A 57,671-nucleotide genomic window follows, 5' to 3' on the forward strand; every position below is an offset into this window, starting at 1 on the left:
ACGCCAGCGGCAATCTCCCGGCCGATACCGACATAGAGATCGACATCACCGATGCCCGCAACTGCAGCGCCTCCGTCACCTTGAGGCATTTTTGCGTGCAGCCGTTGGCCTTCACCGCCAAGCCGGGCTGCACCGGGGCCGACGGCCAGGCTTTCGTCGAGATCACGGCGACCGGCGGCAGCGCCCCGTACCAGGTGCAGGTGGACACCGCGGCGCCGTCACCGCTCAGCGGCCCGGTCAAGCTCGGCGTGGGGGGACACAACGTCAGCGTGCACGATGCCGCCGGTGCCGCCACGGCCTCGCAGACGGTGGTGATCGCGCCGCAACTGGTGCTCAGGGAGACCGATTTCACCTGCGAGGGGAACGCGAACTTCCGCTCCTTCATACGCATCGAGGGTGGCACACCGCCGTTTATGGCCAACAACCAGCCGGTCACCGGCAACTTCTTCAGCACCGATCCCATCCCGAGCGGCAACAGCTTCTCGGTCACGGTCACCGACCACAACAACTGCAGCGCCAGCATCCAGGTGCAGCACAGCTGCGAGCAGGCCTGCGACCTCCCCTGCGGCGGTGAGTCGCGCCGGTGCGCGTACCGGCTCTGGGTGCAGCCCCCGTTCGGCGACGCGCGTTACGAGAGCTACCGCCAGGAGCCCGCGGTCCGGCTGCGTTTCAACGGCAGGGACATAAACCTGCGCACCGACGGGCTGCCGGTAGCGGACGCCGGCCAGTTGAACGGCAACTTCAACGATGCCATCGGCCGCTACGTGAAGGGGCTCAACGAGGTGGTCAACCAGGCGCTGGTGGAACAGGCCGGTGCACTGCAGGGACGCCTCATCCTGGGTTATCAGCCTAGCGACGCCTACCCCTTTGCCGTTCTCTTCATCGAGTATTTCGTCTGCGACAGCTTCAACCTGGAGTTCCGTTACAGCTATGCCCGGCCCAACCCCGCCTTCTCCATGCTGATCCGCTACAGCAACGAACCGGGCCCCACCGGCGCGCCCTTCGACGGCGCCGTTTTCCTGAACCAGCGTCTGAACAAGGAGACCCGGGTGCCGTCGTTCGATTGCAGCGAGCGCAACCAGTGCACCAGGGTGGACTACCACAAGTTGTGCGACGGACCGCAGCCGGAACTGGGCATGGAGGTGGCGCGGGCCGGCGACAACGGTCTCACGTTGCAAGGCAAAGTGGGCAACCTGGAGCCGACCGACGTGGTGGCGTGGGTGTGGGAGTTGCCGCTCGCCAACAGCAGCGAGCCCTTCTACCAGGGCGAGAAGGTGGAGGTGCAGGTGCAGCGCGCGGCCGGGCCGGTGCTGCTGGCAGGCATCACGCGGAAGGGGTGCTTTGGGAGTGCGAAGAAAGACCTTTGAGTACCAAGAAAGATTCTTTAGGTTCCCCCCTCGCCCTCCGGGAGAGGGGCAGGGGTGAGGGCGTTGCAAGTCGCGCCAAAGACGCTAGAACCTCCCTCACCCGCCCTCCGGGCACCCTCCCCCAGAGGGGGAGGGGGTGGACTGGGGGGGTAAGCACCAACTGGAGCCACTGTGATGCGGCATGTGATTCAAAAACAACACCTGCATGTCGACTTCGACGGGCCGGAGGCCGAGGCGGCGGAGTTGCAGCGGCGGCTGCAGCGCTTCTGCCACGACTACCTGCTCCCGGTCATCGAGGTGACTCTGAACGAGCAGGTCCCGCAGGACGAACACCTCTACCTGGAACAGCTGGTCATCGACGCCGGCACCATTCCGCTGGAACGGCTGGAAGCGGACCTGGCCCCGGCCATCCGCAAAGAACTGCAACATTCTCTGGGCGAGGAGCTTGCCGCGCCGCGGGAGAACTCCCGACGCAGGAACAACCTGCAGGCGATGACCGAGGTATTCCTGCACTTCCTGGAACACGGCTCCCTCCCCTGGTGGTGCCAACTCCCCACGGGCAAGGAACTGGAGCAGGTGCTGCTGGAGTGCTGGCTGGGGCAAAACCATGTGGATGCGGTGGTCGTCGCGCTGGAAGATGCCCTGTTCCCGCTTCGAAAGAAGGAGGCCCAAACACGGCTGGTCCTGCAGTTCTCGGAGAGTTTCCGTGCGCTGCTGCTGCCGCTCCTGGCGCCGCAGACCGGCATGCGGATCACTGCGGTGCTGGAAGAGTTGGCGCACATCGCGCTGCCGGAGGCGGTCCTCACCGCAATCCGCAACGGGGTCTGGCGACACGGCTTCGCTGCGGCTGCACACGGCATCAGCGCCACGGAGCATGAGCTCGTGTCACGGGCCTTGCTGGAACTGCCCGTGTCGACCAGGGAAAACGAGGCGGTCATGGCGGCGGTGGAGCGGCACTGGCCCGCCGCGCTGCCAAACGGGAGCATCGCGGCAGCGGCCATCGCTTCGGGCGAGGGTACATCCCGGCAGGATGGGCAATCGCCCCGCAAACAGGACGAGGCGGCACAGGAGGGGATCTACGTCGACAACGGCGGCATCGTCCTCCTGCACCCGTACCTGAAGCAGCTCTTCGAGGGGCTGGAGATCTGCAGGGAGGACCGCATCGTCGAGCCGGAGCGGGGCGTCGCGGTTTTGAACTATCTCGCCTCGGGCGGCCACGACCAGCCGGAATACCGCCTGGCGCTGGACAAGGTGTTATGCGACATCCCGCTCCATACTTCGATCCACCGCAATGTGGAACTAAGCGACCAGGATATCGAGATGTGCGACTACCTGCTGCAGGCACTGATCAAGCACTGGGGGGCACTGGGCAACAGCTCCCCGGACGGGCTGCGCGGCTCCTTCCTGATGCGGCCGGCGAAGCTCACCCTGCGCGGCAACGACGAGTGGTTGCTGCAGGTGGAGAGGAATAGCTACGACATACTGCTGGACCGGCTTCCCTTCAGCATCTCCATGGTGAAACTGCCGTGGATGCCGAAGCTCTTGTGGGTGGAGTGGAACTAGGGGTGCGGCGATGAAATCGTGCGCGGAAAAATCTTCCTCCAGTCCGACCAACGCGGCGCAGCTGTCGAGGCAGCCTTTCGTCGCGCCGACGCTGCAAAGAAAGCTTACGGTCAGCAAGCCGGGCGACAGGATGGAACAGGAGGCGGACCGGAGCGCCGACCGGGTCATGCGCATGGCGGAACCGGCAGGAGCTGGGCCGGAGCGGTTGGACAGACAGCAGGAACAGTTACCGCGACAGCAGGAGCAACTGAACAGGCAGCAGGAGCAGTTGCCCAGGCAGGCGAACGAGGAGAAGCTGCAGCGGCAGGGCAACGAAAAACTCGAACGCCAAGAGGAGCGGCTGCAGAGGGAAGCAAAAAGCGACGAGCAACTGGGCCGGCAGGCAAAGCCTGGGCCAGACGGTACAGGGGAAGAAAAGCTGGCCCGCGCGGACTCAGGCCCGGCACCGGCCGTCAGCGATTCGGTGCAGTCGGCGGTCAAGGAGAGCACCTCGGGAGGGCAACCGCTGGCAGGGTCGGTCCGGGACTTCATGGAGCCGCGTTTCGGGAGCGATTTCAGCGGAGTCCGGGTGCATAACGACGACCGCGCCGCCGGTCTCTCTGAAGATCTGTCGGCACGTGCCTTCACCTATGGCAACCACGTCTTTTTCGCCCGCGACGCCTACCAGCCCCAGACCAGCGAAGGTAAGAGGCTGATCGCCCACGAACTGGCCCACACGGAGCAGCAAGGCGCTGCTGTCGCCCGGCAGGGAAACCCGCACCGGGACAGGGAGCAGCAAGGCCCCGCCGTCATGAGGGCAACAGCCCCTGCCACGGCAGCGGCCAAGGGAGCGCCTCCTGCCGCGGAAGGGCCGGTCAGTTCGGAACTGGTCGATCTATCCTCAGCCGTTTTCGCACCGTCGGAGAAGGTTAAAGGAGAGATCGAGGCGGCAAAGGGCAAAGGGCTGGAAGTACGGGTGATCGTTAAAGGGCTTACCGGCGAGGGACGGGTCAAAGTCCGGATGGACAGCAAGAAGAACCTGGACTCGATCGGCAAAGGGACCATGCCCCTGCAGAACCCGTGGACCGACCAACTGGGCGGCATGCACGTCAACTTCACCATCCGCAACAACGAGGTGAAGGACGGCTACGCCTCGCTCACCCCCAAGGGAGGCAACACCAACGACTGGCTGCGGGCACTGCAGAAGAACTCGGAACTGCTGGGCGGCCTGGGCCTCAAGGTGGAGAAACTCCCCAAGCCCATCAACAGCTTCGAGTCCGGGAAACTCACCTTGGGAGTCGAGGGGCTCAAGGTGGAGATCGGCGGTTTCCTGGACGCGAGCGTGAATCTCAGCGTCGAGAACGTGAGCAAGCCGAAGATCGACGCCAGCGCCACCGTGGACGTAAAGGGGATAGTGAAGGGGGAACTGAAGCTCGACAACACCAAGGGATCCCTTGCCGGGCAGCTCACCCTCGCGGTGAACCACAAGTCGTTCAGCGGTATGGCGACGGTCATTTACAAGCCGGACGGCACCGTCGACATCGGCGGCAAGGCGGGCTACAACGCCGACAAACTCTCCGGCGAGGTGGCCTTCGTCGCCACCGACATGGATTCGGCCAACAGGTTCGCCAAGGATGCCATCGCCGCGGCGGGGGGGAAGGAGAACATCGAGGCGACCGGCCCTCCCCCGCCGGTGCCGGCGCCCAAGCCCAACAACAAGACGCGCGCCATCGCCGCCACCGGGCAGCTGCAGTTCCACCTGACCCAATGGTTCGCAGGGACGGTGTGGGTGGTGGTCGACGGCCGCGGGCTTCTGACCGTGGTGAGCAAGATCGCGCCGCCCGGGGAGATCCCGCTCTTCCCCCAGAAAAACTTCGACCGGGAGATCGTAAAGTTCGAGGCCAAGGCCTACTACGGCATCCCCGTGGTCGGTAACCTGAACCTGTTCGCCAACATAAGCCTCTGGGCGCTGGCTCGCCTCGGGCCCGCCAAGATCTACAACATCGAGATCCTGGGGACTTATTCGACCGACCCCGAGGTGCAGAAGTTCATCCAGATCTCCGCCTCGTTCAACATCTCGGCCTACGCGGGGCTCAGGTTGCGGGCGGAGGGGGGCGCCGGCGTCGAGATCGCCTCCCACGACCTCAAGTTCGGTATCGGCATCCAGGTGGACGTGGGGCTCAAGGCGTACGCCGACGCACGCCCGACCATCGGCTACCGGGACCCCGGGGTGTTCTACGTCGGCGGCACGCTGGACATCTTGGCGCAGCCGATGCTGGACCTGGGCGGCGACTTCTTCATCGCGCTGGAGACGCCGTGGTGGTCGCCCATTTCCGACCACAGGTGGACCTGGCCGCTGTTCTCCAAGCAGTGGCCCCTTTCCGACCCGGTCGGCATCAGCGCCGTGGTGAAGGAGTACGTGCTCGGCTCCGGGCAGGTGCCGGAGATCGAACTGAAAAAGCCGGAGTTCGATCCCTCCAAGTTCATGACCAGCATGGTGGACGACAACCTGCCGGCCAAGTCCGGCGGCAAGCCAAGCGGCAGCGGCAGCTTCAAGGATGACGGGAGCATCCCGCCCCCCACCATCCCGCCCAAGAAGCCGGCCCCGAAAAAGCCCGAGGCAAAGCCGACCAAGAAGGGAGCGAAGCCTCACGCCGGGACGAAGTCGGCCAAGCCCGATCCCAAGGCGGCCAAGGACCAGGATGTGGCCAAGATGTTCCAGGCGGCGGCCAAGCCGCTGGGGGGACTGCGGTCGGGCGGTCCCTTCACCCGCGCCATGCTGGACGCGGAACTGGGCAAGATCAAGGCTTCCGTAAAAGGGGTGAGCTTCGACATCCAGGCCAAGGGTGACAACTGGATCGTGACCCCTAAGGCGGGGGGCAAGAGCGCCAAGCCGGTCCAGCTGAAAGCGAAGAACATCGACAAGGATGCCAAGGACGGCAAGAAGGACGCACGGACCGAGGCGCAGAAGCAGGCGGACCTGGACGCGGCACTATCGGAGGCGAACAAGCTCCTCGACGACGAGAACAAGGACGCTCCCGAGATCACCGCGGCCCTGGTGGTGATCAAGACGAAGTACAAGCTGACTGCGCTGGAGCTGGTCGAGGCGCCGGCGGACGAGGACGAGGTGTACGACTCGATCCAGGCCAGCGTCAACCCGAAGAAGGCGACACCGAAGAAAAAGCGGCTCAAGAAGCACAAGTCCGCGCTGGTCACCCGCAAAGGGCACAAGTACGTGCTGATCGACGGGTACGACACCAAGGAAGTGATCCGCGACAGCTTCTACGGCAAGAGCTATCGCAAGAAAGTGTACGAGTGGCGTGACGAACAGGTCAACGACCCGAGCAAGCTCAGGCACAGGACCAACCCCAAGCTTTACTGGTGGAAAAACAAGTTCTGGGACAAAACAAAGGATTACGACGAAGCCCCCACGGTGGACCACAAGAAGCAGGCGGTGGTCGATCACTGGAACGACGAGGGCAGGGACACCTATCAGACGGCGCGCAAGGATTACTTCAACGATATCAGCGGTCTGGAGGTGGTGCCGTACAGCCAGAACAGTTCCATGGGGGCAAAGCTTGCCGGCAGCTACAAGAAAACGGTAACCATCAATTTCCGCGGTCCAGGAGAGGGACGAAAATGAGCATGCTATACCTGTGGCACCCGTCCGTGAGCGCAGACGGCACGGTGGTGGACTTCATACTGACCAGGGGCGACTCGGACCAGGTGGGAGGGGGCTCGGAGCGATTCGTAAGCGCCCTCATCGGCGCCCTGGACATAGGCGCCGAACCGTTGAAGTGGGGCATAAAGCCGTACCGCTGCAATTACTACAGCGAGTACTGGGAGGAAGAAGGCTGGGAGTCCAAGTGGGACTTCATCTGGCGGGTAACCATCCATTTCCGGGTGCAGGTTGCCATCCAGCCGCTCAAGCTCGGCTACCTGGGCATCGACGATATCGACGACTACTCCCCGGAGGTCGAGAGCTACAAGTTCGAGCCGTTCTCGTGTCTCGCCGTGGGGGTCTTCGACTCGGAGAACAAGGCCAAGGAGACCGCACGCAAGGTGATCACCGACAAGGAGCTGACGGCGGCGCGAAGGGAGGTGCAGGCAGCCGACCCGGTGGTCCAGGTGGTGCGGGTGACCGATGGCGCCTTCCATTTGAGGGCCGCCCTCGGTTCGGGGGACGATAAATTTTTCCTCGGCGGGTACCCCGAGCTGGTGCTCTCGTTCCTGCAGGCATCAGGAGCCGTGATCCATGCCCAAGCATAGTCCTCACCCACAGCAAAGCGACGACGTGGTCAACCTGGAGTTGGCCCTGGATTGGCTCACCCAACTGGTGACGGGCTACCTGCGCGTGCGGCTGGAGCAGGCCGAAGAGTACCTCCCCCCTCCCCTGGAGTTTTACAGCGAGGACTCCCCCATCGAGCTGTTCATCAAGAGCCAGGACCCCACCCGGGACGAATTCGCCGTCGTGATGATCGCCCTGGCGCCCCACCTGCGCCCGGGGTTCTTCAACAGGATCCTGGGAAGGCTGATCCCGGAAGGTGGGGAGCTCCCCGAGTTCGGCGGCGTGACCGGAGCCGACCACCGCTCCATACTGCCGACCGGCGAGACGGCGCAGTACATCCTGGCCGGGCACGACGTCAGGAAGAGGATCGAGGTGCAACGGTTCTTCTCCAACGACCATTGGTTCGCCAAGAAGCGGATACTCTGGCTGGACCAGGTGCGGCCCGGTGAGCCGCTGATGACCGGCCGGCTCTGCATCGACCCCGAGCTGGTGGAATGGGTCACCCTGGGGACGGTGGGCAGACCCCGCTTCGGCCCGGAGTTCCCGGCCCAGGCGATAGAAACCGAGCTGGAGTGGGACGACCTGGTGCTGCATCCGGAGACCCTGCGCCAGATCCGGGAGATCGAGAACTGGATCACCCACAACCGCACCCTGATCGAGGAATGGGGCATGGGGCGCAAGCTGCAGCGCGGCTACCGCGCGCTCTTCCATGGCCCCCCCGGCACCGGCAAGACCCTCACCGCGACGCTGTTGGGCAAGTACACCGGCAAGGACGTTTTCCGCATCGACCTGTCCCGGGTCATATCGAAATACATCGGCGAAACCGAGAAGAACCTGGCCCTTCTGTTCGAGAAGGCGGAGTTCAAGGACTGGATCCTGTTCTTCGACGAGGCCGACGCCCTCTTCGGCAAGAGGACCGACGTGCGCGACGCGCACGACCGGTACGCGAACCAGGAGGTCTCCTACCTCTTGCAGCGCATCGAGCAGTACCACGGCCTGGTGATCCTGGCCACCAACCAGCGCAGCCATTTGGATCCTGCTTTTGCGCGGCGCTTCCAGAGCATCATCCACTTTCCCATGCCGCGCCCCGAGGAGCGTTACCGGCTCTGGTGCAACGCGTTTCCGTCCCAGGTGGAGATCGCACCGGACATCGACTGGCGGCAGATAGCGGCGCGCTACGAATTGCCCGGCGCCGGGATCATGAACGTGACGCATCACTGCGCGCTGGAGGTGCTGGCGGACCAGACGCGGCGGCTGGAGTTGAAGCGGCTGGAGGCGGCGATTTTGAGGGAGTTTGTCAAGGAGGGGAAGGTTGTGTGAGGGGCGGGGGAGGAGCTGGTCCGACATCCCCTCTCCCTCTGGGAGAGGGCCAGGGTGAGGGAGATGCCATTGGCAACGATGCAGCTGCCAGCAAAGCCCTCACCCGCCCTTCGGGCACCCTCTCCCGGAGGGAGAGGGGACAGATCGGGAAAGCACTGTGCAGCTTTCAAAACCTCCTGCTGTCGTACGCCCAATGCAACAGCGCCTGGCGCTGTCTTCTGCGGCAGGTGAGCACGCCTTCGGGACAATTGTGCCTGATCTGGGCTATGTGGCGGGTCATCGCCTTCCAGCGCTTGATCTGGCGCGCGTCGTCCGGGCACCTGCGCCCCATGTAATAGCGGCAGTACCACTGGAACCAGCCGCGCGGGTCGTCGCTGTAGATCCACCCCTTCTCGCGCCAGTAGGAGAGCGGCTTCGACGCGTTGACCCCGAAGAAGTTGTACTCGGGAACATGCCGTTCGTGACAAAGCCGCGCCTTCTCGAACCACTCCGAGGGGAACTCATCCTGACAGTCGGTCATGTACTTACCACCGAAGACACCCATCTCCAGCATCTCTTTAGGCGTCAGGTCCGGCTTGAACTCCGGATCAAAGTTCCCGCCCACCGGCTCGGTACGGTAATAGACGTACCCCTGCTGCATCATGTCGTTGACGCACACTCTGATCTTTTCCACTGTGACTTGTACTCCCCAGGCAGAACGGTAAGAATATCCGGACCAAATGTACAATGAGCTGAACCACTGTCAAGGCAAGCAATCTGTTGCGGGCGACGCCCCGGTGTGAGAAGGGGATAAGCCAAAGGCGGGCGAAAAATTTTTCGCCCCTACAGTGAACCACGTCCATTCGATCGTTGTAGGGCGAATAATCATTCGCCCCAGCCAATCACTGTGTTCCAATGCCTTAGCGTCCGAACCTTAAGCGGCGCACGGCCTACTCTGGCATCTGCAAGCTCGCCGCCCCTGCGGCGGCATGGTCTCATCAAACGCAACCTACCTCCCCCCACACGCCTGCAAATCCAAAACCCGATGTTATAATGAAGACCGTCTCGCCCAAGGATTCATTAGCGAAGTTCCCATCTCCACTTTTTTGATTTAGGTCAAGAACCTTAACAAACTACTGTTCTAGAGTCTCCTCTATCCGAAGTGTTTACAACATCGCCCTAACCCTGCCACCGACCCGGCTAAAGGGCGTAATGACGCGCCAGAAGCCGAAGGAGAGCCTCCATGCCGCATTCACCGTTCACTCCGATCCGTTTTATTCTCGCAATCTTTCTGATCGCAGCAGTATCCGGCACCGCCTTGGCCGACGGGGGCAAGGAGCTGTTCGACAAGCACTGTGCCTCCTGCCACAGCATCGGCGGCGGCGACGGCGGCGGCCCGGATCTGAAGGGTGTCGGCGCCAAGCGCCCGGCTGAGTGGCTGGTGAAGATCATCACCGACCCCGGCAAACTGACTGCGGAGAAGGACCCGGCCCAGGCGGAACTGGTGAAGAAGTTCGGCTTCGAGATGCCCAACGTCGGGGTGAGCCGTGGCGACGCCGAGAAGATAGTGGCGTTCCTAGGGGGCGGCGGCACTGCGGCTCCGGCTGGCGCTGCGACTGCTGCGTCAGGCAAGGAAGCGGCCGCACCGGCACCGGCAGCGGGAGAGACACCGCAGCCGGCAGAGGTCGTGGTGACCAGGGAACTCCTTGCCACCGGCCGCGACCTCTTCACCGGAAAGCAACGTTTCGCCAAAGGGGGCGCCCCCTGCGTCTCCTGCCACCGCTTCGACTACCCCGGCATCTACGGCGGCGCACTCGCGGCCGACCTCACCAACCTGTACGGCAAGATGGGCGAAACCGGCGTGCGGGGCGTGCTGAAGAGCCTCAGCTTCCCGGTGATGAAGAAGATCTATGCTGATCGTCCCCTGACCGATGAAGAGTCCACGGCGCTCACCGCGCTGTTCAAGGACGCCGCCGCCAGAAAGCATGTGGCAAGCGATCCGTATCCCGCCGCTGGGCTCGGCTTCTTCGCCCTGTGCCTTGTCGCGGTGCTGCTGTTCAAGAGGAGAACCAAGTAATGTCACATAACAGGATCAAGGACGACTGTTCGGCGCACAACCGCCAGTGGGAGGAGCTGTACCGGAACCGGGCCCAGTACGACAAGGTGGTGCGCTCCACCCACGGCGTCAACTGCACCGGCGGCTGCAGCTGGATGGTGCACGTGAAGGACGGCATCGTCGGCTGGGAACTGCAGGCCAACGATTACCCGCAGTTCGACGGCACCATCCCGAACCACGAGCCGCGCGGCTGCACCCGCGGCATCAGCTTCTCCTGGTATCTCTACAGCCCGCTGCGCGTGAAACATCCCTACCTGCGCGGCGCGCTCCTGGACCGCTGGAACGAGGCGAAGAAGGTTCACGCCGACCCGGTCGAGGCCTGGGCCAGCATCGTGGAGAATCCCGAGTCACGCGCATCCTACACCGGGCAGCGCGGCATGGGGGGCTTCCGGCGCGGTGACTGGGAGACCGTCACCGAGATCATCGCCGCCTCCAGCATCTACACGGCCAAGAAGCACGGCCCGGACCGGGTGGTCGGCTTCTCCCCTATTCCCGCCATGTCCATGATCAGCTATGCGGCAGGGAGCCGTTTCCTGCAGCTCTTCGGCGGCGTCGCCATGAGCTTCTACGACTGGTACTGCGACCTTCCGCCGGCATCGCCGCAGGTCTGGGGCGAGCAGACCGACGTGAACGAGTCGGCGGACTGGTACAACGCCTCCTACATCGTGCTGTGCGGCTCCAACGTTCCCATGACGCGCACGCCCGACGCCCACTACCTCACCGAGGCTCGCTACCGCGGCACCAAGGTGGTGGTGATGTCGCCGGACTACTCCATGGCGAGCAAGTTCGCCGACGCCTGGCTCCCGGTCGAGCAGGGGCACGACGGCGCCTTCTGGATGGCGCTGAACCACGTGATCCTGAAGGAGTTCTACGCCGAGCGCCAGGTCCCCTTCTTCGAGGAGTACGTCACCAGGTACACGGACTTTCCTTTCCTGGTGGAGCTTACGTCCTCCTCCCCTCTCCCCCTGGGAGAGGGTCAGGGTGAGGGCGTCTGGCGCCAAGGCGAACTGGCACGTGCGGCACGCTTCGAGCGCTCGGCTTCGCTGGAGCACGCGGAGTGGTGCCTGTGTGTCGCCGACAAGAGCGGCGAGGTGCGCGTTCCCAACGGCAGCCTCGGCTCGCGCTGGAGCAAGCAGGAGGGTAACTGGAACCTCGACATGAAGGACGTGGTGGACGGCGCGGAGATCGATCCCGCCCTCACCTTCCTGGGACAGGAGACCCGTAAGGTGCTGTTCCGGTTCGAGGGAGAGCAGGACGCGGTGCGCGAGGTGCCGGTGCGCCGGGTACAGACGGCGGACGGCGAGATCGTGGTCACCACGGTATTCGATCTGCTCATGGCCCAGTTCGGCGTCTCCCGCGGCTTATCCGGCGACTACCCGCGCGGCTACGATTCCGATCTCCCGTTCACGCCGAAGTGGCAGGAGAAACACACCGGCATCGATGCCGAGACGCTGATCAAGATCGCGCGCGAATGGGGCGAGAACGGCGAGCAGAGCCGCGGGCGCAACATGGTCATCATCGGGGCCGGGGTGAACCACTGGTATCACAACGACCTCATCTACCGCGCGGCCATCACGGCACTGATCCTCACCGGGAGCGTGGGCAGAAACGGCGCAGGGCTCGCGCACTACGTCGGCCAGGAAAAGGTGGCGCCGCTCTCCCCCTGGACCTCCATCGCCATGGCGCAGGACTGGGTCAAGGGAAGCCGTCTGCAGAACACGCCCAGCTTCTGGTACATGCACTCGGACCAGTGGCGCTACGACCGCAACTTCGTGGACTACTTCAAGCCGGAAACCGGCGACAGGATGCCCATGCACGCGGCCGACTTCAACGCCAAGGCGGTCCGGCTGGGATGGCTCCCCTTCGCGCCGCACTTCGACGCCAACCCGCTGGAGCTCATGAAGCAGGCCAAGAACGAGGGGTGCGGGGATGACGACGCGGTCCGTTCCTGGCTGGTGGACCGGCTGAAAAGCGGGAAAAACCGCTTCGCCATCGAGGACCCGGACGCTGCCGGCAACTCCCCGAAGGTCTGGTTCATCTGGCGTGGCAACGCCATCTCCGCTTCCGCCAAGGGGCACGAGTTCTTCCTGAAGCACGTGCTCGGCGCCCCCAATGCCAGCGCAACCGCCAAGGAAGTCGCCAAAGGGCAGGTGCAGGACATCGTCTGGCACGACAAGGCGCCCGAGGCGAAGGTGGATCTCGTCGTGGACCTGAACTTCAGGATGGACACCTCGACCCTGTACTCGGACATCGTGCTCCCCGCGGCCACCTGGTACGAGAAGAGCGACCTCAACACCACCGACATGCATTCCTTCGTGAACTGCATGGATGCGGCGGTACCTCCGTCCTGGGAATCGAAATCGGACTGGAAGATCTTCAGCAAGATCGCGAAGAAGGTGAGCGAACTGGCGGCGACCCACCTGCCGGAGCCGGTGAAAGACGTGATTGCCGCGCCGCTGTTGCACGACACACCTGGCGAGATCGCCCAGCGTTCGGTGAAGGACTGGAAGCTCGGGGAATGCGATCCGGTGCCGGGCAAGACCATGCCCAACCTGGCCATTGTCGAGCGCGACTACGTGAACCTCTATAACCGCTTCCTTTCACTGGGCCCCAACATCGGCCACCTCGGTTCCCACGGCAACTATTACGATGCGGACGACGAACACGAGAAGCTGTTGCGGGAACTCCCCAACCGGACCTGGAACGGCAAGAGCTACGTCGACTTGGCCGACGAAAAAGTGGTGGCGGACGCGATCCTGTCGCTGGCGCCGGAGACCAACGGCGAACTGGCGCACCGCGCCTATCAGAACCTGGAGAAGCGGGTGGGTAAGCCGCTGGCGCAGATCTCCGAGGGGGCGCGCGAGATCCGGGTCAAGTGGGAGGACGTGACCCAGAAGCCGCGCCGGGTGATCAGCTCGCCCATCTGGAGCGGCCTTGTCAACGGCGGGCGCCCCTACTCTCCCTACACGCTGAACGTGGAGCACCTGGTCCCCTGGCGCACCCTGTCGGGAAGGCAGTCGCTCTACCTGGACCACCCGTACTACCGCGAGTTCCACGAGGGGCTGCCGACCTTCAAGGGGAAACTGGACCCTGCGCTTTTGGACGAGACCGAGGGCGAAACGGGACTGGTGCTGAACTTCCTGACGCCGCACGGCAAATGGGGCATCCACTCGACCTACTCCGACAACCTGAGGATGCTGACGCTGTCGCGCGGCGGGCAGGCGGTCTGGCTGAATCACCTGGATGCCGCCGGGGCAGGCATCGAGGACAACGAGCAGATCGAGGTCTACAACGCCAACGGCGTCGTGGTCTGCCGCTCCATCGTTTCCTCCAGGATCCCGAGGGGAGCCGCGGTCATGTACCACGCGCCGGAGCGGACGCTGAACATCAAGAAGTCCAAGAAGAGCGGCAAGCGCGGCGGCGTGCACAACAGCCTGTCGCGGATCCGGCTGAAGCCGACCCTGATGCTCGGGGGGTATGCCCAGTTCAGCTACTACTTCAACTACTGGGGCCCAACCGGCGTGAACCGCGACAGTTACGTCGTGGTGAGGAAGCTCAAGTAGGACGCCCCCGTCCCCCTCCCTAACCCTCCCCCTCCGGGGGCGGGGACTGGAACGGAGCCGTACGCTCCCCCCGGAGGGGGGAGGCCGGGAGGGGGGGATTCCTTAAAGCGAGAATTCAAGGAGCCATATATGGATGTAAGAGCTCAGATAGTGATGGTGTTCAACCTGGACAAGTGCATCGGCTGCCACACCTGTTCCATTTCCTGCAAGAACATCTGGACCGACCGCAAGGGCGCCGAGTACATGTGGTGGAACAACGTCGAGACCAAGCCGGGCGTGGGCTATCCCCGGCAATGGGAGGACCAGGAGCGCTTCAAGGGAGGCTGGGTGGTCGACGGCAAGAAGCTGAAGCTGAAGGCGATGGGCAAAGGCCCCACCCTGGCCAACATGTTCTTCCAACCGAACATGCCCAAGATCGAGGACTACTACGAGCCCTTCGACTTCGACTACGGCAACCTCGCCGGCGCCAAGGAGGGGAAGGACCAGCCGGTCGCGGAGGCGTTCTCCCAGATCTCCGGCAAGAAGATCGAGGAGATCCAGGGCGGGCCCAACTGGGACGACGACCTCTCCGGATCCCAGATCTACGCCGCCAAGGACCTGAACCTCAAAGACAAGAAGGTGATCGAGTCCTACGATTCCATGTTCATGCAGTACCTGCCGCGCATCTGTAACCACTGCCTCAACCCGGCCTGCGTCGCCTCCTGCCCCTCCCGCGCCCTCTACAAACGGGGCGAGGACGGCATCGTGCTGGTGGACCAGGAGGTGTGCAAGGGGTGGCGCTTTTGTACCAGCGCCTGCCCGTACAAGAAGGTCTATTTCAACTGGAACACCGGCAAGGCGGAGAAGTGCATCTTCTGCTACCCCCGCGTGGAGACGGGACAGTGCAACGCCTGCGCCCATAGCTGCGTCGGGCGCATCCGCTACGTGGGCGTGCTCCTTTACGACGCGGATGCCGTGGAGGGGGCCGCACTCAAGGGTGATACCGAGCTCGTCGAGGCGCACCGCGATGTCATCCTCGACCCGCGCGACCCGGAAGTGTGCCGGCTGGCACGGGAAAACGGGGTCCCGGAGCAGTGGCTGGAAGCGGCGGTCGCCTCGCCGGTCTACGCGCTGGTGAAGGAGTTCCGGGTCGCGCTGCCGCTGCACCCGGAGTTCCGGACGCTCCCCATGGCGTACTACATCCCGTCCCTTTCGCCGGTCCTCTCCACTTGGGGCGATACCCACAAGCTGCTCGAGCACGGCATGATCCCGGCGCTTCAGACGCTGCGCGTCCCGATAGGCTACCTGGCGAGCCTGCTCTCCGCCGGCAACGAAGGGGTCATCGAAGAGGTGCTGAAGAAGCTGATCGCCCTGAGGGTCCAGATGCGGGCGGAGAACCTGGGGCTGCCGGCGGATCCGGCGCTGCTCCAGGAGGCGGGACTGGACGAAGCGGCGGCGAAAAGGCTGTACCGCCTCTTCACGGTAGCGGGCTACAACGAGCGCAACGTCATTCCGCCCCAGCAGCGCGAGGAGGATGATCCGCAACGACGCAAGCAGGAGGCGGGGTTCGGCATCCTCAAGAAGACCAGGGGAGGAAGCAAATGAGCATGCAGCAGAGTTACCACGCCCTGGCGCGGCTGTTTGAATATCCGCAGGAGCGGGAGCAGTTGCTTGCCTCCTACGACGCCCTCTCCTCCTACCTGAGGCGCAGCGGCATCGAGTCGCGCGCCCATCTTTTCGGGGAGATGCTGGAAAACTGCACTCTCGCCGAACTTCAAGAAGATTACGTGGCCCGCTTCGATTTCAACCCGGCGGCGGCCCCGTACCTTGGGCACCACCTGTACGGGGACAACCAGAAGAAGGGTGGCTACATGATCCAGGTAAAGCAGGAGTACGGCAGGCACGACTTCGATGCGCCGGGGGACGAACTCCCTGACCACCTGGGCGTGCTGCTCGCCTTCCTGGCCCACCTCGCGCGCCGCGGTGAAGACGGCTTCCGCCGCGAGTTCATCGAGAAACTGGTTCTGCCGGGGATCAACAAGCTGCTTGGCTCTTCGATCGAGCGCGACCCGTCCCCGTGGCTCACCCTGGTCGAGGCGGCCGAGCTTTTGTGCAGCGCGGACTGCCGTGAGGAGGCAACATGCTGAACTCTTTGATCTTCATCGCCCTGCCCTACGCGGCCCTGGCGCTGCTGCTCCTGGTTACCCCGTACCGTTTTTTGAGCAACCGGCTGACCTGGTCCGCTTACTCGACGCAATTCCTGGAGCGTAAGGTGCTCTACTGGGGGATCAACCCGTGGCACTACGGCATCCTTCCCATCCTGCTGGCCCACGTGCTCGGCTTCGCCTTTCCCGGCCTCTTCAAGCGGTTCCTGGGCAATCCGGAGACCCTGGTGGGCGTGGAAAGCGTGCTGTTCGGGCTGGGAGCCTTCGCCGTGCTGGGGGTGCTGCTCCTTTTGCTGCGCAGGGTGAACTCGGGGATGCTGAAGCGGGTGACCTTCAGTTCCGATTGGCTGATCCTGTACCTCTTGCTGTTCCAGGCCGGCACCGGGATCTACATCGGCTACTTCATGCGCTGGGGGTCGCAGTGGTACCTGCACACGGCGGTGCCCTACCTCTGGTCCATCGTGTCGTTCCAGCCGCAGATAGAGTACGTGGCCGACCTCCCGCTGGTGTTCAAGCTGCACGCCGCCTGCGCTTTCCTGATCGTGGCCGTGCTCCCCTTCACCAAGCTGGTGCACATGCTCTACCTGCCGGTCGATTTTCTGAAGGACCCGCCGCTTCTGTACCGGTGGCGGTCGAAGTAATGTGCAGTGAGCCGCCCTCACCCCTGCCCCTCTCCCGGAGGGCGAGGGGGTGGACGGGTGCGAGTGGAGGGGACGCATGGGCGCTTTAGGTCCCCTCTCCCCCTGGGAGAGGGGGTGTCAGTTGGCAGCATGGACGGATATGGGCATTTGAAAATTTATGGAGGGGATGATGTCTTCACGAGTACTGACGGTTTGGACCCCGGAAGATGCGCACTTTTGGGAGGAGCAGGGTAAGGCGGTCGCCTACCGAAACCTATGGATCTCGATCCCCGCCCTCTTCCTATCCTTCGCGGTCTGGATGGTGTGGAGTGTGGTCGTGGTGAACCTGCAGTCGATCGGCTTCTCCTTCGACGCGGACAAGCTGTTCTGGCTGGCCGCGCTGCCCGGCCTCTCCGGGGCGACCCTGCGCATCTTCTATTCCTTCATGGTCCCCATCTTCGGCGGCAGAACCTGGACTACCATCAGTACGGCCTCCCTGTTGATCCCGGCGGTCGGCATCGGCTTCGCGGTACGGGACCCCGGCACGAGCTACAGCACGATGCTGCTGCTGGCATTTCTGTGCGGCCTGGGCGGAGGCAACTTCGCCTCCAGCATGTCCAACATCAGCTTCTTCTTCCCGAAGGCCCTCAAGGGAACCGCCCTCGGCCTGAACGCGGGCCTTGGCAACCTCGGCGTCAGCGCCATGCAGTTCCTGGTGCCGCTGGTGATCACCGGGGGCATGTTCGGCGCCCTGTGCGGCGCTCCCCAGGTCTGCGTCGTCAAGGGGGTCTCCACCTCGGTCTGGATGCAGAACGCCGGCTTCGTCTGGGTCCCCTTCATCGTCCTATCCACCCTGGCCGCCTGGTTCGGCATGAATGACATTGCCGATGCCAAGGCCTCCTTCAAGGAGCAGTCGGTCATCTTCAAGCGCAAGCACAACTGGATCATGTGCTGGCTCTACCTCGGCACCTTCGGTTCGTTCATCGGCTATTCCGCGGGGCTGCCGCTCTTGATCAAGTCGCAGTTCCCGGCCATCAACCCGATGCAGTACGCCTTCCTGGGGCCCCTGGTGGGGGCGCTGTGCCGGCCTCTTGGCGGCTGGATCGCCGACAAGGTCGGGGGCGCCCGGGTCACCTTCTGGAATTTTATCGCCATGACGGCGGCAGCCTTCGGGGTGTTGCACTACCTGCCGACCCAGGGGAACTCAGGCAGCTTCTGGGGCTTTCTGGCCATGTTCATCGTCATGTTTGTCACCACCGGCATCGGCAACGGGTCGACCTTCCGGATGATCCCGGTGATCTTCCTGACCGAGCGCCAGCGTGCGGCGGGCGACGTGCGGCGCGAGGCCCAGGCGAGGGCGGCGGCAGAGGCGGGAAAGGAAGCCGCGGCCGTGCTCGGCTTCTGCTCCGCGTTCGCAGCCTACGGCGCCTTCTTCATCCCCAAGGCGTTCGGGACCTCCATCGCCCATACCGGCGGCCCCCAAGCGGCCCTGTACGGCTTCCTCGCCTTCTATCTGAGCTGTATCGCGCTCACTTGGTACTGGTATTCGCGCAGGAATGCAGAGATGCCCTGCTAGAGATGGCAGGCGGGACAGCGCCGGGAAATTGTGGTATCTTCTCCCGGTGCCGAAAGGGCAAGTTTGCGGCAATACTGAAGGTCCGGTGGGGACAGCCGGGCCGCCAGAGGGTCACATGATACTGGAACTGCTGATACCGATGTTGTTGTGCACCCTGCTGGTCGCGGTCCTCTACTCCTGCGTCGGGCACGGCGGCGCGTCGGGGTACATCGCGGTGCTGGCGCTCTTCAGCGTGGCGCCGGAGGTGTTCAAGCCCACGGCGCTCACCCTGAATCTCCTGGTGGCAGGCATCGCCACCTTTTCCTTTGCCCGTGCCGGGCATTTCTCGTGGCGCCTGTTCTGGCCTTTTGCCGTAACCTCGATCCCCTTCAGCTTCCTGGGGGGCTACCTCACCCTCCCCTCGCACATCTACCGGCCATTGGTCGGCATGGTGCTGCTCCTCTCCGCATCGCGCCTGCTGCTGCAGAAAGACCAGGCTCCCGGGCACACGACTCCCCCTGCCACCGCCACCGCCATGGTGATCGGGGCGGCCTTGGGGCTTTTGTCCGGCCTCACCGGCGTCGGGGGCGGCATCTTCCTGAGCCCGCTCTTGTTGCTGTGCAGGTGGGGTGAGCCGAGGGAGGTCTCGGCGGTGGCCGCGCTCTTCATCCTGGTCAACTCAGGAGCGGGACTGCTGGGGCATCTGAGCGGGGTGCAGGCGATTCCGACTTACGCTCCGCTCATGGCCGGGACTGCCCTCTTGGGGGGGGTCATCGGGTCACTGTTAGGTAGCCGTCACCTCCGCGTCCCCACCATCATGCGCGTCCTTTCCCTCGTCCTCGCCCTCGCCGGGTTCAAGCTGCTGCTGGTGTAGTGTGAGCCCTCACCCCCGCCCCTCTCCCGGAGGGCGAGGGGGTGGACCCATGACCGCTCTAGGTTCCCTCTCCCTCTGGGAGAGGGTGGCCGGAGGCCGGGTGAGGGGTGTTGCCACCTGGCACCATGTCGCCTCACTGCAAGGCCCTCACCCCTGCCCCTCTCCCGGAGGGCGAGGGGTGGACACCAGAGCACATAACAGAGCAACTAAATTCTTCAGCCGGATTCACTGGACTCCCTCTCCCTATGGGAGAGGGCTGGGGTGAGGGCGATGCCACAGACGACCCATTTGAAACTTCCGGAAAGGCTGCGTGATTTCGCCCGCTCCCTTAGAGGTAAGCAGACTGATGCGGAAAGCCTGCTTTGGCTGCTGCTGAGAAACAGGCGAATGGGGTTCAAGTTTCGCAGACAGCACCCAGTCGCCGGATACATCCTCGATTTTTATTGCCACGAGGCAGGCCTGTGCATAGAGCTCGATGGTGGTCAACACAACGAATCCAGATCAGTTGCAAAAGACGAGCTGAGGACAGAAAAACTGAGGATGTTGGGAATTCAGGTGCTGAGGTTCTGGGACGATGAAGTGCTAAGAGATGTGGAGGTCGTGCTTGAAAGGATTTACCTGGAGTTAGTGAAGGACGTGCGAGGCAAGTGAGCCCTCACCCCCGCCCCTCTCCCGGAGGGCGAGGGGGTGGACGCATGGCGCTTGAGGTTCCCTCTCCCGGAGGGCGAGGGTGGCCGGAGGCCGGGTGAGGGATGCTGCCACCTGGCACCATGTCGCCTCACTGCAAGGCCCTCACCCCTGCCCCTCTCCCGGAGGGCGAGGGGGGGGACCCATGACCGCTCTAGGTTCCCTCTCCCTCTGGGAGAGGGTGGCCGGAGGCCGGGTGAGGGGTGTTGCCACCTGGCACCATGTTGCCTCACTGCAAGGCCCTCACCCCTGCCCCTCTCCCGGAGGGCGAGGGGGTGGACGCATGGCGCTTGAGGTTCCCTCTCCCGGAGGGCGAGGGTGGCCGGAGGCCGGGTGAGGGGTGTTGCCACCTGGCACCATGTCGCCTCACTGCAAGGCCCTCACCCCTGCCCCTCTCCCGGAGGGCGAGGGGGTGGACAGCCAGACGGGACAGTCCTAAAAGAGGAAAACCAGGAAGATCACACCCACCACGATGCGGTAGATGCCGAAGGGAACGAAGGTGTGGCTGGTGACGAACTTCAGCAGGGCCTTGATGCCGATGACGCCGAAGATGAACGAGGTGACGAAACCTGCGGCGATGTTATGCCAGTCGGCCATGTGGAAAACCGCATAGTTCTTGTAGACGTCGTAGCAGGTGGCGGCCAGCATGGTGGGAAGCGCCAGCAGGAAGGAAAACTCGGTGGCGTCCTTGCGGTCCAGCCCGAACAGCAGCCCACCCATGATGGTGGCGCCGGAACGCGAGACGCCGGGGACCATGGAGAGACACTGTACCAGACCGATGGAGAATGCCTGCTTGTAGCTGATCTCATCGAGGGTGTGGGTGGTTGCCGGCCGGTCCTTCATCCACATCTCGATGACGATGAAGGCAACGCCGCCGGCAATCAGCATGTAACTCACCAGCGAGGGCTGGAAGAACGACTTCACCAGCTTGTAGAGCAAAAACCCGATGGTTCCGGTGGGGAGGAAGGCGAAGCAGACTTTCTTGATCAGGTCGGGACGGGCGAACAGCTGCTTGCGGTACACCTCGACCACGGCCAGCATCGCCCCCAACTGGATCACCACCTCGAAGACCTTGTGCGCTTCGGACTGCTGCAGCTTCAAAAGCGCCGACGCGAGGATGAGATGCCCGGTGGAAGAAACGGGAAGAAACTCGCTCAACCCCTCCACGATACCCAGTATTACCGCCTCGAAAATGCCCACGAACTCACTCCTTGCCACTGCGCTGGTTTAAGCGAGCTAACATACCCGATCAAGGCAGCGTTGTAAAGCCGAACCGATGGCGGAAAGGTTGTTGTCGAAGGGGAGGCAGTTAGGGGTATTGGGGTAGGTGCCACAGTTGCAGTCATGGCAGGGTCACCCCCCCTGCCCCCTCCCGCCTTCGCGGGACGAAGCGCTACGGCGCGCAGGCCCGTCAAGGGGGGGGAGAGCTGGAAACCGGACAACGCTGGGGTCGGATCGGTCAGTGCTGCAGTTTCTCGTACGCGGCGTAGAGGGTGTTCTCCTCGCTGCGCAGCCTCCTGGAGATGGTGGCGAACAGCCGGCCCAACGCCTTGGCGAACTCGATGTCGATCACCGCATCGTCCGCGGAGAACTTCCTGAAAAAGGCCACGGCGTTGCCGGAGATCTCTTCCATGTCCTGGGCGTAGAAATCCACGGTGCGCTTCAGTGCCTGGTCCGCCTGCGCGGCCTTGTTCAGCACCGGGTACAGTTGCGCGTCTTCCTTGCGCAGATGCGCGAGCAGCGTCGACTGCGCCGCCAGGAGGAGCCTGTGCGCCTCCTTGTTGGTGATGCTGGTATCCTTGACGCGGTTGAGCATATCCTCGATTGCCACGTGGTCCCGTTTCAACTCATCTATCAACCTTGCCATGTGCCACCTCTCCTACTCGGTTTGTTTGTGGTCCGTCGGACTGTGTCCATGGATTCGAGTATAGACCGGTGCCCGGAAGGGGGGCTTGATGCAGGTCAAGAAAACGCGGAGCGCGTTGGGGGAAGGAAGAACTCGTGGGGCCGGTCATCAGGGGGAGCCTGAAGTCACACCGGCACCGGCGCAATAAACATTGGAAAAGCGGTATTGGCATGCTAAAGTACCGCGCCTGTTAAGCAGTTCACATCCTTTTTTGAAGCGACCGGGCGTGCAACAAACCAGTTGATCCCAAGGCAGATGAGGTGTCGGAGCGGTGACGTCGGGGAATGAAGTACAGGAGTTGCGAAGCAACAGGCTAACCGTCTGGATCATGCTGCTGTCAACAGCGGCCTACATCTGCGTATATATCATCCTGGGCTTCTACGCCCATCCTTCCGCTGACGATTTCAGTTTCGCCAACAAGGTGGTCAAGGAAGGCTTCATCGGCAGCCAGCGTTCCTGGTATCTTGCCTGGTGCGGACGCTACGCCAGCACTGCAGTTATCAGCGCTTTTCTGGCACTATTCACCATCCCTGAGAGCATTTGGCTGCTACCACTGTTCCTGATCGTGACGACCTGCGTCTCGTTTGTCGTGCTGATGCTCACCATATGGGAGAGCCGGCAGGGGCTGCGGGTGCTGTGCGGCGGCTTGTTGCTGACCGCGCTCTATTTTTCCGGCCTTCCCTCCACGTCGGAAAACATGTACTGGCTGGCAGGGGGAATCACCTACCAACTGGGGAACGCGCTCTACGTCCTGCTGCTGGCGGCCCTGGTCAGACTGCACCGCTGTGACAAGGCGAACTGCATGAAACTCACGGTCGCTACCGGGGTTCTGGTCGCCATGATCGCGGGGATGAATGAGACCGTCATGCTGCTGCAGGCAGTCACCCTGATCGCCTCGTTGCTGATTTTCTTTGCCGGAAAAAGTCACCACCGGTACCACGTGCTGGTTCTTACCCTGATCAGCATCATGGGGGCGGCAATCGTCGCAGCAGCACCGGGGAATGCCGTGCGCTCCAGCTACTTTCCCATGGCGCATGACATCTTGTTCTCCCTCAGGGAATCGGCACGGTCGGCCGCGTCGAGCTTTCTTTCGTGGGGCAAGGCGCCAAGGCTATGGCTGGCAACCGTGCTGTGGATTGCAGGGACAGCTTCCGTCCCGCGCCGTACCGGGTTGAGAGTGCCTGCCATAGCCCCCGTTTCAGCAGGAGTTTTGTGGATTTCGGCTACGACCGCAACGTTCTTCCCGGCCTTTTGGAGCATGGGCTGCCCGCCGCCGGACCGGACGCTGAGTATCTGTTACCTGCTGTTCGTCCTCGGCTGGTTTGCCACCGTGACTCTCATCGCCTATTGGCTCCCTCTTGATAAAGCGGATCTTCCCAGGGGCGGTTTCCACTTTATCGCCGCTCTCTTCGCCGCATACCTCTTCACGACCGGCAACGGCGCGAAAGCGCTCGGCGACCTGGCCATCGCTCCAGGTTACTCGAAACAGTTGAACGAGCGTTACCGGACCATGAGGATGTTTCGGGGGCAAAATGCCGAACTCGAGGTGCCCGTGCTGTCACACTATCCCCGCACGATCCACATTGCCGACATAGAACCTAAGAAGGAGGACTGGAAGAACATCGAATACGCGTCGTACTTCCACCTGAAGTCGATCGCGACGACGAAGCTAGCGCGGTGATACACGCCCCTCTTTCCATTAGAACCCGGCCGGGGTGACTTCCAGCCGGCTCACCGCGCCGGCCAACTCCTGTCGGAGTCGTAGCTGAGGCCGTTGTACGTGCGAAGATGCAGCAAAAGCAGTATCAGCTTGTCCAACTGGCTGGATAGAAGGCGCCGGAACCGCCCCCTGTTCTTCTGCGCAATGAGAAAGTTCTGCGCCCCGATGAGCGGTTCCAACCCGGGGTGCAGCAGCATCAGGTGGTAGGCGTAATCGCGCAGCCCGTAATTGATCAACAGCAACACGTACTTGGCCAGCCTTTCCGTGGCGATACCAGCCAGACAGTCCTCCCGCCGTCCGAACAGGGCATCCCCGAAGATGAGCTGCCCGCGCGACACCCCGTCGAAGACCGAAATTCTCTGCCCCATCACCCTGTTGAGGTACAGGAGATCGAACCCCTGGTCGTGCATGAATTTGAGCACGTCGTGGAACAGGGGCTGCCCCTGGTACATCTCCAGGAACTCCACCTCGATCTCAACCATGCACGCCTTGGCAATGACGCCCTGTGCACCTTGCAGCACTTCCAGTTCCGATCCCTGGGTGTCCAGCTTCAGAAAGTCGGGAAGATCCATCCCCTCCCGTGCGTGCACTTCGTCCAGGGAGACGGTTTCCATCTCGATGGCAGCGTCGACCTCGAAGTCACCGCGGCGAAAGACGTCTTGGAACCTTTGCGCGGGCTTGTAACAGGAGCTCTCACCTCTTTCTTTAAAGAGGTTGAAGGGGGTCGTGCCGGAGCACCTGCCGATGAAGTAAGGAAGTGCACGGAAACCGCGGTACGGATGCGGGAGGCGGTTCAGGCGCGCGCATTCCTCGGCGTCGGCGTCGAAGGCGTGGTAGAGGGTGCTGGAGAAAAACGGCGCCAATTCATCGGGAGCGGAACCGCGAGCGCCCACATCGCACACCACCAGCGGGTGGTCCCGCAGGAATTTCTGTGCTCTCTCCCAAAGCCGTATCTGCCAGTTCAGGTTGTAGGGCAGCACGGCGCCGTAGTGATTGACGTGCCTGAACAGCGCATCGAATAGAAATTTCATAACACCCCTTCCCGGTTAAGCAGCTCCCCGGCAGCCCGCCAGACCTCGTCCACCGTCACCCGCTCAAGACAGGGAGCGACCGTCCCCTGGCAGGGATGGATGCAGTCCCAGTTGCAGTTGAAACACTCCATGCGCTGAAAGAGGGTGACCGGCAGCGCGCGGCGGTCGGCGTCCAGTTCGGGGTACGGCACGAAGCGCCCGAAGTGACCGCCGCCCGCCAGGCAGATGGAGCTGGTACCGACCGCAGCGGCTATGTGAATGGAACTGCTCTCATTGCCCAGCACCATGACCGCGTCCCTGATCAGGGCGCAGAATTCGGGAAGCGTGGTGACGCCGGTGCGATCTTCCACCTCTGCCTGCCCCTGCAGCAGTTGCTGCAGTTGCCGCCCGACAGGCTCCTCGCCGGGAGCACCGCAGATGACCGCTTTCAAACGGTAACGGTCCCAGATCATGCGCATCACCGCTGCAAAATTCTCCACCGGCCACTGTCTCATGGCGCGACCCGCGCCGGGAACCACGACGTAGTACGGCTGCGGGAACGCTACAGCAAGGGCAGGAACTTCCAGGCGCGAGAGCCGCGGGGAAAACTGGGCCAGGCCAAGCCCGCGCACGAACTCGGCATTGCGTTCCAATTCCATCATGGTGCCGCGCCGGGCGGGAAGCAGGCGGGTGTACCAGCGGTTGCTGATGCGCTTTTCCCATTGCCTCTGGTTGGCGAGGTCGCCCTCGGAGCCGATGCGCTCACGGGCGCCGCAGACGCGGATCACGGCATCGTCATAGGGGAAATGCCGGGAACAGGTCGGGTTGATGGCAATGTCCCAGCGCCGGGAGCGGAGCCGGCGCCAGAGGTTGCAGCGATACCCCGGACTGTTGTGGAACTGCTTCAAATCGACCCCGATGACCTCGTCGAAACAGGGCTGCAGGGCGGCGAGATCGCTCCAGAGGGCGTTGCCCAGAAGGACCAGCCGGTAACGATCGGGGGGGAACAGCCGGCGCAGCGCGGCAGCGGCATCGAGCCAGAGCACGAAGTCGCCGATGGCATCGAGCCGAACCAGCAGCACCTCGGCCTTGTCCGGCTGCCGGGCCGCGCGCGGGGAGAGCGCCATCAGGCCATCGAGCAGGAAATTGCGCGCGAGGACGGCACGCTTGCGCCAGTTGTGGGAAGGGGAAGCTGTCATATCAATCCCGGCCTCGTGACCGTTGGTAGAGCACCTGGTTCACTCCCGTCCGGCCAGCTTGCGCAAGCGCGCCTTGACCGCGGCGAGCAGGCGAGCCAGGAAGGGATACTCGCGGTACTGCGTTTTCAGCGTGTAGGCGTCGGCGACGGCATCGGGCGCGATCACGGCTGGATGGACCAGGGGAAACCGGACCGCCTGCACCGGCATGTCGGCGTACTTGTTGGGGACCGGGGTATGGGTGGCGCCGGGACCAAAACCGATGTTGGAGACCAGGTTGACCGCCGGGATGACGGAGAGCAGACCGTGGCGCCAGCAGGAGAGCGTCCATTGGCAATCCCAGGTGTCGATCTCACCCGACGCGACCCGGTCCAGCACGTCGCTCCAGTAGGCGGCCTGCTTGCGGCCGGAAAGGATCCCGTTCAGCGCTCCCGCGTCGCGGAATGCCGGCCAGTGGGCCATTTCTTTGTCATTTTGAAGCCACGCCCGCCGCCAGGTCGCCCACCCCCAGATATGGTTGAAACGGGAATAGTAGTAGCTCTCCGCGATGCGGTGACGGCCGAACTGGAAGTTCACCCCGGCGATCTGGCCGATGCGGGGCTCATTGCGGTAGCGCGCCAGGAGCTCCCGGCAAAACGGGAAAAAGGAGGGGTGCGGGAGACAGTCGTCCTCGAGGATGATCGCCTCCTCGACCTGGCTGAAAACCCAGTCGAGACCGCTGGAGACCCGGCGCCGGCAGCCGAGATTTTCTTCGGAAAACTCGGTCCGCACCTCGCACTCCCAGTCGACCGCGTCGAACACCTGCCTCACCTGCGCGCAAAGCTCCGCCTCGCCGGCGCGGTCGCGGGGACCGTCGGCGATGACCAGCAGCTGACGGGGACGGGCCGCGCGCACGGCTTCGAAAACGAGGCTGGTGCAATCGGGGCGGTTGAAGACCATCATCACCACCGGCGTATCCAGTTGCCAGGGAGTCATCGCCATTGCAGGTTACCTCGACGCATCGCGGAAATGAAAGTCGGCCGCCATGTCGGCAGTTTTGCGGGCCGCCACGGTGATGTTCCCCCTGAGCCGGGGAAAGATCCGGTACAACAGGCGCGCGGGGAAACTCGGGCGGTGCGTGGTGAAAAAACCGAGGCTTTCCACGGAGAAACCGCAGGTGAGCACCAGGTCCCTCAACTCCTCGGCGGTGTATTCACGCCAGTGGATGCCGACGATCATGTTGCGGTCGCGCCCCAGTTGCGCGGCGAAGTCGCCGATGGGGTTGTGAATGGAGCGCCCGGCCATGAGCTTCACCCGGTTGACCAGGGACGCCTGGTTGGGAAGCGACAGGTAGAAGGCCCCTTCTCTGCGCAGCACGCGGTTCACCTCGGCGACCACGGGGAGCGGGTTGAAATTGAGATGCTCCAGCGTCTCGCACATGATCACCGTGTCGAAGCTTGCGGAAGCGAGCGGCAGCGCATAGTCGCGCAGGTTGGCCGACGCCGTCGTCACGCCGTAGCGCCGGTAGCGCGCCAGCACCCGCTCGTTGCCCATGAATTCAGGGATGTCGAGCGCGGTGACCGAGAAGCCCAGCCGCGCCAGGGCACAGCTGACCACGCCCAGAAAGGCGCCGATCTCCAGGATCCGGATCTCCTGCCGGGGGCGCTGCGCCTTATCGGCCAGCGCCACGATGTCGTACAGGGTGCGCAGGTAGGAGCAGCGGGAATGCTCGAGGTAGACCGACTCCCCCTCCCCTTCTCCCAGGTCGAGCAGGTCCACCGGCTCCGCGCGCAATTCGCGGATCACCGCATCGAGCGTACTCTCCACTTCTGGTTCCATCCGGTGCATATCATCAACTCCTGGCTGCAGGCGGGGCCTGGCAGCCGCAAAAATCAAGGTAACGATCGACGACCGCCGCGGCGGAAAAACGTTCTCGCGCCATCCGCAGCGCGTTGTGCCCCATCTCTTGGCAGGTAGCGGGGTCGAGCAAGCGGGCGGCGGCGTCGGTCAGCGCCGCCACGTCGGGACAGGGGACGCAGAAACCGTTGACGCCGTCGCTGACGATCTCTGCGTTGCCCCCCACGGCGAAAACGGCCATGGGGAGCCCGCAGAAGACCGCCTCCAGTATCGCCATGCTGAAGTTCTCGATCAGGGTGGGCGAGATGCCGAAGCTGCACGACTTCAGATAGGCGACGTTGACCTCGTTGTCGACGTGACCGGGTGCCAAGATGCGGACGTTGTCCGGTAGCGCGAGCAGTTCACGGGACAGCTCGGGCGGGATGGCGCCGGACAGGTAGAAGCCGATGGCACCGGGGCAGCCCCGCCCCACCCTGCCGACGATGTCGGCGACGAAACGCGCGCCCTTGAGGACGCTCCCCGCGGAGGGTATGTACACCACCGGGGCATGCGCCGGCAATCCCATTTCCGGGCGCGGGTCGCGCGCCGGCACCCTCTCGACAAAGGCGGCGTCGAGCGGGTTGTGAATGGTGGTGACCGGCCCGTCGAAACGGAAGGTTTCCCTGAAGACGCGCTCCATGTAGGCCGAGGGCGCGACCACCCCGTCCACCTTGCGCAGGACCCGCTGTTCCAGCGCGACCGCCCGCTGCACGTCGATGGGGCAGAAGTCGCCGATCAGGGGCGTTGCCATGAAGCGGGCGGGGTTGTGATGGGCGACCATGGTGACCCGGGCATGCCCCTGGTCCAGAAACAGCCCCGGTGCGCAGTGGTCGGGGATGATGATCCGGTCCGGCCCGAGCCGGCGCAGCGCCCGGTTCATGCGCAGCACGCCGGGGACGGCGCACAGGATGTCGGCCAGGTGATAGGCGAGCCGCTTCGATCCCTGGCTTTTCAAGTACAGCGCCGAGCAGAGGGCCAGCAGGGAGCGCTCGCGCCGCGAGGCGCCAAAGCGCAGGATCTCGGGGTCCGGGATGTGCCTCTCCCGCTCGTCGAAGGTCAACAGCGTCGCGTCGAGCCCCCGCTCGCGCAGCAGGCGGTAGAGCTGGTAATGAGAGCTGGTGACGCCGCCGGCGCCGTGCGGCGGCGCGGTGGGAGCGACTACAGCTATTTTCATCGCGACCCGGCTCATCTCTCTCCCCGGCGCAGCAGCGCGCTCAACGCGAAAATCAGGCGGTCCCGCAGCGGCAGCTGCAGCGCACCCGCCAGGGGAGAGCGGAAGAAGCAGCGGTAGGCGGCCATGCCGGCCGGGGCGGCGATAAAGCAGACCTGGTACCAGCGTCTCGCCAGCACCGGTTCCAGTACCGCCGGCGGCACCAGTTGACGCTCGCGGTTTGCCTGCAGCAGTTTCAGCAGCCAGGCCTGGGCCCGGTCCAGGAAGGCGGTATCGGCCTCGACCCGCCAGGAGGCGAGGGCTTCGTGCAGTGCAAGCTCGGCGTCGGTGACATCGAGGTGGAGCCCGGCCAGCAGGCGCCGGCGCACCCTCGCCCCTGTCTCCCTCTGTGTCGTGTTTTCCCGCTGTCCCACGCTCTGGTCATGCAGGCGGTAGCACAGCAGCACCTCGCCGAGATTCGCGAAGCGCCAGGTGTCCAGCATGCGCGTCCACAGTTCGTAGTCCTCCGCGTGCGGGAAGTCGCGGTCGTAGCGCACGGTCCCGTCGAGCAGCACGCTGCGGCGCAGCATCACCGTGGGATGGTAGATGACGTTCTCGAACAGGAACCAGGACCTGATCTCGCTATCCTCGAGGGGCGCCTGCCACAGCGTGGCGCCGCGCCCGTCGAAGGCCTCCATCCACCCGCCGCAGACGTCGATGCCGGGATTGGCGTCCAGGAAATCGACCTGGCGCTGCAGCCGGTCGGGGAGACTGACATCGTCGGCGTCCATGCGCGCGACATACCGGCCGGCAGCGGCTGCGAAGCCGAGGTTGAGCGCACCGACCACGCCCCGGTTCACCCCGTCGCCCAGGAGCCTCATGCGGGGATCGCTGAAAGAGCGCAGCACCGCGGCGCTGTCGTCGGTCGAACCGTCGTCTACCACGAGGAATTCGAAGTCGGTGAAGCTCTGCCGCAGGATGCTGTCGATCGCCTCGGCGACGAAGCGGCCGCCGTTGTAGACCGGCATCACGACGCTGACTTTGGGCGCAGTGGTAGCCGTCATAGCCGGTACCACCCGGCCGGGGTGACGTCGCTGGTGTCGATGGCGGGATCGTTGAACCACCGACTGGGGGCAACGACCACCTGCCCCCTGTTGGTCGCCAGCCAGGCGCCCCACCAGCTGAACGAGCTGTTGGCGATGACGTGGTGCCGGCACAGGCTCATCAGGCGCAGGTCTTCATGGGGGTGCGCGCCGTTGTGGCCGACGTAGGTGGCCGGGTGGCGCAGCTCCAGGTTTTCCCGGGCCCACTCCGGGTCGTCGGAAAAGACGAAGAAGTGCGGATTGTCCACCTCGCGGGCTATCACGTCTTCGGCGGCGCGGTAGTAGCCGGCATCGCAGACCTGGTGCAGCGCGCGGGTGGTGGGGTCGGCGGCATAGTCGCCACGGCGCACGTGCAGGGAAACCGCGTTCGCCTTGCCTATCTCCGCCGCCATTTCCAGGTTGCGCCCGGCGAGGTCTCCCTTCACGGCAAACTCTTTCCGGATCACGTCCCGGTGCCCGGCGAAGTAGCGCTCGGACTGCCAGTACCCCAGGAGGTGCACGTTGTCAGGCAGGGAGAAGAATTCCGGCACCACCTGGAAATGCTTCTCCCGAAAGGCGACGCAGCCGCGGGCCCTGTGCACCAGGCGCGCCGCCACCCCCTGCACCAGGCCGGGCGCGGTTCCGGTAAGGACGGCAATCTCCCAGGGGGTGGCCTTGCCGGCAGCGATGCTGAGGCCATCGAGCGCGTAGCTGCGGGGCGTGTTGCCGCTCTGGTCCCCTTCCAGGAAGGAGAGATCCAGCTTCAACTCGACGCCCAGACGCAGCGCGAGGCTTCTGCCCGCGGCGTACTGGAACATCTGGTTGCCCAGTCCCCCCATGAGCCGGACCGCAATCATGGCGCACCTCCCGCCACCAGGGTGCGGTACAGCTCTTCGTACTGCTTTGCGATCTTCTCCCAGGTGAAACGCTCCTGCCAGGCGTCGAAGCCGGCCTCACCCATCCGGCGGCGCCGCTCGCCGTCACGGTAGATTTCAGAGAGAACGCGGGCGGAACCGCCACCATGCGCCCGCACCCCGGCATGGTCATCGGAGCGCCCGGTCATGATCCTCACCTTTTCCCTGATGCGTGCCACGATGCCGCCGTGACGGGGGAGCAGCGCGGGGCGGGCGGAAGGAAGGAGCACGCCGGCGCCGTTGGACCAGCGGATGATCTCGGCGCTGTTGCCGGCATCGGTGCACAGAAAGGGTGTCCGGGAGGCCATGCACTCGAAGAGGACCACCGGCGAGCACTCGATGTTGGAAGGGAACAGGAACAGGTCTGCGCACTGGTAGGCGGCTACGGTATCGCGGCGGGAGAGCTCGACCACCATGATCCGCTTTCCCTGCCGGCGCATGCGCTCGCTGTCGTTGAGTCGCGCGGCACGGCGCCGGCATTCAGCGCCGCAGCCGCCGGGGAGCGACATCCCCACCATGAGCAGCGTGGCGCCGGTAAGGTCGGCCATGCGGAAGATCTCCATGGCATCGTCATGCCCCTTGAGCCAGGTATGGCTGCCGACGTGCAGGATGAGGAATTCATCGGCCGCAACACCGAGCTGCGGCCGGATGTCGGGGAGCGGCTCCAGGAATTCATCAGCCGCGGCGCCGTTGGGGATCAGGGCGAGCCTCTCGACCCCGTGCCTGCGTGCGAAGGTGATGTCGCGATACTCGTCGGAGAGGAACACGTTCATGTCGTAGAGCTTCATGTACCCCGGCATCTGCTCGAAGTAGTTGTGGAAGCTGGGCGAGAACAGCGAGGAGAAACCGGTGGGGACCAGGACCTTGCGCCCCCTGATGCGGGACAGCAGCGGCAGGGTCAGGTCGGTCGCCCACTGCTGGGCGGCAAAATTGACGACGACGTCGAAGTCGGAATCGAGCAGAAACTGTTGGTAGGATGCGGCAGCACCGCAATAGCCGACGACGGCGTTGCCGGAAACCGGGAACTCGACCACCCTGACGCCGCGGGTATCGATCTCTCCCCTGCCGGCGGCGGCACTGGTCGCCACCGTCACGTCGTGCCCCGACTGGACCAGGCGTTCGGACAACTGCCTCACGACCTCGGCCATCCCGTTCATGGCGGGCAGGTACGATTCAACGGTATGAAGTATCTTCAACTTCTGAATGGAATCCTCCGCGACAGCTACTGGCCAGTATCTTATTGCATACCTTGGAACATCTGGTCAATGGTCTTGAACCTGAGCCCGCCGGGGACGACCAGGGACCTCATTCCCGCCCGGCGCGCGGCCTCGCCGTCGCGGTCGTCGCGATCACCGATGACGAGGCACGCCTGCGGCGCCACTTGCCACTGCCGGCAGATATGCAGCAGGCCGGCAGGATCGGGCTTGAGCCGGTCCACGGCAGGATCCTCGGCCGACCAGGAAGAAAGATGCTCCAGGCGCAGGGCCGCCAGTTTGTCGACGGCGTGATAATCGGAGCAGACGGCAACGTTGATGCGCCGCTGAGCCAAGGCGGCAAGGAGCACATCGACCAGGGGATAACGGAACCGTCCCAGGTGCCGCAAAGGACGGCGGTAGATCCACTCCTGCACCACATCCCGCACCTGGTCGATCTCGCAGTCACAGGCTTGCGCCGTCAGCAGGTAGGATCGACTGGACACGTCGCCCGGTAGCGCGTCGGCCAACGCCTCGCGGATGCGGCGGAACCGGAACAGGATGAGCGCCTCTTTGCAGCGCCAGGGGCGCAGCAGCAGGGTTGACGCCAGTTCGAGCGCCATCTGCAGCCGCAACCGTTTCTGGTCGTAGAGGGTGCCGTCGAGGTCGAGGATGACCCCTTCGACCCCTTCCAGCGCGGCGGGGAGAGGTATTTTCATATCGATATCAGGTCGGTCCTCAAGAAGGTGTGCAGGGCCTCGATCTCGCAGAAGGTGAGCACGAGCAAAAGCGCCACCAGGAAGACGCAGTACGAGAGGAGACCGTACTCCTTGTAGAGGCTTTCAGGGCGCTGCGCCACCGAGTTTTCCCGCAATCCCAGCTTGAGGTACCAGCAGAAGAGCAACGCGAAAAAGGGGACGCTGATGATGAACTCGATCTTGTACTTCACCAGGAAGACGCCCCAGAAAAAGATGGAGACTATGGCGTAGAACAGGATGGAGATCAGGAGTTTCTCCTCGGTGTAGGACTTGAAGGAGAGCCGGTACAGGGCGGCGCTGTCGCGGTCGCCGATGTAGCGGTACTCCGCCAGCCGCTTGACCGCCATCAGGAAAGCGCCCCCCATCCAGTAGCTGATCAGGATGCTGGAACTGGGGAGGTAGACGGAGGTGATGGTGGACCATCCCAGCATGAACCTGATGATGTTGTTGACCGATTCGCTCAGCACGTCGAGGTAGGGCTTCTCCTTGGTGCGCAGGGGCTTCACGTTGTAGACCACCCCCATGAGCAGCAGCCAGACCACGTTGTAGAGAAACATCCTGTTGATCTGCGCGGCAAGCAGCAGAGATGCCACGCAGAGCAGCGCGTACTCCAGGTAGACCCCGCCGCGGGAGACCCGCCCGGTGACCGAGGGGCGGTCCTTCTTCAGGGGATGGTACTTGTCGAAGGGGGCGTCGAGCCACTCGTTGATGACGTAATTGGCCGAGGCGGCAAACCCCACCGCGAACAGCGCCATCAGCATGATGACGTGCCACGAGGGGGGCATGGGGAGCCCCATCATCAGCGCGATCAGGATTCCGGGCAGGACGAGGATGTTCTTGATCCAGTGGGGAATCCTCGCCAACTCCAGGTACGGTGCGTAAGGCATCATCTTTTCCTGCATACGATCTGCATCGAATCGAAAAGGTTGAGGGGCACGACGGACTTGGCAAAGCGCGCCGGCAGCCGGAAGTTGACGCCGGGGACGAAGGTCAGCAGTCGCTCGACGAGGTAGGCGAGCTCGAAGTACCAGGTCGGCCTGCTGACATGGACGATCTCGAAGCCGCAGCGCTGCAGCAAAAGCGAGATGGTGCGGCTGCTGAAATAGCTCACGTGGGCCAGGCGGAAGTGCCACCACCGCCTCCCCATCACCCGCGCAGCAACGGATTCGATGTCGGGGGTGGTGAGAAGCAGGTAGCCGCCGGGCTCGATGAGCCCGTGGACCTCGGCCAGCAGTTGCGCAGGATCGGTGACGTGCTCGATGACGTCGACCAGCGTAGCCGCCGCAAAGGGACCGGATACCCTCGGGTCAGGCAGCACGCCGTTTACCACGGGAAGCCCCATCTGTCGGGCCTGCGCGGACATCCACCGGGACGGCTCGATACCTTCGGCGTGGTAGCCGCAGGCAAGCGCCTCCTCGACCAGCATGCCGGTGCCGGCTCCCACGTCGAGCAGACGGCCGCTGGGCACGAAGCGGCCCAGGGTGCCGATCACGTCGCGGAACTGCCTGGTCCTGGCGATCCTGCCGGATTCGTATTCCGGGTCCTCCATGGCGCGATAGTACTCCAGCACGTCGCTGCTGCTCCCCTGGTAGAAACCGCACCCGGCGCAGCGCTCTATGGCGTAGGTGGTGCCGTAACTGCTGTCGGTCACCTTGAAGTGGTCGGCGCTGACCGCTTCGGGAAGGACATCACCATCCTTCCAGGTGCTGAAGCAGGTGCCGCCGCATACGCGGCAGACGCCGGAGTGGGAAACGGGCAACTCCAGGCGATGGCGGCCGCGCGACAACAGCCAGAAGAAGACTCCATAGAGCAGGGAGATGGCGGCGGCCAACGGCAGGGAAACCCGACCGCCGAACAGTTCTTTCACCCGCTCCGACACCGGGGGGCGCCAGCTGTTGAACTTTGCCGCGGCAACCCGGGCCGCGACGGCCTTGGCGTCACCAGCGTTGGCGATCCGGACCAGGCTCGCGCTGCCCAGACGCGCGTTGTACTCGTAAAACCAGAGGTTCCCGTAGTTGGACTCCCAGTAGTCGAGCGCCACGCCGTCGGCGCGCACCTTGAACCGGGGCAGGCTCGACGGGTTCACCGGCATGGCGCTCACGTTGATCGTTTTATCGGCAAACCAGAGTGCGGCACTGAAGTCCCAGGAGTCCTGAAAAACCACCTCCCCGTTGAGGTTGTCGGGCACATGCCACGGGACATGCCCGAGCAGGGTGGCGTGCTGCATGGGCACCCTGGCCGCCACCAGCTTGGAGGCCGCGGACGCGGCTATCTCGCGCTGCAGGGACCAGGAGACCGCGTACCGTTCGCGTTGCACCATGAAGCAGCAGAGGTTCAGGAAGATGAGCAAAAAGACCAGCACGGCCAACGGGAGGTCCCAGAACAGGTCGGCGGTCACGGCAACCAGCAGTGCCAGGACGATCCAGGTCGAGGTCATGCCCCGGTTGGGGTACCCCGCCACCTGGGCGCCGGAACCGGACAGGATGTACAGGAAGGAGGCCAGGAACAGGGCAAGGAGGATGATCCCCAGCAAATGGATCTTTTTTTCCCGCTGCGACGCGGTCCCTGCAGAGGTGGAGGTGTTGGCCCGCCCGACACCGTACAGCAGGACGGCGAACAAAAGGGCCAACAATAACGCGGCGCCCTTCAGGCTGGGGTCGCCGCTACGGAACTCGAACACGGTCTGCACGGAGTTGAGCAACAGCAGCGGGAGGTCCACCAGCAGGGCCCAGCACCACGTGAGGAAGTTGTGCAGGCAGTTGCTCAGCGGGCCCGGGGAAAACCTGGAGTACACCGTCATGAAGGCAGGCATGACCACCTTCTGAAGCAGCAGGATCAGGGTCACCACGCCGCCCATCGGCGCCAGGTAGAGCGCAAGGTGGCGCTTCACGGTCGTCCGGGACCAGGCCGGTTGAAAGAGGGCCGGGTAGAGAACGTTAAGGGCCAGGAGCGGCAGGGTGATCTCGTAGGTCAACAGGCTCAACAGAACCAGGAAGTACGACCCGGCCAGGTAGAGCCGCCCCTTGCCGGCGAGGTGCCGGTCGAGCAGCAGGAAGGAGAGGCTCCAGAAGAAGATGCTGGCAACGCCCACCAGTTGCGTGGCGATGGAAAAGATGACCGTGGACGCGATGGACGGAAAACTCGCCAGCGCGAGAAAGACCACCACGAAGCGCAGCGAGAGGAACCTTTTCAGGACGTTGGCCAGGATGACCAGGCTGGAGAGCCAGAACGCGAGGCCGACCAGGATGTACCCCCTCGGGTCCGCCAGGGAGACCTTGGCGACCAGCGACAGCACCAGCGGGGCCACGGGACGGTTGGAGAACAGGGGGAACCAGGAACGGTACAGGTCCCAGAAGTCGGCAAAACCGAAGGCACTGCGCACCACGCTCCAGTCATCGGATACGAACCCGCTGTTCACCAGGTGCGGGGTGAACACCAGCACCCAGGACAACAGCAGGGCACCCCAGGCCCAGGTGGTGCCGGAGAGCGTGATGCGGTTTTGTTTCAGGTTCTGCATCTAGGACCCTCGATGTAACCAGGGGGTAAAAGCTTCGGGGGATAGTCACAACGGTTCAATTACTTGCCCAACATGTGGCGGACCTTTTCACGCAGCAAACAGGCCAACAGCCTGAGAGAGTTGGTCGAAATCCCGCCGGCTAGGCCCTTCCAGGCCAGGAAACTCTTCATGACCAACTGGCGCTGCTCGAACTCGGAGATGGAGTCCTTCCGGATGCTCCCTTGCGGGACGTCGGTGTAGTTCAGCAACGGGCGAGCCAGGTACGCTATGTCGGTGGCGTCGGCAATCCTGAGCCACAGGGCGTAGTCCTCCAGCGCCCGCAGCCGCTCGTCCTCGGGGAACCCGGCGGCGGCAGCAACGACTTCGCGGCGCACCAGCATGGAACTGCAGATGACCCGGTTTTCCCGCAGCAGGTCCGGGAAGCGCAGCAGCGTGCTCTTGCCGCCGAGAAGCGCTTCGGCGCCGGGTGCCGCGCCCGGCCTTACCCGCCAGGCGTCCGAGCATACCGCGTCGCAGCGACTGGAATAAGCCTCGCGGAGCTGCAGCTCCAGCTTTTCCGGCAGCCAGACGTCGTCGTCGTCGAGAAACGCCAGCCACTCCCCGCTGCTGCGACCGATGCCGCGGTTTCTCGGCACCGCCGGCCGCCCGGCCCGCTCGGCGGGGAGCCAGATGACGCGGCTGTCGCCGATGGCGTCGATCACCTCCCGGCTGTCATCGGTGCAGCCGTCGCCGCAGACCAGCACCTCCAGTGGGGAATGGCTCTGGGCCAGCGCGCTACGCACCGCGCGCTGCAGCGAGGCGGAACGGTTCCAGGTGGCGATGATGACCGAGACCGTGGTCACGCCGCCCACCCTTTGTCCAACTGCCCGGCAAAGGCGGCCATCCAGACAGTGTGAATAGCCAGCTCGGATGTGCCGGAATCGACCAGGAAATGTTCCAGGAAAGCGGAGGCCCGGGCGACAACCTGGTCGCGGGAGAAGGATGCAGCGTCCCTGCGGGCGACGACCTCCAGGTTGTAGGTCCCTCCCCAGGCGCTTTTGGTGATCTTATCCACGGTGAAACCGAATTCCCCGAGCATCGTCTGCAGCAGGCTGGCGGTGTACCCCTCGCAGTGCACAGCCCACGGGGCCTCGTGCGAGCCGAAAAGGTGGCGCTCGGCGATGGCGCGCTGCTTAAGGGAGTTGAACGGGTTCATGAGCGCCAGGGCCGTCCGGCGGAAATCGGGGACCTCGATGGTGAGGATGCCGCCGGGCTCAAGCCACGAGTACCAGCAGGCGAGGAGCCCGCAGGCGACCGGCCGGGGGAAGTGCTCGAAGACATGATGCAGCCGGACCTCCGCCACGCTGCCGGCGGGATACCTGAGCGTGGTGATGTCGGCATGAAGGTCGGCCACACTGCTGGTCTGGGCCGTGTGGCAGGAGAGCGGGAAATCTATGTTCAGGTACCCGTCGAGGTACCTCTGGCCGCAGCCGAGGTGCAGCTTCACGAGCGACCTCCAAACCAGGCGCGGGGAAATTTACGCACCGTGCGCGCCGGGTCCCGATATTCCCGCACCAGCCAATCCTGCTGCGGGACTCCCAACGATCCCCACGTCTGGACATAGCGCTCCCAATCGCCCTTCTGCACGGCGGCGTTGCTGTCTCGCACGCTGACGTTGGCGTGGGCGTGGTGCTCGACGTAGGAGTCGGGCGCATCGATGCAGGGATACCCGGCTTGCCACATCCTGAGGCAGAGATCGCCGTCGGCATGGTAGAAGAGGTAGTTCTCCTCGTCGGCGTACCCCACCGCCTCCAGCGCTTCCTTGAGGTAGAGGCCGTGGTTCACGAACATCCTCCCCCCGAAGGTGAGGCCGACCCGGTAGCGCTCCTCGTGCGGCCAGTCCCGCCAGTAGAAGGCAGCTGCCCCGATCCTCTCCCCCGCGGCACGCCTCTCATCGCACAACGTGACGCCATTGAGGATCGCCCCAGGCACCGCGAGGCAGTCGTCGCTCAGCATGCAGACGTACTCGCCCTGGGCGACCTTGAAGGCGAGGTTCATGAAGTAGCCCCAGGAGCGGCGCTCTATCGCCCTACCCTGCCACTCCCCGCGGTTATGCTGAACGATGGTCAGGATGTCTTTTTGCTTCAGGAGCCAGGCGAGGGAGCCGTCGGTCGAACCGCCGTCCACCACGATGATCTCGGAGCGGAACGGGCAGCGCGCCAGTTCCTCGCGGATGCTGGCTACGGTGCCCTTGAGAAAACGCGCGCGGTTGTAGGAGCCGAGCACCACCGAAACCTTCACGGCCGCAGCCGGCATGGGTCTTTGAGTCGCAGCGATCATGGCATTTGCTCCTGCCGCCAACGTTTGAGATAGGCGAGTCCCCGGCGGACGGCCACAACCGCCCCCCCCTCCTGCTTCCGTCGGCTCCAGAGCTCCGGCAGGTATCGCGACGGCGGGATGCTTGCCTCGAGCCCCCAGCGGGTCAAAAGCTCCGACAGTTCCGCAGGGCCTGCGGGGGGCAGTCCGGCAGGGGGAGCAACGGCGCCATGCGCTTGGGGCTCCTGGACAAACTCCGACCGCGTCCCGTCCTGTTCCACGAGGGTCACCGCGACAGCCAGATCCAGTCCACGCAGCGCGGCCAGATCCCACCTGGGCATCCCCTCCCCGGCGGGCCAGCAGGACGAGCCCTGCGCGACGATGCGGGGATGGGGGCCAGCGGGCGCAAGCGACAGTTCCATGGCGACGGCAATGGTGCGGCTCCCCACGCCGCCGATACAGTGGTGGCGGGGATACCTGCATTTCCAGTTGCAGCCGAAACACTCCAGCGGCAGGACCGCGGCGGTGGTGGTGGCAGCGTAGGGCATGAAGCGGCCGAAGTGTCCGCCGCCGAGCAGCACCACGTGCGGCGTCCCCACCGCGGCCGCGGCGTGAGCGAGCCCGCTTTCCGCACCGACGGCCAGCGCGCACCGGGCGATCAGGGCGCAGGCCTGGCGGATGGTGGTCTTGCCGGAGAGGTCGACGAGGCGCACCGGGGCGTCCGGGGTATTGCTGCCGATAATGGCGCTGTCGGTGACGCCTCCCAGCGCCAGCACGGCAAAGCCGTGCCTGGTGCAGAACTCCTGCAGCGCCGCCCGGTACTCGAGCCCCTCGCGGTAGCTGTGCTGCGCCCCCGGGAAAAAGGCCACCGTCCGGGCCGGATCGAGCTGATGCTCATGCAACAGCCGCTCGGCGACATCGCGGTCTTCCGGGGTGAGCCAGACCGCCGGCTCGAGGTGATCGGATGCGATCCCCAGTGCAGACAGCAGCATAGGATGGGAGGCCGACTCGCGTCCCCCGGCTTCCTCCGCAATCTGGACCAGTTTCGTGTAGTGACGGTTGTTCTGGCGCAGGGTCTCCGCCGGCAGGTTGCAGTCGTTGCCGGAGAAGGCGACGCGCTCCCTGGCCCCGCTCCCCAGTGCGAAACAGTCGGTAAGCGCCTCGCGCGACAACACCGGCGTCACGCACAGGTCGGCCTGCAGCTCGCGCAGCAGCGCGACGATGGTGTTGCGGTAGCGGGCGTCATCGTAGGCGCGGCGGCGCTCGAAGGTGATCACCTCGTCGACGAACGGGCAGGCATCGTAGAGTTCCGCCACGTGTTCCTGGCAGAGCACCGTGATCCAGGCGGCGGGGTCGGCGGCAGCGATTCTAGCCAGCGCGGGAAGCGAGATGATGCTGTCGCCGATGGCGTCGGTCCTGATCCAGAGCAGCCGCCTCGGGCGCGCGCCGGACCCGGCCGGGACGAAGCGCGCGATGCAGAAACCGAATTTCTCCGGCGCGGCGACCGCCATGGTGAAACGGGGGTCCTTCTGCATCTGCCGGAAGCTCCTGGCGTGCTTGACGTGGTTGATGTCGTCGAGGGCGATGTAGCAGGGGGCGTACAGGCGCTCGACCAGGTAGTTGAACTCGATGTTGCCCATGTGGCCGCCGCTGTCCAGGAGCACGAAATCCGGGGCCCCGTCCAGAAGCGCCAGGCAGTGGTCGAGCCTGGCCTCCTCGATACCGGCGAAGTCGGTCTCGGCGAGATAGCGCTGAGTGCGCACGGCGGCGTCGTGGTCGACGTAGCCCGCCTTGCCGTTCAGGTTGTAGACCAGCTTTTCCCGTATCACGTCCCGGGAAGGGAGCAGCCTTCCCGGCACCGACAGGCCGTGCACCAGCTGCACCCGCGCCGCCAGCCCGGCCTGCGCCAGGTTTTCGCCGGCGATGCGATGGTTTTCCGGATTGCACTCGATGGAGTAGAAACGGGCGTCGTCCAGCCCCAGGTCGCGCAGGCAGGAGGCGATGATGCGCGTGGTCCCCTCGCCGTGGAAGGTGCCGGTCTCGATGATGCGCGTCGGGCGCGCCTTTTCGAAAACCGCACGGATGCTTTCGGCAAAGGAGGAGTGCGTGTCGATGCTGGTGAGGGTCGTTTCCTGCGCCTGCTGCTCCTCGCCCGCCACCCGGACCGAGCGCGCGGCGAGCCTTAAGCCCCGCCCCAGGAGCTCCTCCACCGAGCCCCCCTTGAGGAAGATGGCGCAGCCGTCGCCCTGGGTCGAGTTAAGCAGCAGCTTGAAGTGCTGGTACCTCAGCATGAAGCGATGGCAAAGGGAGTACAGCTCGCGGTGCCCGGGGTGGTTGATGCCGTCGAAGACGATGGCGCCCCGGTCGGCGACCAGCGCCGCGGCCGATGCCAGGTCGTTCCAGACGTCCTCGCGGGGCCGTCCGCCGGAGATGGAGATGAGGTCGAAGGACTCCCCTTGGGAGACCAGCCGCTCCATGATGCTGCGGCCGCTGCCGCGCCTGTGGCGCACGCGCGCGTCGCACCCGGCGCCGCGCCGGTAGTCGGCGAGGAGCTTGCGGACGTCGCGGGACAGCGAGGGGTCGACGCCTAAGAGGTAGCTTGGCGACGCGTTGTGCAGGACCTGGATCATGCTGCCGCTGTTGCCGGAGCCGACCTCCAGGTAGCGCTCGGGACGGAGCATGGCCGCCAGGAAAGCGAGCGCGATCTGCCGGTCCCAGTAGGGCTCGCCTTCTCTGCCGTTGCCGCCACTGTCGAGGCCGTAGCGCTCGCGCGCCCCCCCGGCCAGGTACACCTGCTCCAGGGCCCTCAGGGCCATCTTGCGGAAGACCGGCGCGCCGATGACCCGCGCCGCCTCGGCCTCGGAAACCGCGGCAGGACCGGGGTCACCGCCCCGGTAGCGGGCCACCAGTTCCGCCACGGCGGGAGGATGCTCGCCGGTGAAGGGAACGGTGCGGGAGTCGGGATCGCCGGTCCAGACCGGGTAGCGGCTCTCCAGCTCCGCCCGCCGTTCCGGGCGCCACTGCAGGAAGAAGTCGCGATACCAGGCGTCGAGATCGAGCTCCCACTGTTTGCCCCAACCGTAGCGATGGTAGAGTTCCACCTTCTGGTAGACCTGGCTCCAGAGCACGTAGCTGTAATGGTAGGGGTAGACGTTGAGCGCCCTGGTTTCCGGCGCGCTCAGCACCCTCCCCTCCTGGACCGCCATGGTGGGGGGGCGGTGGGTGGTGAAACGCGCGCCGGGGTAGTTGCGGAAGACGCGGCGGCAGTGGAACTCGCTCTCGGCGAACTTGTCCGAGTCGAAGATGTAGTCGAACCCCTTCCAGAAGTTGTCCAGGGTGACGTCGACCCGGGCGATGCCGGGGTCCCGGGCCAGCACGGCGCGCAGGCGCTCGATGTCCTCTTCCTTGTACACCTCGTCCGCATCGACCAGCCAGATGTAATCGCCGGTGGTGAACTGCAGGGCGTGGTTCTGCATCTCCAGCTTTTCGGCCCATTTCCCCTGGATGAGCCGGATCTTGCCCTGCGGGTCGGGGAAACTCCTGATCGCCTCCACCGTGCCGTCGCAGGAGCTCCCGTCGGGGTTGGCCGCGAACATGCAGTTTTCCACCGCCCCTTCGATGATGACGATGTCGTGCGCGGAGCGGTAGACGCTTTTCAGCACGCACTCGAGAAACGGCATGCCGTTCAACACGATCATCACGAAACTCAGGGTGGGCTGCGGTTGCGGGGACATCTCGGTCATGCGGTTCCTTTTATGGCCAAACGTGCGGCAGGTGCGGTCAGCGGCGCAAGGCAGCGGCGACTCCGAACACAAAGTAGCGCAGGTCGTCGCGCAGGTTGAAGACGCCGCACCTGGCGTTGTTGAACAGGTAGTTGGAGAAGGTCCCTGCGAATTTGCCGACCTTTTTCTCGTCCTTGTAAAGTTCCATCAATTCCCGGTAGCTCCACTGGATCTCGGGGAGCAGGACGGCCCGGTAACGGGTGCCGAACCGGTGCAGCAGTGCCTGCCTGGTCAAAAGCGTGTTCAGCTTCTGGTAGGCCTCCGGCTTGTAGGACCAGATCCCGCCGGCGTGGGATCGGTAGGCGGCGGTATGCCGGTCGATGAAAGCGGCGTCGCCGTACTCCGTCAGCACGCTGAACAGCAGCGAGTCGCCGTTGACGCAGCGGTAAAACGAGCGCGGGAAGCTGCGCACCAAGCCGTTTCTGAAGACCACGGTATTGGTGGGGGGGACCAGGCCGTTGATGATGTCCGCCTGGGACAGGTTGCGGCTGCGATCCGCCTCCAGCCGGCTGGGTCTGATGGTGGCGCCCTCCTCGTCGACCACCAGGCTGTTGGTGAAACAGATCACAAACTGGTGATTGCGGCGCAGGAAATCGACCTGCTCCTGTAGCTTCTCCGGACAGGTCCAGTAATCGTCCCCCTCCAACATGGCGACGAACTGGCCGCGGCAGGCGGCGAAGACGCGCAGCAGGTTGCGCACCGGCCCCAAGTTCTTTTCCGGCGGCAGCAGCCTGATCAGGTCGGGGAACCTCCGCTGGTACAGCTCGAGGATGCTCCTGGTGCCGTCGGTGGAGCAGTCGTCCCCGATCACGATCTCGTAGGGGAAATCCACCTGCTGCATCAGGATGCTGTCCAAGGCCTGGGCGACGTACCGCTCCTGGTTGTAGGTGATCATAAGGACGCTGAGGGTCATCAGGTCATCCCTGCAGTTCCTGCCGATGCGCGATGGCGGGCGCATTGGCGACGGCAAATGCGATGATGCGGCAGATCCGGTCAATCTCGGCACCCCCCACGGCAGTGCCCGTCGGCAGCAGCAAGACCCGCTGGGAAAGCCGCTCCGTCTCGGGCAGCAGCAGCCCCGCATGCGGGAAGTAGGAGCGGTAGGGCTCCATCCGGTGGCACCCCGGGTAGAAGTAGCGGCGTGCAATGACGTTCTCGGCATGCAGGACCTTCAACAGTGCGTCGCGCCCAAGACCCGCAGCAACCTCATCGATCTCGCAGACGATGTACTGGTAGTTGCACTTCTCTTCCCGGTACGGCAGCAACGTCACTCCGGGGATCCCGCGCAGCCCGTCCTGGTAACTGCGGTAATTGTCCATGTTGGCAGCGATGAACTGTTCGAGACTTTCCAGCCCGGTCAGTCCCATGGCGGCAGAAAACTCGTTCATTTTGCCGTTGGTGCCAATGTAGATGACGTTGTCGTAACCGGCGAAGCCGAAGTTCTTCATCAGGCGGATCTTGGCGGCCAGCTCGTCGTCGTCGGTGGTGACCGCACCCCCCTCGAGGGTGTTGAAGAACTTGGTGGCGTGGAAGCTGAACACCTCGGCGTTGCCGAAGCCGCCGATCATGCGCCCCTTGTGGGAACAGCCGAAGGCATGGGCCGCGTCGAACATGAGCTTCAGGTCGTGGCGCCGCGCGATGTCGGTCAGCGCCTCCACGTCACAGGGCCTACCCCAGAGGTGGACGCCGATGATGCCGCTGGAGCGCGGGGTGATCATCCGCTCCACCTGGGCCGGGTCGATGTGGTGCGTGGCCGGATCGATGTCGCAGAAAACCGGGGTGATCTCCTGCCATTGCAGCGAGTGCGCGGTCGCGACAAAAGTGAAGGAGGGGACGATGACCTCCCCCTGTAGGCCGAGCGCACGGATGGTGATCTCGAGGGCGATGGTGGCGTTGCACATGGCGATCACGTGCTTCACCCCGAGCAGCTCGGCAAGCTTCTGTTCGAACTCCTGCACGTAGCGCCCATTGTTGGTCAGCCAGCGCCGGTCGAGAATGTCGCCGATGCGCGCCATCAGCTGGTCGCGGTCCCCTATATTGGGGCGGCCGACGTGGAGCTGGTCGCTGAAGGCGGGTTGGCCGCCGAACAGCGCCAGTTCCTGGATTTCAGGTGTCTGCTTAATGGGCATGTGCAGCGTCCTCATATCTTCCTGGCCACCACCGTGTACTGGATCGGCATCAGCGGCCGGTCCTCAGTCTCGAGAGCATTAAGTTCCACTACCTCGAACTCGCTCAATAGGGCCCTCAGACCGTGCTCCGTGAAACGCCAGCAGTCGGGCAAGGGACCATGGATGCGAAAGTTGAACGGGACGCTGAGCAGCAACATCCCCCCGGGTTTGAGCATCCTGCGCATCTCAGCCACGGCATTGAAAGGGTGCAAAGTATGCTCCAACACCTCGGTGCAGACGACAAGGTCGAAGCTGTCGTCCGGGATAGAGGTGTTTTGATCACAGATGTCCCCAATATACGTGCATCCCGAATGGGGATCGATATCCAGCGTCTCCACCGCCACTTCCGCAGGAAAAAAGGCTCTGGCACCTTCGTGCACCTGTGGCGCTATATCAAGCAGGCGAGCAGCGCCGCTGCCGTAAGTAACTGCAGCCTGCCGCAGAAACGCGTTGATATTGCCACGGATCATCCGGATGAATTCCTGGTCCATCAGACTGGGAACAAGGGCCGACATCACTATATCCTCTCGTCCATGAGCAGTTCCAGCATGCTGCAGTCGAAGGTGCTGATACCGAGCCGGTCGCTCACCGCCTTTCTCTCGCTGAAGCTGTCGTCGATAAAGATGGCGTCGGGCTCGGTAATGTAGCGCGCCTTGGTGTCGTCCTTGCCCACGTGAACCACGGCATCGAACAGGTGCGCCAGGCGGAACCTGGCCAGTGTCGCGTCCAGGTCGCCGGCGTGCCTGGTGAGCAGCACGATCTTCTTGCCCTGGTTCAGGCATTGGTACAAAAAGGCAGCCAGTTGGACATTGACCTTGCCGTGCAGGATCAAGGTGTCGTCCAGATCGACGTAGACGGTGCCGAAGTTTATCTGGTGGCGGTAACGGTTGACCAGGGCCCGGTCCACGCTCACCACACCCCGGTTCACCAGCAGCGAGAGCGGAAAGCGCTCCTGCTCGTAGATGCTCAGCAGCGGGAAATTGACCCCCTGGACCCGGTGCAGCGCCATGGTCCCGGCGATGCGCGGCGCCACCTCGAGCAGCTTCAGGACGCCGTGCCGGTCGCGCTTCACCTGGAAGAACCAGGCGCCGTGAAAGGCGAGCCTCTCGGCGATGCGGGCGGCGTAGTCGGCGAAGGTCTCCTGCGCAGGGGCAACCTCACTGCTCATGGAGATGCCGCTCTTGGTGCGCACCCTTTGCCTGGCGCCGCAGAAGAGGAGCCCGGCGTCGCGGTCGGAGAAGCAGTCCACGGTGTACTCTTCGCCGGGAAGGTACTCAAGGGCGATCCGCTCCGGATCCGCCTGCAAAAGCGCTAGCAACTGCGACTCACAATGCACCAGGTGCGTGTCGCGGGATCCCTCGCCCCGGTCCGGCTTGACGAACACGGGATAGCTGGAGACGTCGGCCGCGCAGCGGAAACGTTCCGGCACCGGCACTACTCCGTCCAGGACGCGGTAGGTCTCGGACTTGGAGCGGGTCACGGTGCAGGTCTCCAAAGGCGAAGAGACGATGCCGGCCTTGATCGCCCCGGCGTGCTGCGCCAGGGCCACGATGACGTCATCGAAGGCAGGGAAGATGTAATCGATCGACTCCGCCTCGACCACCCGGTTCAGCGCCTCGATCCAGCCCGGCTCGTGGATGCTCGGCAGCACGAAATGGCGGGCGAAGACGAAGGGGGCGTGGTTGGAGACGTCGGAGCCGGCGGAGAAGAGCCGGACCTCCTTGCAGGGCGCGAGCGCCTTCTGGATCTCGAGCCCGATCTCGGTCCCCCCCGGGAATACCAGGATGTGGAACGGTTTCTTCAAATCTTCATCCTCGTGCGCGGCGGGCGTCTGCGCCCGCCGTCAAAGCTGCCTATCTCCGGGCGCGGCGGTTTCAATCTCCCAGGCAAGGTCCGGGCGGACCACCCCGGCCCACTTGCCGAACCAGGCGCCGTCCCGTTCCACGTCGCTCACCTCGAACACCAGGGCGTCCTTTGCCTCGAACAGCGGCAGCGACTTGTCCCTGACCACCATAATCTTCACCCGGTACACCTCGGCGTTGAGAAGGTTGGCCGGGATGTGGCAGACCCCCTTGACCCGCGAGCGCTGCGCGATGAAGGAGCGCGACGCGGAATTGAAGACGCAGGTGCCGTCAAGTGAGTAAAGGTGCATGCTGTAGTTCAACTCCACGCCGGGGAGGTCGTTCTCCAGCGTGAATTCGACGGCGAGCGGCGTGGCGACGGTGGCATGCCCGGTCTGGCCGCAGTCGAGCCGTGCCGAGCACAGCCGCACCTGCCCGTTGCCCGGAGCCGACGCAGGGTCGTCCCAGCTCTGTTCCAGGACCATCTGCGAGGTCCTTTGCAGGTAGCGGGCAACAACGGCGCCGCTGTCGCCGTCGTCCACCACCCTGCCCTGGTCCAGCCAGATGGAGCGGTCGCACAGCGACTGCAGCGCGATCATATTGTGGCTCACGAAGAGCACGGTCCGCCCCTGCCGGCCCACCTCCTCCATCTTGCCCAGGCACTTTTTCTGGAACTGGGTGTCCCCCACCGCCAGCACCTCGTCCACGATCAGGATTTCCGGCTCCAGGTGCGCCGCCACCGCGAAGGCGAGACGCACGTACATCCCGGAGGAGTAGCGCTTCACCGGCGTGTCCAGGAACTTCTCCACCTCGGAAAAGGCGACGATCTCGTCAAACTTGCGCCGGATCTCCTGCCGGTTCATGCCGAGGATGGCGCCGTTCAGGAAGATGTTCTCCCGCCCGGTCAGCTCCGGGTGGAAACCGGTGCCGACCTCGAGCAGGCTCGCCACCCGTCCCTTGATGCGCACGCTGCCGCTGGTAGGCTCGGTGATCCGGGACAGGATCTTGAGCAGCGTCGATTTGCCGGCGCCGTTCTTGCCGATGATGCCAACCCTCTCCCCCTCGCGGATCCCGATGGAGACGTCGTCGAGCGCCCAGAACTCCTCCCGGGCAGGCGCCGAGGCCGGGACGGGGCGCAGCATGAGCCTTGCGCCGACATTGGCGATGCTGCGGGAGAGCGCGTCGCGCAGCGAGGAGCGGTCCTCGGGGGCGCCGCGGGTGATGCTGTAGCGCTTGCCGAGCCCCTTGATGTCGATGACGGTGCAGGTAGAGGCGCTGTTCATATCACGTCCGCCAGTACGCGCTCGGTTTTGCGGAAGTACCACAGCCCCGACAGCAGCAGGGCCGCCGAAAGCGCAGTGGAAACCAGCAGTCCCGGCCAGTAGATCTCGGTTTTCCCCGTCAGGAGCGCCCAGCGGAAGCCATCGATCACCCCCACCATCGGATTGAACGAGTAGATAAGGCGCCACTTTTCCGGCACCATGCTGCTGGCGAAACCGACCGGGGAGACGTAGAGGCCGAACTGGAGCAGGAACGGCACCAGGAACCTGAAGTCGCGGTAGCGTACGTTGAGCGCGGCGCACCACAGGGCGCACCCCGCCACCGCCAGCATGGCCAGGGCCAGGAACAGCGGCAGGGTCACGATGCGCCACCCCGGGAGATAGCCGTACCAGAGCATCATCCCGGCCATGATCGCCATGGAGATGGCGAAGTCGATCAGGCTCACCACCAGGGTGCTGGCGGGGATGATGATCCGGGGGAAGTAGATCTTGGTCAGGAGGTTCGCGTTGCCGATCAGCGAGTTGGACCCTTCGCTGAGAGCATTGGCGAAGAAGTTCCAGGGAAGCATGGCGGCAAAGACCAAGAGCGGGTACGGCGTCCCGTCGGAGGGGAGCTTGGCGAGCAGTCCGAAAACGAGGGTGAAGGCGAGCATGGTCAAAAGCGGGCGCAACACGCTCCAGGAGACGCCGACCACGGTCTGCTTGTAGCGCACCAGGATGTCGCGCCATACCAGGAAGTAGAAGAGCTCGCGATAGCGCCAGGCATCGCGCCAGTAGTGGAGCGCGGGGCGGTTGGGCTCGATGAGCAGTTCGTGCGGCACGGTCTCTTCCATACTCGTCAGGTTCCTTTATTCGTTAAAGCGGCGTTTTCCACCAGCCCCCACAAGGCCGACGGGGAGCGCAGGTAGTCCGTCCAGTGCCGCGCCAGCATGAGCAGCATCATGGCCCCTTTCTGCCAGAGCGCCATGGAGCGGTCCCGGGAGGTGGAGCGGATCCGGTATTTCAAGAGCGGCTCGGCGATGCGCGCCACCTGCAGCGGGCTCTTGGTCAGGGCGATCCAGAAGTCCCAGTCCTCCCAGCCGTACCTGAACCCGGTGCAGTACCCCCCTGCCCTTTGCCAGTCGCTCTTTCTAAAGAGCGTGGTGGCGAAAAAGAGGTTCCGGCTCAAGAGGGTCCGGCGCGAATACCGCGGCAGGGTGAGCACGCCGGTGCGGGCGCCGAACAGTTCCGCGTCGGTGCCCACGATGGCGATGCCGGGGTCGTGCTCCAAAAGGCCCAGCGCCTTTTCCAGGAACTCGGGCGCCAGGAGGTCGTCCGCGTCCAGCGGCAGCACGTGGCTCCCCCGCGCCGCCTCTATGCCGCGGTTGCGGGCGCGGGCCACGCCGCCGCGCCCTCCCCTGATCACGCAAGTGGTCCCGGCCGCGGCGATGCGCTCCAGCGCCGCCTGCGTGCCGGCATCGTCGGAGCCGTCGTCGACCACGATGACCTCCAGCGGGGGACGGGTCTGCGCCAGAGCCGAGGCCACCGCCTCCTCCACGAAGGCTCCCATGTTGAAGCACGGGATGACGACGCTCACCGTGGCGCCCATGTCAGGCATGGTGAACACCTCGCTCACGCCCCGGCCGCCGCGGCCAGTTTCTCGATGCCGTGCACCGGGACGTTGCCGTAAAAGGAGGCCCAGGCCGAAAAGGAGCTCTGCGGCCCGTAGATCTCGTCGCACTGCGCCAGCACGTACATGTCCTCCACCGCGCTCCCCGGCGCCGGGAGGTAGTCCAAGCCGGCGAAGAGCTCCCACCGCTGCGGTTCGCTGGCGGCAACGATGAACCTGACCGGCATGTCCCGGTGTGCCTTCGCTACCTGCGCCATGACCGCTGCGTACTGCTCCGAGGTGAAGTAGTGTTTCCCGTCCTGCCACTGCCGGTAATCGCCCTGCCGGATGTGCACGCCGACCAGGTAGTGCCCCCCGCTGCGGGCGGCCGCGATGAAGGACGAGACCTTGGCGGCAATGGCTGCGGCCGGGCGGAACAGCTCCCGTATCCTCTGGTCGTGCTTCAGGACGATGTTCCAGTCGATCACCGGCCAGCCGTCGTGGATGAGCACGTTCCCCTGCCGGCACCTGCGCGCGATGTCGGCATCGACCAGCCTTACCTCGCCGGCGGCGTCCGCGTCGAGCGCGGGGAGAAACGGCGTGCCGCGGCGCAACAGCCCCAGCCGCACCATGAGCTGCAGCCCCCGGCGCAGCAGGGCCGAACAGGGAGCGGGCAGCCGCACCACCTGCGCGCCGGAGCAGTCGAAGTACTGCCGGTACTCGTCGAAGCTCAGGTCGAGCACCGTGACGCCGTGCTCCAGGGCGAAGGAGAGGTAGACCCGGAGGTAGGCAAGCCGGTTGCCGAGCTGTCCGTATTTGTGGGCCAGGACGATCATCTAGCCGTTCCTGCCGGCCACGCTCAGCCGGTTGGGGAAGAACTTCAGGGCGTAGTAGATGCCGTGCAGCAGCCTCTGCACCGGTTTGCCCTGCAGATGGTTCAAGCGCACCTGGAACTCCTCCCGGAAGGCGGCATCGGCGTTTCGCACCGAGGTGCTCTGCGGATGCAGCCTGAAACACGCCAGCGGCGTGTCGATGCGGCAGGGCGCCCCGCGTCTGCCCAGCCTGAGCCAGAGGTCGTAGTCCATGACGTAGCGCAGGGCCGTGTCGAAACCTCCCGCCGCCGCCAGCGCCTCGCGCGCCACGAAGGTGGAGGGGTGAAAGATGATGTTGCCGCGCAGGAGCCTGCGGTAGGACCAGCGCCGGGGGCGGTAGCTCCTGAGCGGGCGCCCCTCCTGGTCGATGTAGCTGATGCCGCCGGTGACCCATTCGGCGCCCGGGTGGTCCCGGAAGGCCCGGGCGACCCGGGTCAGCACGTCCGGGTCGGGGTAGAGGTCGTCGGCGTGCAGAAAGGCGATCACGTCGCCGGTGGCGAGGGCGATCCCCTTGTTCATGGCGTCGCTGATGCCCCGGTCCGGGCCGCTCACCAGGCGCAGGCGCGGGTTGTTCCGTGCCGCGGCCTCGACGATGGCCAGCGTGCCGTCGCTGGAACCGCCGTCGACCACGATCTGCTCCAGGTCGTCCCAACGCTGCGCAGCCACCGAATCCAGCTGTTGCTGGAGGTAGCGCTCGGCGTTGAGGCAGATGGTGACGATGGAGAACTTCATGGCTTCACCGCGCCGCAGTTGCCCGCGCTCAGCATGAGCCGCGCGATCATGATGCCCCGGTCCCACTTGCCGCACAAAAAGCGCAGCATAAGTTCCGCCCCCAGCACCAGGTACACGGTCGGGAGCGTGACCGGGTGGTGGCGCCGGGCAAAGAGGATCCGGTTGCGGATGTTGTAGAAATCGCAGACCGTGCTCTTTTTGGCCGGGTTGCTGCTGGTGCCGATACTCTGGCCGACCTTGTGGTAGACCACGCTCCCCGGTGCGTACCCCAGGGTGAAGCGCCCCCGGGCCCGCTCGGCCCAGTCCGCCTCCTCGAAAAAGAGGAAGTAATCCTCGCAGAGCAGGCCGACCTCGAGCAGGAACCGGCGCGAGACCAGCATGGAGGCCCCCTCGACGTAGTTCATGCGCGCCTCGGCGCGCCCCCCCGCTGCGGAGCCACCGCGGGTGAAACGGCCATGGTGCCAGGGAAGCCCGATCCAGCGGCAGTAATAGCCGCCGCCCAGGGCCTGGACCCGGTCACGGTCCTGGTAGTAGCGGATGGTCGAGCCGCACATGCCGATGCCGGGATCCGCCTCCATCCTGGCGCAGAGTTGACTGAGGGCGTCGGGTTCCACCACGGTGTCGTTGTTCAGGAGCCAGCAAAAAGAGGCGCCGCGCGCCAGGGCGTAGCGCAGGCCGACATTGTTGCCGCCGGCAAAGCCCAGGTTGGCGCCGGTATGGATCAGCGTGACCTTCGGGGACTGGCTCCGCCAGGCGCCTGTACCCCTTTCGTTGCAGGTGCCCGTCCCACCTTCCTGGTAGCCATCGCCGCCCCCCTCGGCGGCCTGGCGATCGTATTCCGCGAAGGTCACCTGCCGGGAAGCCGCCCACTCCCGGATCCGCGCCGCGGAGTCGTCACCGGAGGCGTTGTCGCAGACCGCGATATCGAAATCCGGGTAATCGAGACCAAGCAGACTGTCCAGGCATTCCAGCGTGTCCCGCCACCCGTTCCAGTTGACCAGGATGACACTGACCCGGCTCACCGGTAAACGCTCCAGATCACCACGGCCGCCCAGGCGAGGCTCACCAGGAACAGGACCCAGTCCTTCAAAAGGGAGTCGGTGGGGTCGCCGTTGGCCCCGGAGGCCACCCTGATGGTGTAGCGCAAAAGGCCGAACAGGCAGAGCGGCACGGTGTAGACCAGCCGCGGCCGCGACACGACGTACATGGTGTAGGTGACCAGCACGGCACTGCCGGTCATGTACATGGTGCCGGCCAGGAAACCCGGGGGATAGCCGGCGAGGCTGGCCCGGTGGTCACCCGCGGCATCCCCCAGCGAGAAGGACTCCCCCAGGCGCTTGCCGGTGCTGAGAAAGATGGCGAGCAGAAAGACGGTCAGGAAGAGCCAGGGCGAGATGGGGATGGCGAAGGCTTCCGCGCCGGCGTAGAGCCGGATCAGGAACCCCGCCGAGATGCAGAACAGGTCCATCAGCGCGACCGACTTGAAGATGAGGGAGTACGACAGCGTGACCCCGATGTAGGACAGGATGAGCCACCACACCCCGGCGGGGAAGCGCGAGGCGATGGCGATCCCGGCCGCGAGCAGGACCGCGCCGCAGAGGGCGGCGCCCTGGGCGCTCACCTTGCCGGAGGGGATGGGTCGGTTGCTTTTTTTGGGGTGGAAGGTGTCCCGCTCCCGGTCCAGGAGGTCGTTGAAGACATAGCCCGCGCTGGAAACCAGGCAGAAGGAGACAAAAGCCAGCCCGCCGCGCACCACGACGTCCTGCGTCAGTAGTTGCCCGGACAACACCAGGGGAAAGAAAAGCATAAGGTTTTTCAACCACTGCGTCGGGCGAAGCATGATCAGGTAGTGCGTCATCATTCACTGCTTCCTAAGTTTGCGCAGGTAGAGTTCAGTCGATTTCACGTAGTGCGCATCGGGCGGTGCGGCTCGATAGGCGCGGTTGAAATAGTCCAGGGCGCGGGCTTTGTCACCGATTTCGAGGCTCAGTTGGCCGCTGCGGTACAACCAGTAGGGATCATAACGTTTTTGGTTAAGCAAATCCAGCGTTTCCAGTATGTCCCTGGCGAGGGCGACCTTCACCGCGCCGTGCAGGGCGGGCAGTCTCCTGCCGTCCGCCCGCTGCAGCAGTTCCAGGAACTCGGCCCCGGCCTCCTTCTTCTCCTTGAAGAGCCTGAAGAACTGGCGGCGCACGCCCAGGTAATCCTCCTGGGTGAAGGCCACCGACATGAGGTTGGCCTTGATCAGCATGCGCATGGATTCGCGCTGGTTGAGCCGGTCCGCGATGGCAAAGGCCTTGGCGGCCTGGTCGAACCGTTTCTGCTGCAGGAGCACCACCCCGAGGTCGTTATAGAGCGTGCCAAAGCCGGGGGACTTGCTGATGGCGTCCTGGCAAAAGGCGATCTTGTCCCGCCACAACAGGGTGCGCTGCAGGCTCGCCACGGCGAAAAAGAGCAGGAGCGGGACCAGCACGGCGACCAGCACCGTTCGCAGCGGCTTCAGACGCTCCGTCGCGAGCGACGCGATGCCGAGGGCGAAGAAGGCCGAGGGAAGGTAGAGGTAGCGCTCCGCGATCGGGGTCCAGGCCACCTGCCTCACGGCCACCAGCACGGCCGGCAGCAGCACCAGGAGCGCCGAGGCGAACAAGGCCGCAGTCAGGCGGCGGCGCAGGAACAGCAGGGAGATGGCGGCGACGACCACCGCTCCCGCGACGGCGTAGCAGGGGTCCACCGCCGTGATGGCGAAGTTGAGCGGGAGCGGGAGCACGAGCTTCTTGAAGTAGAAGCCGCAGGCCGCCAGTGCATCCCCCACCGCCTTGCCCGCGTCCAATCCGCCCGTGGCGATGAACCGGCTCAAGCCGCTCGTGCCGCTGCGGATGGCCAGGGCGAAGATCACCAGCACCAGCGCCGGAACGGCGACGAGGCCCAGGGCGCCGGCGCGCTGGCGCACCGTGGCGCCGCCGCGCCACACCAGGGCGAGGAGCGCAGCCACCCCCCCGGCGGCCAGCGCGGTTTCCTTGGTAAGCAGGGCCGCCGAGAACAAGAGCAGCGCCGCGACCAGGTCGCGCCAGGATGGCTGCGTGAGCCAGTTGAGCCAGAACCAGCAGGCGGAGAGCACGAAGAGGGACAACAGGGGATCGGAGCGGCCGGCAAGCCAGGCCACCGCCTCGACGTTGACCGGATGCAGGGCGAAGAAGGAGGCGGCCAGCAGCGCGCCCCAAAACGGTCCCCTCCCCTCGCCGCCGCTCGGGCTCCCCTGGTCGAGCACCTTGCGCCCCAGAAGGAAAACCAGCAGGGAGTTGGCGCAGTGCAGCAACACGTTCTCCAGGTGCATGACCCGCGGTTCCATGGACCAGAAGAAATTGTCCAGCCAGAAGGTGAGTTCGAGGATGGGGCGGTAGTAATACCCCTGCCCGGGAAGCAGCGCCAGGGACAGGCGCGGCGAGGTGCCGTACAACGACACGATCCCGGGGTCGTCTACCATGTGGATGCCGGAGAGCATCGCGGGGTAGTAGACCGCCAGGATCGCGGAGAAAAGCAGGAGAACAGCCAGCTGCGCGTGACGTGCGGGTGTGTTATCGCGCCACGATCTCAAGGAAAAACGCCTCCATGTCCTTGCGGCGCGGCTCGATCTTCTCGATGGAGCGGGACTCTCCGGCGGCGTCGCGGATGAACGACTGCAGCCGGTCGGTCGTGACGAAGACCTCCTCGCGGCGGCCGTCGCCGGCGACGACGGTGACCGTGTACCCCTCGGTCCCCTGCTGCAGGATGTTCTGCACGGAGTCGACCACGAGCAGCTGCCCCTTGTTGATCACCGCGACGCGATCGCAGATCTTCTCGACGTCGTCGGTGATGTGGGTGCTGAAGAAGACGCACTTGCCACGTTTTTTCAAGTCGAGGATGATCTCCTTGACCAGGGCGCGGCCGATGGGATCGAGACCGCTCATCGGCTCGTCGAGGATGTAGATGTCCGGGTCGTGCAGCAGCACCTGGGCGAGCCCCACCCGCTGCACCATCCCCTTGCTGTAGGTGCGGATCAGGCGCTTTCTGTGCTCCCAGAGCTCGAGCAGCTTGAGCATCTCTTCGGTGCGCTGCGCCAGGAGTTCGGGCGCCATGCCGAAGGCCCTCCCCACGAACAGCAGGTACTCTTCCGCGTTGAGGTAGTCGTAGAAGGCGGGGTTTTCCGGGAGGTACCCCACGCTCCTGCGCGCCTCGGCCGAGGAGATGTCCCGCCCCTGGATGGTGGCGCTCCCCCGCGTGGGGCGGAGCAGCCCCATCAGGCACTTGATGGTGGTACTCTTGCCGGCGCCGTTGGGGCCGAGAAAGCCGAGCACTTCCCCCGGCTCGACGCAGAGGTTCAGCCCCTTGAGAGCCTCGACCGTCCGCATCTTCTTTCCCTTGAACGTCTTGGCCAGTCCACAGATCTCCAAAGCGTACATCGCAACCCTCACTTCTTTTTTGCGCCAAAGGCGAATTTGCTGGTGGTGGCGACCTTGCCGTCAGGCTCGAGGTAGAAGGTCCCGCCATAGGGATCGACCGGCGCCGGTTTCAGGTAACCCGACCGGACCAGGTCCTCGAGGGAGGCGGGCATCCCGCCCCGCTCACGCGCGAAGCGGTCCCGCGCCTTTTCGATGCGGCTCACCTCCAGGAACGCCTGCAGGCGCAACTGGTAGCTTTTGCGCACCGCGTCGTTCTTGGCGGTCTTCACCATGCCGCTCAGATAAGCGATGGCCAGATCGGTCTGACCGGACTCCTGCATGTAGCGGCTGGCGAGGCTCTTGTACAGAGGCTCTCCGCTCAGGTCGCCGGCCAAGTCGTAGTAGTGCGCCGCCTTCTTGTAATCCTTGAGGAAGTAGGCGTTGTTGAAACCGGCGAAGAAGGGCAGGAACCAGTCCCAGTTCCGGTACTTCATGCCGTAGTCGAGCAGGGCGTTGGCCACCTGGTACTGGTGCGCGTCCCAAGTGAGAATGCCCTGGGCGAAGTAGTAGGCGTCCATGTTGTAGGGGTCGAGCTGGACCGCACCGTGCAACAGGCGGGACATCCCCTGCAGGTCGCCCGGGTCCTTGAGGATGGTCCCCTTGGGCGCCTGCCCCATCAGGGTGCCGTAGTACATGAGCACCTTGAAGACCAGCGACGCGCCCGCCAGCTCCTTCTGGTCCACGCTGACCGACTTCATCACCTTGACGCTCGGGACGTAACCGAGTTTCTCCTCCATCGGCTTGTCGCGCATGTAGGCCGTGAAAGGACCGATCACCGCGGCGTAGGCGAGCAGACCGGCAACCAGTAGCGCCATGGGAACCCGAGCGCTCACTTCATCTCCCTGCGGTTGAACAGGAAGATGGAGCCTGCCAGCAGGATGGCGGTGTAGGCCAGGAAGTAGCACGCGGTAAGGGCCAGCCCGCGGGGGTTGGGCGCCACGCTGTAGATGGCGTTGATCTTCAGGTCGAAGCCGGCGAGATTGGGGATCAGGTAGTACACGGCGGTGACCACCTGCCGAAACAGCGGGGAGACGGTCTGCACGGCGGCCGCGGAATGCACGTACTCGTACACCTGCTGCGAGATGCCGCTGGCCAGGAAGGTGCAGATGGTCCCGAAAACGGGGAGAAAGAACGAGGTGCTCACGGTGGAGAGCAAAAGGGCTACCGCCACCAGCAGGATGTACTTGAGCGTCGCGTAGACCAGGGCCAGGGCAACAAAGCTCCAGACCACCGGCCGGTCCGCCGGGTAGAGGGACGAAGCCACGTTGACGGCGACGCAGGCGGCCACGCCCAGGACCACCGAGACCAGCACCAGGAACAGCGCAAGCCCCAAGAAGCGCCCCAGGATGTAGGAACTGCGGCTCAGCGGCAGGCTGAGCACGCCGAAGGTATAGCGGCGCTCGATGTCCCGCCACAGCGAGGTTCCACCCAGGAACACCGACAACAGCAGCAGGATGAAGGAAATCAGGGAAAGCGAGAGGGTCACCGAGAGCTCGGTCACCTGGCGCATGGAAAGCGAAGCTGCCGACGGGATGAAAAGAAACAGGACTGCCAGCGCCATGATTCCTTGAAAGACGCGGTCGCGGAAAACCCCTTTGAGGGTGATCCTCATCATGTTGAGCATAGGCGGTTGCACCTCTAGGTTCTCGGGTGGTACTGCGGGTGTTGCAGGGGCAGCTTTTCACTCTTAAGACGTTGCGGAGTGAAAATAAAAAAAACGAGATGCCGAAACATCTCGTTTTTCGGTTTGCAGTGCAAGAGACAATTACATTGCGGTCCAGCTGGAGAACGCGCCGGAGTCGGCGGTGGTCGGAGCCGCGTCGAGTGCGCCGGTGGAGGTCTCCTGCTTGTAGATCGCGGTAGCGTCGAAGGCGGTACCGTACTTGGTGTTGCCGGAGGTGTGCTTGGTGTCCAGCGCGTAGGTGGTGGTGGTGTACCTTACGCCGACCTTGACGCTCTTGGAGAGCTTGCCGATCAGGGTGCCGGAAGCGCTGGCAGCGTCGGTAGCGTCAACGCCGCCGTAGATGGTGGCGGACTCGTGGGAAATACCGCCGGTGTTCAGGGCAGCGTTGGCAGCAAAAGCCATGCTGGAGGAAACCATTATGAGGCAAGCAGAAAGTGCGATGATTTTCTTCATAGTCATATCTCCTTTAGATCAGTCAGTTCGATTAGTATCTCTCGTCCATGCCGCCCGGGTAAGACTGACGGTCAGCCATGTAGGCTTCCATGCCGGTCTTCAGGTTCTTCAGGTCGCTGTTG

Annotated in this window: 49 protein-coding genes (2 of these 49 only partly in view); 14 read left to right on the forward strand and 35 right to left on the reverse strand. The window is 64.4% G+C overall.

Annotated features, from left to right (window positions below; all coding sequences use genetic code 11):
* The 5 genes from H7687_RS11200 to H7687_RS11220 form a co-directional block, all read left to right on the forward strand.
* A protein-coding gene (locus tag H7687_RS11200) for a SprB repeat-containing protein (protein WP_183347289.1) crosses the window boundary here: on the forward strand, positions 1–1,367 show its 3' end. It extends 3,031 nt beyond the left edge of the window; only the last 1,367 of its 4,398 coding nucleotides appear in the window; its start codon lies beyond the left edge, outside the window; the stop codon is at positions 1,365–1,367.
* Positions 1,368–1,541: 174 nt separating this feature from the next.
* Entirely contained in the window at positions 1,542–2,930 is a 1,389-nt protein-coding gene (locus H7687_RS11205; protein WP_183347291.1) for a contractile injection system tape measure protein, read from the forward strand.
* Positions 2,931–2,940: 10 nt separating this feature from the next.
* A complete protein-coding gene (locus H7687_RS11210; RefSeq protein WP_183347293.1) occupies positions 2,941–6,552 on the forward strand; it encodes an eCIS core domain-containing protein in 3,612 nt (1,203 codons plus the stop codon).
* Complete coding sequence (locus tag H7687_RS11215) at positions 6,549–7,178, forward strand: hypothetical protein (RefSeq protein ID WP_183347295.1); 630 nt, start codon at positions 6,549–6,551, stop codon at positions 7,176–7,178. Before H7687_RS11210 ends, H7687_RS11215 begins: the two co-directional genes overlap by 4 nt.
* Positions 7,165–8,517: an ATP-binding protein gene (locus tag H7687_RS11220; RefSeq protein WP_183347297.1), complete on the forward strand. Its 1,353-nt coding sequence runs from the start codon at positions 7,165–7,167 to the stop codon at positions 8,515–8,517. Before H7687_RS11215 ends, H7687_RS11220 begins: the two co-directional genes overlap by 14 nt.
* 166 nt (positions 8,518–8,683) lie before the next feature.
* Here H7687_RS11220 and H7687_RS11225 read toward each other — a convergent pair whose 3' ends face one another.
* Positions 8,684–9,190 (reverse strand): hypothetical protein, encoded by a 507-nt coding sequence (locus tag H7687_RS11225; protein ID WP_198424631.1) that lies wholly within the window; start codon positions 9,188–9,190, stop codon positions 8,684–8,686.
* A 549-nt stretch (positions 9,191–9,739) separates the two neighbouring features.
* Between H7687_RS11225 and H7687_RS11230 the strand changes: the two genes are divergently transcribed.
* From H7687_RS11230 to H7687_RS11265, 8 genes are all read left to right on the forward strand, one after another.
* Entirely contained in the window at positions 9,740–10,573 is an 834-nt protein-coding gene (locus tag H7687_RS11230) for a c-type cytochrome (RefSeq protein WP_183347299.1), read from the forward strand.
* Positions 10,573–14,175, forward strand: a complete 3,603-nt coding sequence (locus H7687_RS11235) for a nitrate reductase subunit alpha (protein WP_183347300.1) — start codon at positions 10,573–10,575, stop codon at positions 14,173–14,175. Before H7687_RS11230 ends, H7687_RS11235 begins: the two co-directional genes overlap by 1 nt.
* A 129-nt stretch (positions 14,176–14,304) precedes the next feature.
* A complete protein-coding gene (narH, locus tag H7687_RS11240) occupies positions 14,305–15,759 on the forward strand; it encodes a nitrate reductase subunit beta (protein ID WP_183347302.1) in 1,455 nt (484 codons plus the stop codon).
* Complete coding sequence (gene narJ, locus H7687_RS11245) at positions 15,756–16,301, forward strand: nitrate reductase molybdenum cofactor assembly chaperone (protein WP_183347304.1); 546 nt, start codon at positions 15,756–15,758, stop codon at positions 16,299–16,301. Before narH ends, narJ begins: the two co-directional genes overlap by 4 nt.
* On the forward strand, positions 16,295–16,960 hold the full coding sequence (locus tag H7687_RS11250) for a respiratory nitrate reductase subunit gamma (protein WP_183347306.1): 666 nt from the start codon (positions 16,295–16,297) through the stop codon (positions 16,958–16,960). The genes narJ and H7687_RS11250 overlap by 7 nt, the downstream gene beginning before the upstream one ends.
* Positions 16,961–17,129: 169 nt before the next feature.
* On the forward strand, positions 17,130–18,515 hold the full coding sequence (locus tag H7687_RS11255; RefSeq protein WP_183347307.1) for a NarK family nitrate/nitrite MFS transporter: 1,386 nt from the start codon (positions 17,130–17,132) through the stop codon (positions 18,513–18,515).
* Positions 18,516–18,630: 115 nt separating this feature from the next.
* Positions 18,631–19,368 carry a sulfite exporter TauE/SafE family protein gene (locus H7687_RS11260; RefSeq protein ID WP_183347309.1) on the forward strand — a complete coding sequence of 246 codons (738 nt, stop codon included), beginning with the start codon at positions 18,631–18,633 and terminating at the stop codon, positions 19,366–19,368.
* 270 nt (positions 19,369–19,638) lie between these two features.
* Positions 19,639–20,019: an endonuclease domain-containing protein gene (locus H7687_RS11265; protein ID WP_183347312.1), complete on the forward strand. Its 381-nt coding sequence runs from the start codon at positions 19,639–19,641 to the stop codon at positions 20,017–20,019.
* Between the two features lie 471 nt (positions 20,020–20,490).
* Here H7687_RS11265 and H7687_RS11270 read toward each other — a convergent pair whose 3' ends face one another.
* Both H7687_RS11270 and H7687_RS11275 read right to left on the reverse strand, forming a co-directional pair.
* Entirely contained in the window at positions 20,491–21,255 is a 765-nt protein-coding gene (locus H7687_RS11270) for an undecaprenyl-diphosphate phosphatase (protein ID WP_183347313.1), read from the reverse strand.
* 259 nt (positions 21,256–21,514) lie between these two features.
* Positions 21,515–21,922: a hemerythrin domain-containing protein gene (locus H7687_RS11275; RefSeq protein ID WP_183347315.1), complete on the reverse strand. Its 408-nt coding sequence runs from the start codon at positions 21,920–21,922 to the stop codon at positions 21,515–21,517.
* A gap of 310 nt (positions 21,923–22,232) precedes the next feature.
* Between H7687_RS11275 and H7687_RS11280 the strand changes: the two genes are divergently transcribed.
* A complete protein-coding gene (locus H7687_RS11280; protein WP_183347317.1) occupies positions 22,233–23,642 on the forward strand; it encodes a DUF6056 family protein in 1,410 nt (469 codons plus the stop codon).
* 50 nt (positions 23,643–23,692) lie between these two features.
* Here H7687_RS11280 and H7687_RS11285 read toward each other — a convergent pair whose 3' ends face one another.
* From H7687_RS11285 to H7687_RS22105, 32 genes are all read right to left on the reverse strand, one after another.
* Positions 23,693–24,712 carry an FkbM family methyltransferase gene (locus tag H7687_RS11285; RefSeq protein WP_183347319.1) on the reverse strand — a complete coding sequence of 340 codons (1,020 nt, stop codon included), beginning with the start codon at positions 24,710–24,712 and terminating at the stop codon, positions 23,693–23,695.
* Complete coding sequence (locus H7687_RS11290; RefSeq protein ID WP_183347321.1) at positions 24,709–25,890, reverse strand: glycosyltransferase family 9 protein; 1,182 nt, start codon at positions 25,888–25,890, stop codon at positions 24,709–24,711. The genes H7687_RS11285 and H7687_RS11290 overlap by 4 nt, the downstream gene beginning before the upstream one ends.
* A 39-nt stretch (positions 25,891–25,929) precedes the next feature.
* A complete protein-coding gene (locus tag H7687_RS11295; RefSeq protein WP_183347323.1) occupies positions 25,930–26,868 on the reverse strand; it encodes a glycosyltransferase family 2 protein in 939 nt (312 codons plus the stop codon).
* A 6-nt stretch (positions 26,869–26,874) separates the two neighbouring features.
* On the reverse strand, positions 26,875–27,714 hold the full coding sequence (locus H7687_RS11300) for a class I SAM-dependent methyltransferase (RefSeq protein WP_183347325.1): 840 nt from the start codon (positions 27,712–27,714) through the stop codon (positions 26,875–26,877).
* A gap of 4 nt (positions 27,715–27,718) precedes the next feature.
* Positions 27,719–28,936, reverse strand: a complete 1,218-nt coding sequence (locus tag H7687_RS11305) for a glycosyltransferase family 4 protein (protein ID WP_183347327.1) — start codon at positions 28,934–28,936, stop codon at positions 27,719–27,721.
* 11 nt (positions 28,937–28,947) lie between these two features.
* A complete protein-coding gene (locus H7687_RS11310; protein ID WP_183347329.1) occupies positions 28,948–29,976 on the reverse strand; it encodes a glycosyltransferase family 2 protein in 1,029 nt (342 codons plus the stop codon).
* On the reverse strand, positions 29,973–30,851 hold the full coding sequence (locus H7687_RS11315) for an alpha-1,2-fucosyltransferase (RefSeq protein WP_183347332.1): 879 nt from the start codon (positions 30,849–30,851) through the stop codon (positions 29,973–29,975). Before H7687_RS11315 ends, H7687_RS11310 begins: the two co-directional genes overlap by 4 nt.
* Positions 30,848–32,104, reverse strand: a complete 1,257-nt coding sequence (locus H7687_RS11320) for a glycosyltransferase family 4 protein (protein WP_183347334.1) — start codon at positions 32,102–32,104, stop codon at positions 30,848–30,850. Before H7687_RS11320 ends, H7687_RS11315 begins: the two co-directional genes overlap by 4 nt.
* 41 nt (positions 32,105–32,145) lie before the next feature.
* Positions 32,146–32,820, reverse strand: coding sequence for an HAD family hydrolase (locus H7687_RS11325; protein WP_183347336.1), 675 nt, complete (start codon positions 32,818–32,820; stop codon positions 32,146–32,148).
* Positions 32,817–33,746, reverse strand: coding sequence for a UbiA family prenyltransferase (locus tag H7687_RS11330; RefSeq protein ID WP_183347338.1), 930 nt, complete (start codon positions 33,744–33,746; stop codon positions 32,817–32,819). The genes H7687_RS11325 and H7687_RS11330 overlap by 4 nt, the downstream gene beginning before the upstream one ends.
* On the reverse strand, positions 33,746–36,376 hold the full coding sequence (locus tag H7687_RS11335; RefSeq protein WP_183347340.1) for a class I SAM-dependent methyltransferase: 2,631 nt from the start codon (positions 36,374–36,376) through the stop codon (positions 33,746–33,748). The genes H7687_RS11330 and H7687_RS11335 overlap by 1 nt, the downstream gene beginning before the upstream one ends.
* A 59-nt stretch (positions 36,377–36,435) precedes the next feature.
* Positions 36,436–37,218, reverse strand: coding sequence for a glycosyltransferase family 2 protein (locus H7687_RS11340; RefSeq protein ID WP_183347342.1), 783 nt, complete (start codon positions 37,216–37,218; stop codon positions 36,436–36,438).
* On the reverse strand, positions 37,215–37,862 hold the full coding sequence (locus H7687_RS11345; protein ID WP_183347344.1) for a class I SAM-dependent methyltransferase: 648 nt from the start codon (positions 37,860–37,862) through the stop codon (positions 37,215–37,217). Before H7687_RS11345 ends, H7687_RS11340 begins: the two co-directional genes overlap by 4 nt.
* Positions 37,859–38,695: a glycosyltransferase family 2 protein gene (locus H7687_RS11350; RefSeq protein ID WP_183347346.1), complete on the reverse strand. Its 837-nt coding sequence runs from the start codon at positions 38,693–38,695 to the stop codon at positions 37,859–37,861. Before H7687_RS11350 ends, H7687_RS11345 begins: the two co-directional genes overlap by 4 nt.
* Positions 38,692–42,414: a class I SAM-dependent methyltransferase gene (locus H7687_RS11355; protein ID WP_183347348.1), complete on the reverse strand. Its 3,723-nt coding sequence runs from the start codon at positions 42,412–42,414 to the stop codon at positions 38,692–38,694. Before H7687_RS11355 ends, H7687_RS11350 begins: the two co-directional genes overlap by 4 nt.
* 37 nt (positions 42,415–42,451) lie before the next feature.
* Positions 42,452–43,366, reverse strand: coding sequence for a glycosyltransferase (locus tag H7687_RS11360; RefSeq protein WP_183347350.1), 915 nt, complete (start codon positions 43,364–43,366; stop codon positions 42,452–42,454).
* 4 nt (positions 43,367–43,370) lie between these two features.
* A complete protein-coding gene (locus H7687_RS11365; RefSeq protein ID WP_183347352.1) occupies positions 43,371–44,582 on the reverse strand; it encodes an aminotransferase class I/II-fold pyridoxal phosphate-dependent enzyme in 1,212 nt (403 codons plus the stop codon).
* A gap of 11 nt (positions 44,583–44,593) precedes the next feature.
* Complete coding sequence (locus H7687_RS11370; protein ID WP_183347355.1) at positions 44,594–45,136, reverse strand: class I SAM-dependent methyltransferase; 543 nt, start codon at positions 45,134–45,136, stop codon at positions 44,594–44,596.
* 2 nt (positions 45,137–45,138) lie between these two features.
* Complete coding sequence (locus tag H7687_RS11375) at positions 45,139–46,425, reverse strand: ATP-grasp domain-containing protein (protein WP_198424632.1); 1,287 nt, start codon at positions 46,423–46,425, stop codon at positions 45,139–45,141.
* A 39-nt stretch (positions 46,426–46,464) separates the two neighbouring features.
* Positions 46,465–47,745 (reverse strand): ABC transporter ATP-binding protein, encoded by a 1,281-nt coding sequence (locus tag H7687_RS21940; RefSeq protein ID WP_183347363.1) that lies wholly within the window; start codon positions 47,743–47,745, stop codon positions 46,465–46,467.
* Entirely contained in the window at positions 47,742–48,575 is an 834-nt protein-coding gene (locus H7687_RS11385; protein ID WP_183347365.1) for an ABC transporter permease, read from the reverse strand. The genes H7687_RS21940 and H7687_RS11385 overlap by 4 nt, the downstream gene beginning before the upstream one ends.
* A gap of 5 nt (positions 48,576–48,580) precedes the next feature.
* Positions 48,581–49,357 carry a glycosyltransferase family A protein gene (locus tag H7687_RS11390; protein ID WP_246404796.1) on the reverse strand — a complete coding sequence of 259 codons (777 nt, stop codon included), beginning with the start codon at positions 49,355–49,357 and terminating at the stop codon, positions 48,581–48,583.
* Complete coding sequence (locus tag H7687_RS11395) at positions 49,354–50,166, reverse strand: O-fucosyltransferase family protein (protein WP_183347367.1); 813 nt, start codon at positions 50,164–50,166, stop codon at positions 49,354–49,356. Before H7687_RS11395 ends, H7687_RS11390 begins: the two co-directional genes overlap by 4 nt.
* Positions 50,167–50,934: a glycosyltransferase family 2 protein gene (locus H7687_RS11400; protein WP_183347369.1), complete on the reverse strand. Its 768-nt coding sequence runs from the start codon at positions 50,932–50,934 to the stop codon at positions 50,167–50,169. It lies immediately after the preceding gene.
* Entirely contained in the window at positions 50,931–51,956 is a 1,026-nt protein-coding gene (locus H7687_RS11405) for a glycosyltransferase family 2 protein (protein ID WP_183347371.1), read from the reverse strand. Before H7687_RS11405 ends, H7687_RS11400 begins: the two co-directional genes overlap by 4 nt.
* Positions 51,953–52,795, reverse strand: coding sequence for a decaprenyl-phosphate phosphoribosyltransferase (locus H7687_RS11410; protein ID WP_183347373.1), 843 nt, complete (start codon positions 52,793–52,795; stop codon positions 51,953–51,955). The genes H7687_RS11405 and H7687_RS11410 overlap by 4 nt, the downstream gene beginning before the upstream one ends.
* A complete protein-coding gene (locus H7687_RS11415; RefSeq protein WP_183347375.1) occupies positions 52,796–54,529 on the reverse strand; it encodes a tetratricopeptide repeat protein in 1,734 nt (577 codons plus the stop codon).
* The gene (locus tag H7687_RS11420; RefSeq protein WP_183347377.1) at positions 54,510–55,373 is read right to left on the reverse strand and encodes an ABC transporter ATP-binding protein; all 864 of its coding nucleotides are present in this window, start codon (positions 55,371–55,373) and stop codon (positions 54,510–54,512) included. The genes H7687_RS11415 and H7687_RS11420 overlap by 20 nt, the downstream gene beginning before the upstream one ends.
* 8 nt (positions 55,374–55,381) lie before the next feature.
* Positions 55,382–56,245 (reverse strand): hypothetical protein, encoded by an 864-nt coding sequence (locus H7687_RS11425; protein ID WP_183347379.1) that lies wholly within the window; start codon positions 56,243–56,245, stop codon positions 55,382–55,384.
* Positions 56,242–57,036: an ABC transporter permease subunit gene (locus tag H7687_RS11430; RefSeq protein WP_183347381.1), complete on the reverse strand. Its 795-nt coding sequence runs from the start codon at positions 57,034–57,036 to the stop codon at positions 56,242–56,244. The genes H7687_RS11425 and H7687_RS11430 overlap by 4 nt, the downstream gene beginning before the upstream one ends.
* A gap of 141 nt (positions 57,037–57,177) precedes the next feature.
* Positions 57,178–57,549, reverse strand: coding sequence for a hypothetical protein (locus tag H7687_RS11435; protein WP_183347383.1), 372 nt, complete (start codon positions 57,547–57,549; stop codon positions 57,178–57,180).
* 31 nt (positions 57,550–57,580) lie between these two features.
* Positions 57,581–57,671: the 3' portion of a type IV pilin protein gene (locus H7687_RS22105; RefSeq protein WP_183347385.1), read on the reverse strand. It continues 137 nt past the right edge of the window; the window shows 91 of its 228 coding nt (coding positions 138–228); its start codon lies beyond the right edge, outside the window; its stop codon occupies positions 57,581–57,583.

Origin of the sequence: Geomonas paludis (genome assembly GCF_014193585.1) — a bacterium.
Classification (GTDB): domain Bacteria; phylum Desulfobacterota; class Desulfuromonadia; order Geobacterales; family Geobacteraceae; genus Geomonas; species Geomonas paludis.

Excerpts from the sequence above, each read along its gene's own strand:
- H7687_RS11205 (WP_183347291.1), top strand. The coding sequence starts at position 1,542 with ATGCGGCATGTGATTCAAAAACAACACCTGCATGTCGACTTCGACGGG.
- H7687_RS11210 (WP_183347293.1), top strand. The coding sequence starts at position 2,941 with ATGAAATCGTGCGCGGAAAAATCTTCCTCCAGTCCGACCAACGCGGCG.
- H7687_RS11215 (WP_183347295.1), top strand. The coding sequence starts at position 6,549 with ATGAGCATGCTATACCTGTGGCACCCGTCCGTGAGCGCAGACGGCACG.
- H7687_RS11220 (WP_183347297.1), top strand. The coding sequence starts at position 7,165 with ATGCCCAAGCATAGTCCTCACCCACAGCAAAGCGACGACGTGGTCAAC.
- H7687_RS11230 (WP_183347299.1), top strand. The coding sequence starts at position 9,740 with ATGCCGCATTCACCGTTCACTCCGATCCGTTTTATTCTCGCAATCTTT.
- H7687_RS11235 (WP_183347300.1), top strand. The coding sequence starts at position 10,573 with ATGTCACATAACAGGATCAAGGACGACTGTTCGGCGCACAACCGCCAG.
- narH (WP_183347302.1), top strand. The coding sequence starts at position 14,305 with ATGGATGTAAGAGCTCAGATAGTGATGGTGTTCAACCTGGACAAGTGC.
- narJ (WP_183347304.1), top strand. The coding sequence starts at position 15,756 with ATGAGCATGCAGCAGAGTTACCACGCCCTGGCGCGGCTGTTTGAATAT.
- H7687_RS11250 (WP_183347306.1), top strand. The coding sequence starts at position 16,295 with ATGCTGAACTCTTTGATCTTCATCGCCCTGCCCTACGCGGCCCTGGCG.
- H7687_RS11255 (WP_183347307.1), top strand. The coding sequence starts at position 17,130 with ATGTCTTCACGAGTACTGACGGTTTGGACCCCGGAAGATGCGCACTTT.
- H7687_RS11260 (WP_183347309.1), top strand. The coding sequence starts at position 18,631 with ATGATACTGGAACTGCTGATACCGATGTTGTTGTGCACCCTGCTGGTC.
- H7687_RS11265 (WP_183347312.1), top strand. The coding sequence starts at position 19,639 with ATGCCACAGACGACCCATTTGAAACTTCCGGAAAGGCTGCGTGATTTC.
- H7687_RS11275 (WP_183347315.1), bottom strand. The coding sequence starts at position 21,922 with ATGGCAAGGTTGATAGATGAGTTGAAACGGGACCACGTGGCAATCGAG.
- H7687_RS11285 (WP_183347319.1), bottom strand. The coding sequence starts at position 24,712 with ATGAAATTTCTATTCGATGCGCTGTTCAGGCACGTCAATCACTACGGC.
- H7687_RS11290 (WP_183347321.1), bottom strand. The coding sequence starts at position 25,890 with ATGACAGCTTCCCCTTCCCACAACTGGCGCAAGCGTGCCGTCCTCGCG.
- H7687_RS11295 (WP_183347323.1), bottom strand. The coding sequence starts at position 26,868 with ATGGCGATGACTCCCTGGCAACTGGATACGCCGGTGGTGATGATGGTC.
- H7687_RS11300 (WP_183347325.1), bottom strand. The coding sequence starts at position 27,714 with ATGCACCGGATGGAACCAGAAGTGGAGAGTACGCTCGATGCGGTGATC.
- H7687_RS11305 (WP_183347327.1), bottom strand. The coding sequence starts at position 28,936 with ATGAAAATAGCTGTAGTCGCTCCCACCGCGCCGCCGCACGGCGCCGGC.
- H7687_RS11310 (WP_183347329.1), bottom strand. The coding sequence starts at position 29,976 with ATGACGGCTACCACTGCGCCCAAAGTCAGCGTCGTGATGCCGGTCTAC.
- H7687_RS11315 (WP_183347332.1), bottom strand. The coding sequence starts at position 30,851 with ATGATTGCGGTCCGGCTCATGGGGGGACTGGGCAACCAGATGTTCCAG.
- H7687_RS11325 (WP_183347336.1), bottom strand. The coding sequence starts at position 32,820 with ATGAAAATACCTCTCCCCGCCGCGCTGGAAGGGGTCGAAGGGGTCATC.
- H7687_RS11330 (WP_183347338.1), bottom strand. The coding sequence starts at position 33,746 with ATGCCTTACGCACCGTACCTGGAGTTGGCGAGGATTCCCCACTGGATC.
- H7687_RS11335 (WP_183347340.1), bottom strand. The coding sequence starts at position 36,376 with ATGCAGAACCTGAAACAAAACCGCATCACGCTCTCCGGCACCACCTGG.
- H7687_RS11350 (WP_183347346.1), bottom strand. The coding sequence starts at position 38,695 with ATGATCGCTGCGACTCAAAGACCCATGCCGGCTGCGGCCGTGAAGGTT.
- H7687_RS11355 (WP_183347348.1), bottom strand. The coding sequence starts at position 42,414 with ATGACCGAGATGTCCCCGCAACCGCAGCCCACCCTGAGTTTCGTGATG.
- H7687_RS11360 (WP_183347350.1), bottom strand. The coding sequence starts at position 43,366 with ATGACCCTCAGCGTCCTTATGATCACCTACAACCAGGAGCGGTACGTC.
- H7687_RS11365 (WP_183347352.1), bottom strand. The coding sequence starts at position 44,582 with ATGCCCATTAAGCAGACACCTGAAATCCAGGAACTGGCGCTGTTCGGC.
- H7687_RS11370 (WP_183347355.1), bottom strand. The coding sequence starts at position 45,136 with ATGTCGGCCCTTGTTCCCAGTCTGATGGACCAGGAATTCATCCGGATG.
- H7687_RS21940 (WP_183347363.1), bottom strand. The coding sequence starts at position 47,745 with ATGAACAGCGCCTCTACCTGCACCGTCATCGACATCAAGGGGCTCGGC.
- H7687_RS11385 (WP_183347365.1), bottom strand. The coding sequence starts at position 48,575 with ATGGAAGAGACCGTGCCGCACGAACTGCTCATCGAGCCCAACCGCCCC.
- H7687_RS11395 (WP_183347367.1), bottom strand. The coding sequence starts at position 50,166 with ATGATCGTCCTGGCCCACAAATACGGACAGCTCGGCAACCGGCTTGCC.
- H7687_RS11400 (WP_183347369.1), bottom strand. The coding sequence starts at position 50,934 with ATGAAGTTCTCCATCGTCACCATCTGCCTCAACGCCGAGCGCTACCTC.
- H7687_RS11410 (WP_183347373.1), bottom strand. The coding sequence starts at position 52,795 with ATGATGACGCACTACCTGATCATGCTTCGCCCGACGCAGTGGTTGAAA.
- H7687_RS11420 (WP_183347377.1), bottom strand. The coding sequence starts at position 55,373 with ATGTACGCTTTGGAGATCTGTGGACTGGCCAAGACGTTCAAGGGAAAG.
- H7687_RS11430 (WP_183347381.1), bottom strand. The coding sequence starts at position 57,036 with ATGCTCAACATGATGAGGATCACCCTCAAAGGGGTTTTCCGCGACCGC.
- H7687_RS11435 (WP_183347383.1), bottom strand. The coding sequence starts at position 57,549 with ATGAAGAAAATCATCGCACTTTCTGCTTGCCTCATAATGGTTTCCTCC.